The following is a 54,401-nucleotide window of genomic DNA, read 5'->3' on the forward strand; positions in this document are numbered from 1 at the left end:
CAGCTCGGACAGCTCGGACAGCTCGGACAGCTCGGACAGCTCGGACAGCTCGGACAGCTCGGACAGCTCGGACAGCTCGGACAGCTCGGACAGCTGGAACGAGTACCGGCCGTGCATGTTGATGTGGTGCCGTGCGAACGGGGAGTACTGGGCTGCCTGTTGATCCGACAGGAACTCGACCGCCAGTTCCTCCGAAGATCGACAACATCGACCCGCGAAGGCTGCGTCGTACGATCAGCCCAGGTGAAGGCGTCGAACAGGACCGCGAGGGCTTCGCGCACGATCTGACATGGATGTTTCTCAACCCCGGGTATGGCGCGAGGCCGCCGAGGCCGGACTGGGAGTGCTGTCGTCCCGGATCTGGTTCTGAGCGAACCGGTTCCGGGCGGGTCGCCGCACCACCGTCGTACGGGAACGCGAACGGACAAACGCAGTATGGCCCGGGGTCGGTACGGACCCCGGGCCATGCTGGTGTCGGCGATGCGGAATCAGGGCGGACATGGCCGCCCTGACCCGTCATCGACCGCGGCGTGTCCGCCCAGACGCTCGGCGAACGATGCTCAGGCGCCCAGCGGGTTGGGGACGAGACCCGGCAGGCCCGAGGCAAGACCCGTGAGCCCAGAGGTGTCGACGCCGCCGCCACCCTGGGTGGACAGGGCGAAGCCGGCGGGGACGAGGCCGTCCACGTCGCCCGAGATCGAACCGCCCAGGCCGCCGCCGAGGCCGCCGGACACGCTGTCGAGGTCGCTGTCGGACACTTCCTGAGTCGCAATCCAGGGAGTCGAGCTCATGATTGAAATTCCCTTCACGTGCGGTGAGAAAAGGTGCAACCGGCCCCGGCCCACTGATGAACAGGCCGGGGGGACGGGCCGGAGCCACAAGGGTGGCGCAGCACCGGAACCCCGCATCGAGGCCCCTGGCGTGACGTCCGCGCGGCGAAATCAAAGCATGTGGGAGACCGGAAAAACCAACGACTCCGGAGCCGTATGTGAACGCCGTCGCGGAGGGGGCCCATTGCGTGACCCCGCATCCATCACATGGGGGCGAATCCTTCACGCGCCGGTCGGCATACTTTTCGCGGAGCGCGGAGCGCATTCCGGCAAGCAGGACAGAACGGCGTCCCGAACGGCGCTCATCACCAGGCGGGACACGGGCGTTGGAGGCTGCGTGTCGCCTGCGTGACCGATGTGCAGATTCCCCGCGGAAGATCGGAATGCGCCAAGGCGTGCTGGAGGTATCGCCGTACAGAGCACGGTAAATGCGCGATTTCGGGAATATGAGTCCGGTGGATATCGGCCACACGACTGCGCGGGATGCCTCGAGCCGCTGCGGACCCCGCACGGTCGGCGGCGCGCCGCGGGCGGCTGCGGCCAACGTCCCGCGCACACCGGCGCCGCATCCGGCCGGCGTCAGGCCGGGCTGCGGGCTACGGCGTCAGGCCGGGCTAGGGGCCAAGGCCTGTGCCGCCGCGGCCCGGTGCAGTTCGTCCACGGTCTCCATCTGGCTCTCCGCCCGGTCCAGGAGGCGCTGGAGCTCCCGCTCGTCGACCCCCTCCAGCTCCGGGGCCGCGGCCAGCAGGGCCTGCCACAGCTCGCGTTTGCCCTGAATGCCGATCCGAAGGGTTTCCAACTCGACGAGCGTGCTCAGCCGCGAGCGGCGCAGGAGCCGGCCGTTGGGCTTCAGCCGAGCCGCCTTCTCCGCCGCCCATCCCCCGTACACCTTGTAGCGCCTGGGGCTGACATCGAGTGCAGCCATCAGATCGAGGAGGCTCTCACGGTCCTGGGCGATGGCCACCGCCAACTGCCGCAGCTCCGGGGCCCGCACGGAGGAACGGTGTTCCCGTGCAATCCGCTGCGAAAGCTCGACTCCTGACGTGGAACCGCCGAGGTGGTCGTTGAGATAGACGCTCAGAGCGTGGCGTTGCACGGGGATCTCCCTTCGGCTGCGTTCGAGGGGCGCCAGGTACGTCCGTATGCCTCACGTCGGGGCGCACCGGGACAGGGTGCGCGGGGCGCCCACCGGGGCACTTCCCGTCACTCCTCCTCTTCGTCCTCGTCCTCGTACTCCTCCTCGTCGTACTCGCCCTCTTCGCCCTCTTCGCCCTCTCCGTCCTCGCCCTCGTAACCCTCGTAGTCCTCTTCGCCGTCCCCCTCTTCCCCCTCTTCCTCGTACTCGCCCTCTGCTTCCTCCTCCTCGAGCGCCTCCTCGTGCGTCCGGACGACTTCACCGTCCCGTATCTCACCGCGCCAGCCTTCCGGCTCCTCGTCGGTGAGCGTCACGTACCGCTGGAAGTGCTTGAAGTCGAGCCGCAGACGGCGCCCCTGAGCGCGCCACAGGTTCCCGGTCTTCTCGAAGAAGCCCGAGGGGTAGTACTCGACGACGAGGACGATGCGCGTCAGCGTCGGGGTCAGTTCATGGAAGCTGACGCACCCCCGTGTGGTTCCCTTCGCACCGTCGGACGTCCACACGATGCGTTCGTCGGGCACCTGCTCCTGGATCGTGGCCTTCCAACCACGCGTCGAGGGACCGACCTTGACCTTCCAGTCGCTCGTCGTGTCGTCGTTCCTCGACGCGCTGCGCACACCCTTGGTGAAGCTGCTGAACTTCTCGTACTGGCACCAGTGGTTGTAGGCGTCCCGGATCGGTATTCCGACGTCCAGCACTTCGACGATGTTCATCACCTTGGTCGTACCGGACTTGCGGCGGCCGCCACCTCCTCCGAACGCTTCCTTCACCTTGCCCAGCACGTTGTCTTTGACGTTCTTGGCCTTCTCACCGACGATCGCCTTCAAAGGGGAGTCCCCTTTCAGGATGCGACCCCCGATCCCTGCAATCGGGCCGCCGTTCTCGGCGACGTCGAGGAGTTGGTCGGTGACGTCCCCCAGCTTGTCGCCGGCCTTGTCCACCAGGTGCTCCACCTGGGCGCCCAGAAAGTCGACGAGTTCGTCGCGCAGCAGCTCCAGGCCCGAGCCCTGCTCGCGGGTCGTGTCACGATCTTTGTTGGGCATGGCCTACCTCCGCCGCGCGGCAGTTCGCTTGGTGGCCGTCTTCTTCGCCGGCGCCTTCTTGGCCGCCGTCTTCTTCGGGGCCGTCTTCTTCGGGGCCGTCTTCTTGGCCGCCGTCTTCTTGGCCGCCGTCTTCTTCGCGGCCGTCTTCTTCGCGGGTGCCGCCCGCTTGGACGCGGTCTTGCCGGCCGGCGCCTTCTTCGCGGCAGTCCGCTTCGGGGTCGACTTCTTGGCCGGGGGCGAGGACTTCCCGGCGGCCTTCCGCGCAGGCCTCTCCCTCCCGGCCTCCGCGGCAGGTGGCCTCCTGGCCGTGGTCTTCTTCGCCGTGGTCTTCTTCGCCGTGGTCTTCTTCGCCGTGGTCTTCTTCGCCGCCGTCTTCTTCGCCGCCGTCTTCTTCGCCGTGGTCTTCCTGGCGGCACCCGGCCTCTCAGCCGCCTTCTTCTTCGCCGTGGTCTTCTTGGCGGCACCCGGCCTCTCAGCCGCCTTCTTCGCCGGGCGCGTCCCGGCCGCCGGCCTCTTCGCGGCTGCCTTCTTCGCGGCTGCCTTCTTCGCGGTCCTCTTCTCCGGAGGTGCCTTCTTGGCGGCGGCCTTCGCCGCCGAGGCCGTCCTCTCCCGAGCTTCCCTACGAGGCGGGCGTTTCGCGGGCCTCCTGCCGCCCCGTGCGCCTTCGGCCCTGCGGCGCCGCGGCCGTTCCTCTTCCTCCTCGGGCTCTTCCTCCTCGGGCTCTTCCTCCTCGGGCTCTTCCTCCTCGGGCTCTTCCTCCTCGGGCTCTTCCTCTTCTTCGCCTTCCTCTTCCCACTCCTCCTCCGGCTCTTCCTCTTCCTCTCCCTCCTCTTCGCCCTCCTCCTCTTCCTCCGGGCCTTCTTCCTCGCCCTCCTCGCCCTCCAACTCCTCCTCGGGCTCGCCCTCGCCCTCCTCCTCGCCCTTCTCCTCCTTGGGCTCACCGATGCGGAGCGTCTTCTCGTGCAGGACATCCGCGAGGTCGGCGAGCCGACGGTCGGCGGTGGCCGTGAGGGCCTGCCGCCCGGCGTCGAACAGCTCCCCCCGTATCTGGTCGTTCAGCTCGGCCACTCCCGGCACTTCGCCGACGCGACGCAGGCCCTCGGTCAGCAGTTGCTGCGGATTGAGCCCGAATCGGCGCCCGGCCAGGTAGGTCGCCACGGCGAATGCGAGACGGCCCTTCTTCGTACGTCCGAGGACGTAGCCGCCCGCAACGGCAGCGGCAAGCGCAATCTTGGTCGTGTCCTTCATGAAGCGGTTCCCTTCGGAAAGGCGGAAGGGGCCCCGGATACCGGGTCAACTTCTCCCGCTTGCACCGCGATTGAGAAATGGGGAGAGCAACGCGCAGGCGAAGACCGCGCATCCCGCTGCCGGGCGGACACGTCGCACTCGCGCGCTCCGGGGGCGGCCACAGCCATCCGGCGGCTCTCTACGAGTCCCCCCACGGAAGCGACATATACACCTATATGATGAAAGTGTATGTTCGCGCGTGGGATATGGCGTCCCCTCCGACCCCCGGAGAGACCATGGCCGCAGGAGAATCCGCCAGGCGGCGCTCCACCAGCCGTCGCAGCGACGACCGGGCAGAGCGGGACACCTCCGGCGAGCCCCGGAGTCGCACCCGACGGCACAATGCGGCGTGGGCCATGCGGTCGGCTGCCGAGCAGCTTCAGGAGCTGCTGGGACGGGCCCCCGAGTCCGTCTCGGCGCTGAAACCGACCGACGACGGTTGGGAGGCCGATGTGGAGGTACTCGAACTGGCGCGTGTTCCCGAGACCACCAGCGTGATGGCCACCTACCGAGTGACGCTCGACGAGGAGGGAGATCTCGTGGCGTACGAAAGGACGCGCCGATATACCCGTGGACAGATCGACCGGCGGTGACGACGCTTCACAGCCGGTGAAGGGAGGCACCATGACTGTGGTGCCGCAGAGCGGAGGGACCGTCGCCCGCGGCGGCGGAGGGACAGGCACGCTCTACGACGTCCTGGAACTCATCCTGGACCGCGGACTCGTGATCGACGTCTTCGTCCGCGTGTCCCTGGTCGGGATCGAAATTCTGAAGATCGACGCCCGCATCGTCGTGGCCAGCGTCGACACGTACCTGCGGTTCGCCGAGGCCTGCAACCGTCTCGATCTCGAGTCCGGGAGCAAGCAGCCGGCGCAGCTCACCGACATCGTCGGTGACACGATCGAGAGCGGAGCCCGCGGCAAGTCCAAAGGCGCCCTGAGCGGTGCGGCCGAGGCGGTCACCGAATCCCTCAAGGGCATCACCGGCCGTGACGAGGACGAGGACGACGAGGGCGAGAGCGACGAGGGCGACGAGGGCGAGGAGCGCGAAGCCGTGGCACGGCGACGCCGGCCGGCGCGACGGACACCGCGCCGCGAGAGGAGCCAGACCCGCGAGAAGGAATGAGTCATGGCCGTTTACATCTACTCCATCACCGGCAAGGATCATCCGCTCCCCCTCGATGATCTGAAGGGCGTGGGAGACCCGCCCACCGAGCTGCGGACGGTGACCGCAGGGCCGCTGTGCGCGGTGGTCAGCGACGCTCCGGAGGATCTCCGTCCCAAGCGCAGGGACGTCGGCGCGCACCAGGAGGTGCAGCAGCGTCTCATGGCCGGTGGCAGTGTGCTTCCCATGAGATTCGGCTACGTGGCCGAGGACGACGACACCATCCGGGCCATCCTGGAGGAGCGCGCCGACGACTTCCGGGCGCGGCTCGGGGCGCTGGAGGGCTGCACCGAATACCACCTGAAGGCGTCGCTGGACGAAGACGCCATGCTGCGGCAGATCCTCTCGGATTCACCCGAGGCCCGGCAGCTCAACGACGAGATCAGAAGTGGTTCCGCCAGCCCCCAGGCGAGTCTCGAACTCGGTGAGATGGTCGCCCGGGAGGTGCAGGAACGCGAGGAGGCGCTGGCCTCGCACGTACTGGAGACGCTCCGCCCGTCCGCCCGGGAGACGGACTCCTCCCCGGCGACCGGTGAGGACTTCATCAGTGTCTCGTTCCTGGTGACACGCGAGCAGGAGGAGCCCTTCCTCACGGCGGCCCTGGACGTGGCCAAGCAGCTGGGCGACGACTTCGACTTCCGGCTCAACGGCCCCCTGCCGCCGTACAGCTTCGTATGAAGGAGTCGCCATGGGTCTGTTCACACAGCTCGCCACGCTTCCGCTGGCGCCCGTACGCGGTGTCGTGTGGGTCATGGACCAGGTACTGGCGGCGGCCGAGAACGAGTACTACGACCCCGCTCCCGTGCAGCAGGAACTGGCCGAGCTCGAGAGGCGGCTCCTCGCCGGCGAGATCGACGAGGAGACGTTCGACCGGCGCGAGGACGAACTGCTCGACCGGCTCGAGGAGATCAGAGCGTTCCGGTCCGGCGGATAGCCCCTGATCTGCTGCGAGAGAACACGAGGCCACCGTGACTGAACCGCTGTCCAACAGGCTCGGCGCCTACCCGTCCAGAGCGGCACCGCCGTACGGACAGGGGTCGTCCGCCAATCTCGCGGACATCCTGGAGCGGGTACTCGACAAGGGCATCGTCATCGCGGGAGACATCCAGATCAACCTGCTCGACATCGAGCTCCTGACGATCAAACTCCGGCTCCTGGTCGCTTCCGTCGACAAGGCCAAGGAGATGGGGATCGACTGGTGGGAGCACGACCCCGCGCTGTCGTCCCGGGCACACGAACACCGGTCGCTGACCGAGGAGAACGAACGCCTGCGCGCCGAGATCGAGGCGCTCCGGCGCGGCACATCCGATCAGGAGCCGGAGGTGGAGCCCAGGCGTGCCACCAGGCGGAGGAGTGCTCGCGATGAGTGACCTCGTCACCTACGTGTACGCCGTGGCGCGCGGCGCGGAAGGCCTGGAGCAGTTCGTGGCGGCCCTCGACGGAGTGGCGGACGCCCCGGTCCACCTCGTGTCCGCCACCGGCGACGACGACGTCGTGCTCGTGGCGAGCCGGGTGCCCGCCGAGGACTTCCACGAGGAAGCCCTCAGACGGCATCTCGAGGACCTGGGGTGGCTGGAGGCCGTCGCCCGCGCCCACAACGCCGTCGTCGAAGCGGTGGCCGGGCGTACGACGGCGCTCCCGCTGCGTCTGGCCACCGTCTACCTCGACGACGCCAGGGCCCGGGACGTGCTGGACACGGGACGGGCCCGGTTCGCGGAGCATCTGGCCCGGCTGGACGATCACGTCGAATGGGGGGTCAAGATCTATGTCGAGCCGTCCACAGCGCCCGCCCCGTCCGGCGCGCCTCCCGCACCGGGTCTCTCGCCGGGGCGTGCCTATCTCCGCGGCCGCAAGCAGCAGCAGCACGCCCGTGACGCCGTGTACGGGGCGGCAGAGCAGGCCGCCGCGCGTGTCGAGGAGGCGGGGCGCAGGTACGCGGCCGACCGGGCCCGTCACCGCGTTCAGCAGGGGGTGCTCGCCGGCGGTCCTGCCGAGAACGTGGTCAATGACGCGTATCTCGTGCCCCGGGAGCGCGGCGAGGACTTCCGCGCCGCCGTGGCGAATGCGGCGGACGGGCTGGACGGGGTGCGCGTGGAGGTCACCGGCCCCTGGGCGCCGTACTCCTTCGCCGTGGCGCAGCCCGGGGCCGACGGTACGGCGGAGGGCGCGACCCCATGACCACACCGAACCACCCGGCCGCGGTCGAGCCGCTGCCCGACCGGCAGGTCGCCCTGATCGACCTGCTGGACCGCCTGCTCAGCGGCGGGGTCGTGCTCACCGGTGACGTGGTGCTGTCCATCGCCGACATCGACCTCGTACGGATCTCACTGCGTGCGCTGATCGTCTCCATCAGTGCGCAGAATCCGTCGCCGTGGCCGGCCGCGTCTCCCCTGCGAGGCGACGGTGACGGCTGACGAGGCGGACGGACGGACCCGGCGCCTCGAAGAAGTCGCGGAGGCAGCCGCGCGCGCCTTCCGACTGCTGCCCGCCGCGCCCGACGACCTTCCCGGGGCAGGAGAGCGCTCGCGCCTTCCGGCGCGCCGGATCAGCTCCGACCCCGACACGGTGGAGCGGGATCTCATCCGACTGGTGCTCACGCTCGTGGAACTGCTGCGCCAGCTCATGGAGCGGCAGGCGCTGCACCGGGTCGACCAGGGAGACCTCAGTGAGGAGCAGGAGGAACGCCTCGGCTCCACGCTCATGATCCTCCATGACCGGATGGCCGAGCTCTGCGCGCAGTACGGCCTGACCATGGACGACCTCAACCTGGACCTCGGCCCCTTGGGGACGCTGCTGCCGCCGCCCGACCGACCGGCCGACCGGACGTGACGAGGGCCCGGGCCGGTGCCTGCCGAGGCACCGGCCCGGGCCTGGCACACGAGCGCCTCGGCGGCCGATGGGCGGGCCGGGCAACCGAGTTGGACCGGCTCGACCGGCCTCATGGCCACGGCGGCCGGCACGTCACATGTTCTTGCGGGCCTTGCCCTTCACTTCCTGTGCTTTGCCCTTCACTTCCTCGGCCGTTCCGCGAACGGTCTGGCCGGTCTTGCCCGCGGCCTGCTTGGTCTTGCCCTCGATACGGTCACCGGTGCCCTTGAGGCTCAGCTCCTCGTCGCCCGTGACGCGTCCGAGCTCTTCCTTGGCCTTTCCGACCGTCTCCTGGGTCTTGCCGCGGATCTTCTTGCCCTGATCGCCCACTTGGATCAGCTCCTCGGTGGAGTCGGGCCCCCCTTCGGTCACCGACTACCGCGCCAGACACCCGCCAAACCCCCTCGACCGCGACTCTCGGACCCGCGCGCCACGTCACGTGGCGTGATCCGTCGGCCACGGGCTCCTGATTCACGCCCGGGATCCGCCGCCGGTCACCATGGCGAAGCGTCCGGGCCGGCGGATCTGACGCTGCGGCAGAAGCTCGGGTCGACAGCCGGGGCGCGCCGCCGGAGCATGGAGGGGATGGCACACCGGTTCCGATGTGCGGTGCAGGCCCTCGGCGGGCGGTGCCGCACACGCGACCGGACCGGGCGACCCGGCCGTCGGCGCGGGCTCCGCGGTTCCGCCTGCCGGTCCGGTCGTAACGTCGTGGACGAACCGGCAGTGATTCCCCGAGCCCGGAGCGTATGCGACGGTTGCCCGCCCGCGAGAAGGGCTTCGACGCCGGAGCGGCACGGGGGCCAAGACCTTCTGCTGGTAGGGCGACCCGTGTTCGCCCCCGTGCCTGTGGGAGGACGTGTCCACACGCACCCTCCCACCGGTCCGTGCCGGGGGTGGGCGTGCGAGCGGTCGTGGACACGGCGCGCACCTGCATGCCGCGCTCCGCAGGGCATGGCCGACGGAGCGCATGTCGGGGTGACCTGGCGTTTTCGGGGCAGGCGCCGGATGTGGCCACACGGATCGGCACGGAGGACGCCATGGCGCAGCCGCCCAGCGAGGAGCAGGACCCCCGCCAGGAAGCGGGCCGGCGTACCGGAGAGCGGGCGCAGGCCGTTGCGCGCGTGTTCCTGGAGAGGATCGCGACGGCCGGACCGGAGACGGATGCCGTCCTGCTCGTGGTCGAAGAGCTCGTCACCAACGCCGTACGGCACGGCGGGGGCGTCACGGGCTTCCAGCTCGAGGCGGACGCAGGGACGGTGACCGTCACGGTCGAGGACGCCGCCCCGCAGCCTCCGCTCTTCCACGACGTCGACGCGAGCGAGCCCAGCGGTTACGGCTGGCAGTTGGTGCACGAGCTGGCCATCGACGTGCGTGTCCGCCTGCGGTCCGACGGCAAGACGGTCCGCGTCACCCTGCCCCTGGGACCATGAGACCCCGAGCCCGGCCGCCCCGGTGGTCACCGGGGCGACCGGGTGGCCCGGCGACACCGCGCCCGGCCACCCGGCACGAGGTCAGCGGCCGAGCAGCGCGAAGACACCCCAGCCGAGGTACTCGCGCTCGTACCGGACGTAGCGGCCGGGATCGGTGGAGAGTTCGGCACGCAGCTCGGGGGCCAGCTCGTCGTGGGGGTTGGCGTCGAGCCAGCGACGGACGTTCAGCCACTGTGCTGCCCTGTACCGGTCCCAGCTGTCCTGGTCGGCGAGCACCATCTCCACGACGTCGTAGCCCAGGTCCCCGAACCGTTCGACGAGCCCGGGCAGCGGCAGGAAGTCGTGCTTGCGCCGGGCGTGGCAGGCCTCGACGGTCTGCTGGTCCGGCGGTTCCCGGCGCCAGTACGGTTCGCCGATCAGCATCATGCCGCCCTGCCGCAGGCTGCGCTCCAGCAGTCGTACGGTGCCGGCCAGTCCGCCACCGATCCAGGTGGCGCCGATGCAGGAGGCCAGATCCACGGGCGCGTCGGCCACATGGCCCGACGCGTCCGCGTGAACGAAGGTGACCTGGCCGGTGACACCCAGCTCGACGGCGCGGGCGCGGGCCTGCTCGGTGAACACCGTGCTGATGTCCACCCCGGTTCCGGTGATCCGGTGGTCGCGGGCCCAGGTGCACAGCATTTCGCCCGACCCGCTGGCCAGATCGAGCGCACGGGTCCCCGGCGCCAGCTGCAACGCCTGCCCCAGCGTGGCCAACTTCTCGCCGGTGAACGGGTTGTGGATGCGGTGGGTGCTTTCCTTGATGACGAAGCTACGTGGGAGGTCCACTGGTGGGGCTCCTCGGGTCGTATGAGGTCAGGACGGTTCCGGACGGCGGCCGACCGTTGTCGGCCGCGCTAACCTGAGCCCTCATCAGAAGCACCTCGTCGCACAGTTGGAGTTTCGGCGTCGGTGCACGGTAGGGCGCCGCAGACGCCCGCGTCCACGCATTTTGGTGGGCGGGCCCGGCCGCCCGAACTCACCTGTCCTCGTGGAGGGACGGGCGGGACGCCCGGCTGAGTTCGACCGCGAACTGTGCGCCGGCCAGCAGGGACAGGTGGGACAGCCACAGCCAGATGAGGAACACCACGATGCCGGCCAGCGAGCCGTAGAGCTTGCCGTAGGCCCCCACCGTGGAGGCGTACAGCGAGAAACCGGCGGAGGAGACCAGCCACAGGAGTGCGGCCGCCGCGCCTCCGGGCAGGGCGTGGCGGCGCTGCCGCGCCGCCGGCGGCCCACTGCGGAAGAGCACGAGCACCAGCAGCACCACCAGGCATCCCAGTACGGGCCAGCGCAGCAGGGACCAGGTTGCCGTGACGGTGCCGCCCACTCCGGTCCGCCTGCCCAGGGCCTCCGCGAGCGGACCGGTCATCAGCAGGACGAAGGCGCTCGCGACCAACAGGGCCAGCAGGCTCAGTGCCGTCAGTACGATGCGGTGCAGCCGGTACCACAGGGGACGCTGGTCCGGAATGCCGTGCATGGTGTGCAGGGCACGCCGGAACACCGCGAGATAGCTGGAGGCCGACCACAGCGCGGCGATGCCTCCCGCCACGGCCACGGTCAGGGCCGCGGAGCGCGCTTTGGCCATGTCCTGAAGGCCCTTGTGGAGTTCGGGTCCCGACTCTGCGGGGACCCAGGCCGTGACATGCTCGATGAGCCGGTGGGTGAGGTCCGGGCTGACCAGGCCGATGAGGGAGACGGTGACGAGGAGGGCGGGTACCAGCGCGAGGACCGCGTAGTAGGTCAGCGCGGCCGCCCAGTCCGAGACGTTGTCGTTCCACATCGACACGGGGACCCGCCGCATGGCCGTCGGCCAGACCGACCGGCCGCGAGCCAGGGCCGGCATGCGCGCCGAGATGGTGCGCAGAGTCACGAGTCCTCCGGTGGTGTGTGCGAAGTGCCAGGGCCGTGGACCCTCGTCCGGCGACAACCGTAGCGGTGCCGATGGGGGGCAAGGGCCTCGCTACCCGTGCGCCGTCGATACGAACGCAATGACGGATGGTCGTGCACGGAGCCCAAGCACGCGCCCTGTGGGTGTACCGGTGCCGGAGCACGGGGGCCGCACGACCGGTGGGCGGCGGAGGACCGCCGGGGCCGGCGCACAGCCGATGCGGTCGTGGCCGTGTTTCCTGCCCGCCGATTATTCCACCGCGGCCCCGGTGGCACGCTCCGGCGGCTCGGCCCCTCAGACCCGGCGCCAGCGCGCCACCGCGAAGGAGAACAGCCCGAACAGGGCGAGCCCGACGGCCACCGCCACGAGGAGCGACGGTCCTGCCGGTGTGTCCGCGAAGGAGCGCAGGGTGTCGTCGAACCCCTTCGCCCGGTCGGGGTCGTACGTCACCGCGGCGCGCACCGCGAAGCCTCCGGCCGCTGCGAACACCGCGCCACGCGCCACGCCCCCGGACACACCGAGCACGTCGACGATCCTCCGGGAGCGTACGGGCATCTCCCCCACCTTCAGATCCTCCCGGTACGAGCGCAGCATCGCCCGTCCCGCGATCCACAGTCCGGCGCAGACGACGCCGGCGCCGGCCGCTCCGACCAGCCACTGCCCGGCGGGCAGCGACAGCGCCGTGGCCGTGACGTCGTGGGACTGTTTGTCACTGGAGCCGCTGCCGCTTCCCCGGTCACCGGCCGCGAACAGGGTCACGGACCAGGCGACGAAGCCGTAGAACACGCATCGCGCCGCTGACAGGGCTCTCCCGGACGCCTTGTCCCCCTGCGCCCCGGTGGCTCCCAGCACCGCTTCGGACAGTCGCCACACCGCCATCCCCCACAGTCCGACGGCCAGACACCAGAGCACGACCAGGCCGAAGGGCTGCCCGGCGATCTCGGCCAGGGCTCCGCCCCGGTCGGCCTGCTTCCCGTGGCCGTCGCCCCGGGCCACCTCGACGGCGAGGATCCCGACCAGGACGTAGATCACCCCTCGGGCGGCGAAGCCCGACCTGGCCGCCCACTTGATCCACGAGCTGCGTCTCGCGCGCCACGCCTTGGACTTGAAGCCACCCGCCATCGCCTGCGCATTCATCGTTGCCTCCCCAGTCCGGATGCCCCGGCTCACCGCGGTCAATCGGGCGCCTGCGCACCCACGCGGCCCGGCCGGGCCGCGTGGGGTGGTGTGCGGGTGCGGGCCGGGTCACGGATGCCGGGTCAGTGTGATGGCGAGGAGTGCCAGGTCGTCCTTGTCCAGGTCCGCCGACCAGTCCTCCACGTCCGCCCGGAGGTAGGACACCACCGTCTCGGGCTCCGGCGGGCCGTGGCCCCCGAACCGCTCGGCGAGACGGTCCAGGAGTGGATAGAAGACGCCGTCCGCGTCACGGGCCTCGCTCAGCCCGTCGGTGTGCACGACGAGCACCTCACCGGGACGCAGACCGTGGATTGTGGGCTCGGCACCGTCCGGGGACAGCGCTCCCAGCCCCAGGGGCAGGGAGGGCGAGGTGGTCAGTTGTCTGGCTCCTTTGGGGCCGACGACGACCGGGGGCGGATGTCCGCGGTCGACGATGCGGATCTCGTCACCCGTTTCGGGGATCTCCAGCACCAGGGCGGTCACGAACAGCTCCGGGTCTCCGGCCCGGCCGGACGGACTGTTGCGGGTGATGCTCAGTTCCAGCCGCTCGGCAAGACGGCTGAGGCTCTGCCACTCGTGCGCGGACACCCGGAAACTGCCGAGCACCGCGGCCACCGTCTGCACCGCGTCCAGGCCCTTGCCCCGTACGTCGCCGACGATCACGCGTACACCGAACGGTGTCGCGGCCACGTCGTACAGATCCCCGCCTACGAGGGTTCCGCCCTCCCCTGCCGCGTAGAAACCGGCCGCCCGCACCCGTCCGAGCCGGCTCGGCACGGGTCGCAGGAGGGCCTGCTGCATGGCCTCGGCCACCGAGTGGGCCAGGATCAGATTGCGTTGCGTCCGCTCCCGCTGCCACGCCTGCACCGTGCTGGCGATACCGATGAGCAGCGTGGACACGTACAGCACGACATGGTGCTGCTCGGCGAAATGGCCGGGACGCCGGGAGGCCATCCACAGCTGCAGCCCCAGGCACAGCACCGTCCACCGCGCCGTGCTCCGGGGGCCACGTGTGGCGGCGGCCAGCGGCGGCACGGCGATCAGCAGAAAGCTCAGGGGCTCCTTGCCGTGGATGACCAGGTCCGCCACGACGTCCGCGACCACCGCCACCACCGGCAGCCACCACACCCACCCCTGGCGCAGGGCTTCGCGCCACCACGCTTCGCCCTCCTGCGGGGCCGTACGCCCCCCGGCGGGGCGAGTGCTTCTGTGAGGCATAGCCGCACCCTAAGAGCCGGGCCCACCCGGACCGGTCGCACGGCGTGCCGTGTCACTGCGCCGGAGTGCGTCCAGCGGCTCCCGTGCCGTGGCGCCGCTGCGTACGAGCGGCTGCGGCGGCTGCCGGACGCATTCGGGCTCCTCCCGGGTGCCGCCCTGCCCGGTGTCCGCCATTCGGCCCAGGCGCCCGTACGGTCGCCGGTGGTTTCGCGACAAGGTCTCCCCATAGGGAATCCGCAGCGGCGCGGCGGCCGCGGAAAGGCAGTCGCCCGTGCGCAGTGTGGGTGTCGAGGAAGAGCTCCTTCTGGTGGATACGGGGACCGGCGAGCCGCGTGCCCTGTCGGCGGCCGTGCTCGCCCTGGCCTCGCGGGAGTCCACCGGGGGCGACGACGCCTTCGAGGCGGAGCTCCAGCGCCAGCAACTGGAGTTCGCCACCCGCCCGCGGGTGGCGATGGACGAGCTCGCGGAGGAGATCGCCCGGTGCCGGGCGGAGGCCGCGCGTCTCGCCGGGGAGGTGGGTGCCTCCGCGGTGGCGCTTGCCACCTCCCCGCTCCCGGTGAGCCCTGCGGTGGGCTTCGGGAAGAGGTACCGGTGGCTGGGCGAGCACTTCGGCACCACCGTGCAGGAGGCGCTGACCGGCGGCTGCCATGTGCATGTGTCGGTGGAGTCGGCCGAGGAGGGGACAGCCGTCCTGGACCGGATCAGGATCTGGCTGCCGGTCCTGCTCGCGCTCAGCGCGAACTCCCCGTTCTGGCAGGGCCAGGACACCGACTACAGCAGCTACCGGAGTCAGGTCTGGAACCGCTGGCCGTCGGCCGGCCCGACGGAGCTCTTCGGATCCGCCGACCGGTACCGGGAACGGGTGCGCGACATGATCGGCACCGGAGTGATCCGCGACGAGGGGATGGTCTACTTCGACGCGCGCCTCTCGCACCGCTATCCGACCGTCGAGGTACGGGCTGCGGATGTGTGCCTCACCCCGTCCACGACCGTGCTGCTGGCCACCCTGGTGCGGGCGCTCGTCGGCACGGCGGCCAGGCAGTGGCAGGCCGGGCTACCGCCTCCCCCGACGAGCGTGAGCATCCTGCGGCTCGCCTCGTGGCGCGCGGGCCGGTACGGCCTGGAGGATCGTCTGGTGGACCCACGGACCATGCGCCCCGCGCCCGCGGAGGACGTGGTGCGGGCGCTCTTCGACCACGTACGGGACGCGCTGGACGACAGCGGGGACACCGGGACGGCCCGGACGGCACTGGACGCTCTGCTCAGGGAGGGCACCGGCGCGCGGGTGCAGCGGGAACTGCTGCGGAGCACGGGAAGTCTGCGGGACCTGGTGGCCGAGTGCGTGAGGCGGACGCGTGGATAGCTCCCCCTCCGGAGCGGCCGGCCACGGCCAGGGCGGCCACCCCGCAGACCTCCTGGCGCGGTCGCGGCCGGGAAGCGGCTCGGCGCGGACGACGGGTGACCTCGCCGGGGCCTCGCTCGCGTCCGGCCCGGCCGCCCCGTGGCCGGCGCGGAGTCCGACGGTGTGCGGGGGTCGGTCGGGCACGTCACGATGCGCGCGCGTGACGCCTCGCCGTCGAACGTGAGGACAGCAGACTGCGGCGCTCGCGTTCGGTCAGGCCGCCCCACACGCCGTACATCTCACGTGCCTTCAGGGCGTGTTCCAGGCACTGGACGCGCACCGGGCACCCGAGGCATATGCGTTTGGCCCGCTGTACCCGCTGGGCGTGATCCTCGCCGCGTTCGTCCGCCGGGTGGAAGAACAGGGTGCTGTCCAGGCCCCGGCAGCTGGCGTGCATCTGCCAGTTCCAGTAGTGGTCGAAGGGGCCCGGCAACCGGCTCACGTCAGCCATGAAGGCTGCTCCTCTCGTCGGTTCCGCCGGCATCGCGCGCCCGTGTGCGCGTGATCGGGGCTCGCGGTGCCGGCGTAGTTTCACTGCCTCAGGCAGAGCCGGGTACCCGGGGAGCCGCCGTCCCATGTGCACTCCGGGCCCGGAGAACGTCCGCCGGTGGCCGGGCCGGTCCTTCGAGGGCCGGACCCGACGCACCGGACACGGCCCGGGCAAGGCAACGGCCCGCCGCGGTCGGCGACGGGCCGTCACGATTCCCGAGGGTGGCCTTGTCCGACGAAGCGCCAGTGCTGCGGCGGCCGCAGGGGCGTCCTCGCTCCCCGCGCGCCGAGGGCGCGCACGGAGCGGTCCTGCGCTCCGGCGCACCGCTCGACGGGAGCGGGGAACGGTGTCAGCGGGTCACGAGGGGGGGTGGGACTCAGCCGGGCAGGATGCCGCGGGCGGTGAAGATCTTCGTCACCTTGTCGGCGGCGGACCGGCCGTAGAGGGCCCGGGCGGTGTGGACGACGTCCTGGGCGGCCTGGGTGAAGCTGGTGTCGGGCCGGTAGTAGAACTGCGACTCCAGGATGGTCCGGTCGGCCTTGGTCCGGCCCAGGGCGAGGTTGATCTGCCAGAGCGCCGCCGACCAGATCTCGCCGTCGTCGTGGACCTCTCCGGTCTTGTCGGCGACGGTCTTCTTGGTGTCCGTGCGCCGCAGGCAGTGCGGCGCGTCCGTGTAGGCAGTGGCGTCCCAGTCCATCACGCAGGCCGGGTCGTAGTGCCGGCCGGTGGGAAGCGACATGGTGACGGCGAGGTAGTCGCCGAATCCCTCACCGATGGCCCCGGCCTCCTCGGTGGCGCCGAAGCCCGGGGACTGGTCGTCCTGGACGGCGTGGCCGTACTCGTGCCACACGACCTCGAGGTCCTCGGCGTCGTCGACACCACCGGTACCGAAGGAGATCTGGTCGGTCTCGGGGTCGTAGAAGGAGTTGTCGTCGGGGATGGCGTCGGCGGCGTACTTCTGCGGCTCGGCGTTGGCGTCCTTGATCCCCAGGTCCCGGAAGTAGCGCTGGGCCTTGGTGATCGCGTAGTAGGCGGACACCTGCTCGAAGCCGGCCTTGTCACGGTGGAAGGAGAAGGTGTGCCGGCGGTTGGAGACCGGGTCGAGGCTCAGGTTGCGGGCCCACTTGCCCTCCAGGACCCCCTTCTCCGTGAAGTCGGTCAGTCGCACCTTGCGGTACGCCTTGGCGAGTGCGCGGTAGTCCTTGTCGTCCCGGTCGGCAAGGGTCTGGTCGCCGAGGGCCACGACGGGGTTGGGGTCGAAGACCAGTCCGGTCCCGCGCGAGTTCACCGCGTGCGCGTGGTCCGCGAGCTGCTTCACCGCGACGGTGCCGCCGGCGCGCGCGTCCACCAGGGTGCGGACGCTGCCCGCCGCGCCGCGGGTGACGACCTGCCACACCAGCTTCGGTGAGGCACCGCCCTGCACGGCGAGCCGGGTGCTGGTCACCGTGATGCCGCGCGTGTCCTGACCGGCCGCGCGCTTGCCGCGGCCACCGCTGTCCGGCGCGAGCCTGGCGGCGGCGCGCACGCCCTGCGAGCGGGCCTGGGCCGCGGTCACCCGCGCGGTGGTCGACAGGGTGGCGGGCACCTTCCTGCGGCCGTCGTCGACCGAGACCTTGCCGGTCGGGGAGGCGTGGCGCGCCACGTAGCCGTCCACGACGGGAAGTCCACGATAGGTCTGCTGGTACCACGTGTGCGTGCCCGTCAGGGACGTACGGACACGGACCTGCCGGAGGCCGTCGGCGCTGCTGGCCGCCGATGCCGGTGCGGATCCGGAAGCGGCCATGGCCGCTGAAGGGAGTAGAGCCGTTATCAGGGCGAGGCTGCTGACGGCGGTGGCCGTTCTGACGGTCGCGGGGATCATCGCGGGGCGTCGGTCCTTTCCGTGCCGGGGACGCCCGGGTCTGTTGGATTTCGACCCAGGACCGGACAAGGCAATCACCCTGGTCACTGACGGCTCATCATCCTCAGGAAGGAACAGGCCTACTACTTGAGGGTGAACATGACAGAACGATCAACTATCCGCCGTGAGGAGTCCGTTGACCGTTGCGCCTCGCTCCGCTTCCGGTGAGCCGCGATGATCCCGCCGAAGGCCGACCGGTCAGGCCCTCCGTTCGCCGCCGCCACGACAGGACTTCCCGCCGGGCCGGTGGGCGCGGCACAGTGCCCGCCGGGTCCACTCCGCCGGCACCACCGCGGCTGAGACCCACTCGACTCCGCGCCGGGTACGCCAGGAACGGCCGCCGGGCACAGCACTGCTGGGCACGCCCCCGGGGGACAAGGGCGTGCCCAGCGGTCCGGTGCGGCTCAGTGGCCCGAGCCGTAGTGGCCGCCCAACTGGTCGCGGTAGGCCGGGTCGCCGAGGTGTGTTTCCTTGTCGAACTCCGGAGCGGCCTTGATCTCGTCCTTCGTGCGCGCGACGAAGATCAACCGGTTTTCGTGGTCGATGCTGGTGACGGTGCCGGCCGGCAGCATCACCTCCTTGCCGAAGATCCACACACCGGTGTCGACGACGATGTACTGCGAGCCGACTTCGCTGGAGTGCTTGTCGACCTTGCCGATGTGACCGTCCGTCGCCTCGACGCCGTAACCGGTCAGATCGTCGTCCGGGGTATGGCCACTGGTCGGTATGTAGGCCCACATGTACTCGGACATCAGTCCTCCTCGAAGAAAGGGTTGTTGCGCGACGGCTTGCGCGGATGCGGGGTCATCGGTGGTGCGGCAGGAACCGGCGCAATTCCGGTACTCGGAGAAAGGCGCCGGCTCGGCAGAGCCGACTCGACAGAAGGGCAGGGCGCGTATTCCCGAATTTCCCTCGACCGCCCCGGATCACCGACGCGTGCGTGGCCGTCGTCGCCGCCACGCCGCTCGCGGCCATCGCGCCTCGTATGCCGCGCACGCACCGTGCCGCGATTCACAAGCGGCATCGTTGCGCGGGTACCCGCGCCAGCCGGCGGACGGAATGCACCTGCGCAGCCCGGGGCCGCCTGCGCGTGTGTGCGCGTTCCCGCCGTGTGGGTGAAAGCACTTCCGGGTGCGCCGGGAAGGCCCGGAAAACGGCCCCGGCCGGGGCGCCATGGGCCGTGGTCACCAGCGGTACCAGCGACCGCGGGTCCGGCCCGGACTTGCGGGGCGCACGACGAAGCCGACCAGCCACACCACCAGGACGATGGCGGCTATCCACCACAGGGCCTTGAGCGCGAAGCCGGCGCCGAAAAGGAGAAGGGCGAGGAGCAGAACGACAAGCAGGGGAACCATAGTTATCAACCTCCGATCCGCCGTGTGCCCCCGCCTTCTGCCGTCACACCTCCGATGGCGAGATCGAACCGAATGGACCCGCCCGCGCGGATCCATGTGTTTATGAGGGGGTGTTGCGGTTATCCGGGTCGGCACACCGGTTGTCGATTTCCCGGAGGCGAGCGTCATGAACAGCGAACAGAAGGCACAGGCCAAGATGGAGCAGGCCGAGGGCAAGCTCAAGGAGACCGCCGGCCGCGCCGTGGGCAACGAACGGCTGACCGCCGAGGGTCGTGCCGAACAGGCCAAGGGCGATCTGCGGCAGGCGAAGGAGAAGGCCAAGGACGCCTTTCACCGCTGAGGCCGCGGCACATCGCGCAGAAGGCCCCGTACCCCGCTGAGGGGGGTACGGGGCCTTCGTCCGCAGGTGCGCCCCATGACGGTCGCGGAGCGCCGGAAGCCGGCGGGTCCCAGCGCAGCCGCGGACTCCGATCAGCCGATGTGGCCCATGCCGCCCGGAACTCGGGCGTCCGGCGTGGCCCACTGCCGCCCGGGCCGCGGGAGCCCGTCCTGCCTGCCGGCTGCCGGGGCTCGGGCAACCCGAAGGGCCCTACCGCTGCCGGGACTCGGGCAACCGTAGAGCGCTACCGCTGCCGGGACCCGGAGGACTCGTGCGGCTCATGCCTCGCGGGGCCTTTTGACTGCGGATCGGATGTTCCAGCCGGCCACGCCGAGGCACAGCAGGCCGGTACCACCCGGCACCAGCCAGCCGCCGGCGTCGTCCTGCACGGCGGTGGTCGACGACGGTCCGTCCACCCGTACGGCGACCGGACCGGTGGGCCGCTTGTCGAACACCGTGTCCACCTCGACGCGGGCAATACGGAAGCCGTCGCCGTCGGCCCGGAAGGTGCCGCTGCACATCCAGCCGTCGTCCCCGTGCCGGGACTTCGAGACCTCGCAGTGCTCGGCGCGGAACTCGCCTGCCACGCCGGTCAGCTGGGTGTCCGCCCGCAGTGCGCTCGCACCCACGAGGAAGATCCCCCCGCCGAGCCCCAGCACCGTGGTCCACAGCCGTCTCGGCCCCATGCGCGCCATGCGCGTCCCCCGGATTCCGTTGTGTACGTCCCCGCCCGATGATCGGGCGCAGCGTATGTGATCACAGTCGGTGACGCCAAGGCCTTTATCCTGCGCGGGGGTAGGACGGTCGACGCCCCCCCCGGGGCGACGCGACGCCCACGGCTCACCCTTGTGCTGACGCGCTCACCGGGCGAGGGCGGCGCCCGCGCGGGCGTACTTCTCGTCGAGGTCACCACTCGGCGCGCCCGCGACGCCGATGCCCGCGACGGGTGCCCCCTCGGCCGTGACGGGTGTTCCGCCGGCGAGGAAGAGGGTGCCGGGGATGTCCTTCAGGTTCGGGGTCCGGGCCAGATGCACGGCCAACTCGGAGGTGGGGGCGTTCCAGGAGACCGCGGTGAACGCCTTCCTCTCTGCGGACGTGTACGACTGCGGCCCCGCGCCGTCACCGCGCAGCGTCACCACGGTGGTGCCGTCACGGTCGACCACCGCGACCGACACATGCTGGTGCTCCTTCGCCGCGGCGGCGAGCGCGGCCTGCGCGGCCCTGGTCGCGGCCGCGACGGTCAGATGCGTGGACCGGCGCAGGTCGTGGCCGCCGGCGTCCGGTGCGGCGGAACCCGCCGCGGACGTGGCGTGAGCGGCGGGCGTGACGTCGGCGCTCGCGGAGACGGCGTCGAAGGTGCCCGCGGCCACCGCGGCGAGGACGGCCCCGCCGGCCACGAGGCGGGTCCTGCGCGACAGGGACGTCGTACGGCGCGACTGGGACTTCATGATCATGGCTCCCGGGAGAGTTGTGGTGGGTCGTGACGTGGTCGTCCGACGCTTGCCTCATCGATCCTCCGGCCGGTGCCGGGTCCTCCTCGTCGCCGTACCGGCTGCGTCCGCCGCGCGGTCCGGGTGACGGCGGGGTCAACCGATCGGATGACCGCGCCCCCGCCCCACCGGGCCACAATGAAGGTGTTCTCACAGCTCACAAGCGCCCGGAAGTGGAGGTCGTCTGCCGTGACGGACGTAGCGCAGTCCGCCGGTCCGGACCCGGATCCGGACGCACGTCGGCTCGGCGCCGTCATGCATGCGGCCTTCGTCCTGCTGCTCGCCGCGTCGCTGGCGCGGTTCCTGCTGAGGCACCCCGGCGAGCCGCGCACCCCCTGGATCGTGGCCCTGTCCGTCGTGCTGGCGCTGCTGTACGCCCTCGGCACACGGCCCACCGCCCGGCGGCCGCTGTGGCTGGGGACCGTCGTGACGGTGTGGATCGTGCTCGTGGTGCTCGCGCCGAGTTTTGCGTGGTGTGCGGTACCCCTCTTCTACCGGGGGCTGCGGACGCTTCCCGAGCGGGCGGCGCTGGTGCTCGTCGCACTGCTCACCGCGTTCGTCGTCGCCGCGCAGCTGGAGCTGGCGGGACGCTTCGACCCGACGCTGCTGCTCGCGCCGCCCGCCGTGGCCGCCGTCGCGACGGCGGTCTTCCTCCATATGGAGCGACAGGCCGCCCGGCAGCGCACCCTGATCGCGGACCTGCTGCGCACCCGCCGCGAGCTCGCCGCCACGGAGCGCCGCGAGGGCACGCTGGCCGAGCGGCAGCGGCTGTCCATGGAGATCCACGACACCCTCGCCCAGGGCCTGTCGAGTCAGCAGATGCTGCTCCAGGCCGCAGAGCGGACCTGGGACACGGACCCCGGGACGGCGCGCACCCATGTGCGGACGGCGGAGGCCGTGACGGAGCGCAATCTCGCCGAGGCCCGCCGCTTCGTGCACGACCTGACGCCCGCCGATCTGGCCGACGGCGGCGGTCTTCCGGCGGCCCTGCGGGCTCTGGCCGCGCGGGAGTCCGGGCAGGACCTCACCGTGCGCTTCCATGCGGAAGGTGTCCCGATGGCGCTCCCGGGCCGGACCGAGTCCGCGCTGCTGCGGATCGCCCAGAGCGCTCTTGCCAATGTGCGCGAGCACGCCGACGCGACCACGGCCGTGCTCACGCTGACCTGCCTGGACGACCGGGTCGTGCTGGACGTCGCCGACGACGGCCGCGGCTTCCGGCCGGAGGCGCTGCCCGCACCGGAGCAGGGGCTGCGCGGCCACGGCCTGCCCGCGATCCGCGCCCGCCTCCAGGCCCTCGGCGGCACGCTGACCGTCGAGTCGGCACCGGGCGAGGGCACCGTCCTGTCGGCCGCGCTTCCCCTGGAGGACCGGTGACCGAAACGCCCGTGCGGCTCGTGCTGTGCGACGACCACGCCGTCGTACGGGCCGGACTGCGCGCCCTGCTCAGCAGTGCACCCGGCATCGAGGTCGTCGGCGAGGCCGGCAGCGGCGAGGAAGCCGTCGCGCTGGCCGCGAAGCACACACCGGATGTGGTGCTGATGGATCTGCAGCTCGGCGAGGGCATCGACGGCGTCGAGGCGACCCGGCGGATCTCCCGTTCCGGAACGGCACATGTACTCGTCCTCACCACCTATGACACCGACGCCGACATCACCCGCGCCATCGAGGCCGGCGCCACCGGATATCTGCTGAAGGCGGAGCGGCCGGAGGAGCTCTTCGCCGCGATCCGGGACGCGGCGCGCGGTCGCACGGCGCTCTCGGCTCCGGTCGCCGGACGTGTCATGGCCCGTATGCGCAGTCCTCGGCCGACGCTGACGGACCGCGAGCGCGACATCCTCGGCCAGCTCGCCCGCGGACTCGGCAACCGCGACATCGCCCGGGCCCTGTTCATCAGCGAGGCCACCGTCAAGACCCATCTCGGCCGCATCTACCCCAAGCTCGACGTCGACACACGGGCGGGCGCGGTCGCGGTGGCGAAGGAACAGCGTCTGCTCTCCTGAGCCGTCGATTCTCCTGAGCCGTCTGCTCTCTGAGCAGCCGGTCCTCCTGAGCCGTCTGCTCTCCCGACCGCCCGTACTCCTGGCCGCCTGCCTGCCTGCCCGGCGTCGGCTCTCCCGACCGCAGTCCCGCCCAGCCGCTTGCTCTCCTGACCGCAAGCTTGCCCGGCCGTCTGCCTGCCCGGCCCCCACTCCGCGGCGCGATCCTCCGTGGCGCCGCGGTACGGGGGCTCACCGAGACTGTGGCGGGCGCGCCGCTTCCTGCCGGCCGCCCGCCGCCCCGGTCCACGCTCCGCCGACACGCGGGAGCGCCACCGGCGGCCATGGGAACGATCCCCACTCCTCCATCGTCTACAGTGCTGTAGACCGTCTACACATCTGTAGTCAGCCGGGCCGCCACTGCGGCGCGACCGTGAGTTCCGACGAAAGGGGGCCGGCGGCGATGGCCGCACACTTCGTGTCGCGCACGGGATTCGCCGCCCGGGCCTGCGGCGCCGGACTCGCTGCCGCGGCGGTGTTCGGTCTGCTGGCCGTTGTGATCGCGAGCGGCGGCGGGGCCCCGGCGGGCCTGGACCAGGGCGTTCTTGCCTGGTCCGTCGGACACCGGCCGGGCGCGGCGGTGGCTCTGACACGCGCGCTCACCGCCACTGGCACCGGTGTCGTTCCGTATGCGCTGGTGGCGTCGGCCGGGATCGTCGCCGGGCGCAGCGCACGGCAGCGGCTGACCGCCGCCGTACTCGCTGTCGTCTGCCTCGCGGTGGGTCAGGCCCTCAGGCAGGGCGTGATGGAACTCGTCGCCCGGCATCGGCCTCCCCCGGCGGACTGGCAGACACATGCCTCGGGGTGGGCATTCCCCTCGGGCCACACCACCACGGCAGCCGTGACCGCCGGACTGCTGATCACCGCGATATGCCTGCGGGCCCCACGCGCAAGGGGCGTGCTCTGCGTCGCCGTCGGCTGCTGGGCCGCGGCGGTCGGACTCACCCGCGCCTACCTGGGGGTGCACTGGGCCACCGATGTCATCGGCGGCTGGCTGTTCGCCCTGGGATGGCTGGGACTGTGCCTGAGTGCCGTGTCCCGGTGGGTGCCCCACGGGTTCGGCTCGGGAACGACCCACACGGTCGGAAGGACGGGGTAGCGCCATGCACCACAAGATCCTCGTGGTCGAGGACGACCACGCCCTGCGCGACGTGCTGCTGCGCGGACTGCGGGACGAGGGCTACGACACCGTGCCGGCGCCGGACGGGGCCAGTGCCCTGCGTCTGGCCGGTGACGGCTTCTCCGCCGCCGTGCTCGACATCGGGCTGCCCGACGCGGACGGGCGTGACGTATGCCAGGCGTTCAGGGCGAACGGCTTCCTCGCTCCGGTCATCTTCCTCACCGCCCATCACCGTCTGACCGACCGGCTGTCCGGATTCTCCGCCGGAGGCGACGACTATCTGCCCAAGCCGTTCCATCTGGCCGAACTCGCCGCACGGCTGCGGGCGGCGATCAAACGCGCCGGCCCCGGCCCCGCGGTGACGGCAGGGGACCTGGCCCTCGACGCCGTGCAGCACACTGTCAGCGTCCACGGCACGCGTGTCGACCTGACCCCGACGGAGTTCCGGCTGTTGGCCGTGCTCATGTCGGCATCCGGGGAGATCGTACGGAGACGGGAACTGGTCCGGGCGGGCTGGCCCGAGGGCGCCCAGGTCAGCGACAACACCCTCGACCAGTACCTGACCAGGCTGCGCCGCAAGCTGCGCGAGGCGGGCAGCCGGCGGACGATCGGCACCGCCCGCGGAGTCGGGCACCGGCTGTCGTGAACCTCCTGCCGAGCCGGCTGGCGCCGCGCACCCTCCGTGGCCGGCTGTCCCTGGTGGCGCTGACCGCCGCGACACTGGTGGTGGTGCTGCTGACGGTGGTGTTCAACACCGTCGTCCGGCAGCACCTGGAGCGTGAGGCGGACAACGAACTGCGTTCGCGCGCGGCCGCCGTCGCCACCACCGTCGACACCAGCGGACCCCGGGTGCGCGTACTGGAGACCTCCAACGACGCACTCCTCGACGCGAACGTGTGGATCTACGCAGGGACGCGGCTGCTCGAGCATCCGTCGTCCGCCCCCGACGCGAGCCCTCTGACCCGGGCCGCCGACGCCCTCGTCGCGCGCGGCAGGCCCCACTGCACGACCGCCACGGGCCACGGCCCGGTCCGGCTGTGCGGGCGGCCGGTGCCCGACCACCGGGGCGCGGCGTTCGTGGTCACCGCGCTGGACCTCGCCCCGTACCGCAGTTCGGCCGACACACTGCTCCTGGGCTCGCTCGCCCTGGACGCCGCGATGCTCGTCTGCACCTACGTCCTGACGCGCCTCGCCGTCCGGCGTGCACTGCATCCGGTGCGCACCATGACCGACCAGGCCACCCGGTGGAGCGCCGTCGCGTCCGAGGCCCGCTTCGGACGCACCGGGCGTCCGGAGGAACTCGCGCGTCTCGGCGCGTCGTTGGACGAGCTCCTGGACCGCATACACGCCGTGCTGCGCCATGAGCAGCAGCTGACCGGGGAGTTGTCGCACGAGCTGCGCACCCCACTCAGCCGGATCATCGCCGAACTGGACTGGTGGCGGGCCCGGCCGCGCTCGGAGGCCGAGACCGTCGCCGGCCATGAGGTGATGGCCGAGGCCGCCCGGTCCATGCGCACCATCTGCGACACACTGCTGGACGACGCGCGCACCAGGACGAGCCCCGTGCCGGGCACGACCGATGTGCTGCCCACCGTGCGTGCGCTGGCCGGAAGGCTGACCGTCCCACCCCATGTGACGGTCCGGATCGGCGCGGGCGACCGCGACGAGCACCTCGAAGCCGGTGTCACACCCGCCCTCCTCGAACGCATCGTCAGCCCGCTTCTCACCAACGCCCTGCGCTACGCCCACGCGGGCGTGACCGTTCGTGCGCACCGCGCACCCGGTGGGGTGACGGTCGGCATCACCGACGACGGCCCGGGTGTACCGGCGGAGTTCGTCGAGCAGCTCTTCCAGCCGGGCCGGCGCGCCGATCCGGACGACGGGCACGAAGGAGCGGGCCTCGGACTGCCGCTGGCGCGACGCCTGGCCCGCTCCGCCGGGGGTGAGGTGTCCTACGACCGCGGGCACGGGCCCGGGGCGAGGTTCGTGGTCACACTGCCTGCCGGCTGACCCGCTCCGGCTCGGTGACGTCCTTGCGGGTCACCGACAGGTACACGACGAGGCCGAGGATGACCGCGAGGAACAGCACGCTGGTCACCACGGTGCCGAGCCCCAGACCGCCGTCACCGGTCGGCTGGGACAGGTAGTCACCCACCGAGGCACCGAGCGGGCGGGTGAGGATGTACGCGATCCAGAAGCTCCACACCGCGTCCAGACCGAGCGCGAAGCGCGCCACCGCGATCGCCGCGATCGCCAGGGCGAACAGGACCGCGGAGACCCAGTACCCCAGGTTCATGCGCTCGGCGACCAGGTCGCCGGCCGCCGTGCCGAGGGCGAAGGTGAACAGGACCGCGAGCCAGTAGAAGGTCTCCCGGCTCGTGGTGTCGATGCTGTGGATGGAGAGGGTCCGCTCCTTGCGGTACCAGACGACGAACACGACCGCGAGGACGATCGCGAACACCGTGGTGCTCGTCTCCAGCGGCACACCCATGTTGTCGGTGAGGTTGTCGCTGATCAGGGTGCCGACGACGCTGATCAGGGCCACCGCGAGCCAGTACACGCCCGGCCGGTAGGCGTCGGTGCGGAACTGGACGACGAGCACCACGGCCAGCAGCACGCTCATCAGGAGCGACACTCCGGTCAGGCCGAGCCCCAGATTCTCGTTGAGCATGTCGGCGGCGGTCTCGCCCACCGTCGTGCACAGCACCTTGATCACCCAGAAGTACACGGTGACTTCGGGCACCTTGTTCCAGCGCAGAGGGTGGCGGCGCGGGGCCTCCGGGGATGTCTGGGCCGGGTGCGTGCGACCCGGCGCGGTCTGAGGGGTCTCGTATGTCATGGGCCCGACGCTGCCATCGGAAGTCTGAACGCATCCTGACCGTCTCGCCCGGCACACCCGCACCGGTCGTCCCGCACGAGCGCCGTGTTTCGCGGGCCCCGCACCGGCGCGGGGCCCGCGAACGCGGGGATCAGGAGCCGGTCAGGAGCTCGGGCACTCCTTCCAGGCCAGGTGGTAGACGGTGCTGATGTCGCCGTCCGTGGAGTCCATGGTCATGAAGCTGGTGCTGCCGGGGGCGGACCTGCCGGCGTTGACGCGGAGCTCGGTGTTGATGTTGAAGTTCCGCTCGACACCGCAGGGCGCCCAGACCAGCTGGGCCCAGTCCGTGTTGTCCGTGGCCTGCCAGTTGTCGTTGTACGGGCCGTTGAAGTTGTGCGAGATCGCGGCCGTGCTGGGCGAGCCCTGGAAGTAGTACGAGGCCTTCTCGGTGCTGCCGGCGCCGGGCTGGAGGGAGGCGAAGCCGCGGTAGTCCGCGCTGGCGATGGCGTAGGTGAAGCCCTGCGGCACGTGCACGATCAGGTTGAGCTGGCAGTTCTTGCGGAACGCGGTGGGGTCGGCGTTGCCGCCCACCTGGGCGAGGTAGTCGCTGTAGGTCACGGTGAACGCGGTGTTGTCCGGGGAGACCGCGACAGCGGTGCTGCCCTGCGGACAACCGGAGCCGTTGACCGTGGCGACCTTGATGACGATCTTGTCCGGCGGCGGGTCGTCGAAACCGGAGGACGGGTCGTGCGCGGGAAGTGCGGTGGCGAACAGTGCGGCGAGCACACCGCCGTACAACAGCCCACCTGCCATGGTTCTCCCATCCGTTGCGTCGGTCTTCCGGCGGCGTGCACAGATGTGTGTGCCGCCGTGAAGTGGGGGGTGCGGCTTCCGCTCGACACGGAGAGCCGTCGCGTACCAGGTGCGTTGGATCGGGTGCAGACATGCGCATGCCAAACCAACCGGCACACCTCTCCATGACTGTGAAGGAGTGGTGAAGGCCGGGTGGCATGACGCATCGTAGGGATCCGGACCGAGGGTGGACAGAGCCAACTCCAGCCATTCGCCACCCACCCGTCTCCGCCACTGCGGGCGCGGGCGGGAGCCGCCGCACCCCCATGGATCACGGCGCACCGGAACGCGGCACGGGCGGGCGCGACAGGACCGGAGATCCGTCCGGAGGGGATCCCTGCGGGTGAGCGGGGGCAGCCCCGCCCCGAAGGGGGGATGTGGGGCGAGGCTGCGGCGCGCCACGTAAGGCCGGTCCACACCTCGGGGGAATGGGTGCGTGACCAGGGCCATGGGTCACGACGGCGGGCCACGCAGGACATTACCGAAGGTAAGTTTACTCTTCAACTCTCACCGTTTCCGGCGTCCCCACCGCGGTGCGCGGCCGGGGGCCGGGGGCCGCACCTCGGCCCGTCATACAGATGGGCCCGGCCGGTGGCCGGGCCCATCTGTCGTCCGAGGTTCACCTCCCCGCGAGCGTCGTCAGCAACGACGGCTCGCATCTGGAGGGCTGCTCACGGCCGAGGTCATCGCGTCCTGACCGGCAGGATGCGGTGGTTTCTCAGTGACCGCCCTCGTCCACGACCGTCACTTCCTCGATGTTCTGGTTGATCGCGGCGGCCGGAAGGGCGCTGGAACGTGCCCAGAAGTAGATGCCCAGGGCGAACGCGCTGACCAGGGCCATGTCGATCCAGAGGGGAATGTGGCCCTGTCCGCCGAAGCCGCCCTGCCAGGCGATGATGCCCATGCCGATCAGGTACACGGGAAGCCACTGGGCGGCCTTCCAGTCCAGTCGCGGCGCGTTGGGCAGCTGCTTCTTCGTCGCGTACCAGGCGTAGCTGCCGAGCAGGACGTACCCGATCACGATCGCCCAGCCGAGCCGCTGGAGGGTGGTCCAGCCGGACCAGTAGATGATCAGGCTCGCCACCACGAAGGAGAGCGGCGAGAGCACGCCGGCGGCGGGCAGACGGTACGGCCGCTCGTGCTCGGGCAGGCGGTTGCGGAACACCCCGAACGCCAGCGGCGCACCGGCGTACATCAGCACGCTCGCCGAGGTGATGAACGAGACCAGCTCCTGCCAGCTCGGGAAGGGCAGGAAGCAGACCACGCCGGTCACGAACGAGATGATCAGGCCGAACCACGGCACGCCGCGGGCGTCGGTCTTCTCGAACAGCCTCGGGGCGTAGCCGTTCTTGCTCAGCCCGTAGGAGATGCGCGAGGTGGAGGTGGTGTAGATCAGGCCGGTGCCACCCGGGGACACGATCGCGTCCGCGTACAGGACCCAGCCCAGCCAGCCCAGACCGATCACGGTGGCGAGGCCGGCCCAGGGGCCGCTGATGCCCGCGTAGTCCAGCTTGGCCCACCCGTGGGCGAAGGACGCCAGCGGAAGCGCACCGATGTAGACGACCTGGAGCAGGGTGTAGATGATCGCACCGATCAGGACCGACCCGATCGTCGCGCGCGGCAGGTCACGCTTGGGGTTGCGGCTCTCGCCCGCGAGCTGGATCGCCTGCTCGAAGCCGAGCAGCGCGAAGATGATGCCGCTGGTGCTGATGGCGCTGAGCACGCCCTTGGCGCCGAAGGGCGCGAAACCCTGGGCCGTGAAGTTGTGCGGGTGGAAGTTGGTCGCCGCGATGACGAAGATCGCCCCGAGGGGTACGGCGATCTTCCACCAGGTGGCGGCGCTGTTGGTGTGCGCCAGCACCTTCACTCCGAGGAAGTTCACCGCGACGAACACCGCCATGAGGAACACGGCGACGATGAAGCCGGACGTCGTGAGGGTGCCGTTCGCGTGGAGGAACCCCTGGGCCCACTTCCAGTGACCGGCGTATCCGATCATGGCTTCGACCTCGATGGGGGCCACGGTCGCCGCCTGCAGCCAGGAGAACCAGCCGAAGGACATGCCCGCGAGGCCGCCGAAGGCGTAGTGCGGGTAGCGCGCCGTGCCGCCGGACACCGGGAAGAGGCCACCCAGCTCGGCGTGTACCAGTGCGAGGAGGACGATGGCGACCGCGCCGATGATCCAGGAGATCATTGCGGCCGGGCCTGCCACCACGACGGCCTTCTGGGCTCCGTACAGCCATCCGGATCCGATGATGGAACCGACGGAGGCCCACATCAGGCCTATCAGCCCCACGTCCCTGCGGAGGGATCCGGATCCGGATGCCTTCGGGGGTGCGAGCTCGTCAACGCTTACCATAGGGGGCCTTTCAAGGCGCGGCTTGCTGAAAAGTCGCATCAGGCTAAGGAGAATGGGGAGTTACAACAAAGGTTCGTGACTGAATAGTTGCATTCCTTTAGACTTTCATTGCCAAATCTGCGGCCTGCGGACCAAAATGTCGACCGGCCGTTCCAGTCCGGTGACCCAATGTCACGATCCAGCGGCCCGTCGATCCCGTGCGGCCTCATCGATCCCCCGGTGTGAGGCACGGCCGGATCCCCTCGTCGCCCGGGGCCGCCACGGCAGGGCCGCCCGACGAGCACGTTTCCCCCTACACCTATGTGGCGCGCGCCTGCGGAGGCGCCGGAGGGGGCGTCGGCCAGGGGTCCGGCGCGGCACCGATTCCGACTACGGAGAGTTGCGGTTACCGGACGGTTCGCGGGGTGCCCGGACCTTGATCCCGTGTCATCCGACCTTCCGAATTCCTTTACCTTCCCGTTCTTCACTGAAGGGCGCATAGGACGCATGCTGGACCACCGCCATCGCACAGGAACGCCGGTGGCAGGCACCATTCCGCTGTTCGAAGGACCGAAGGCCCTGTGCCCGCACCCCTCGTTCTCACCGGCCGCACCGCGCGGCTGGAGCCGCTCACCACGCACCATGCCGAGGCCCTGGCCGAGGCCGGCGCCGAGGACCGTACGACCTACGCTTTCACCCCCGTCCCCCACGGGCTGGAGGCGGCCCACAGCTATATCGACCATGCCCTCGCCGAACAGGCGGCGGGCCGGATCCTGCCCTTCGCGGTGATCAACGCCGCGGACGGGCGGGTGGTGGGCTCCACCCGCTTCCTGGAACTCGACTACTGGCAGGGCCCGATGGTCTGGCCCTCCGTACCGGGTGTCCCGTACGGCGATCCGGTCACCGCGGTGCCCGATGCCGCCGAGATCGGCAACACCTGGCTCGCCCCCCGCGCCCAGGGCACCGGCATCAACACCGAGGCGAAGCTGCTGATGCTGCGTCATGCCTTCGAGGCCTGGGGCGTCCGCAGAATCTCGTTCCGCGCGGACGCCCGCAATCTGCGGTCACGCGCGGCCATCGAGCGGCTCGGCGCCACCTGCGAGGGCATCCGCCGGGCCCACTCGCGCGGTCTCGACGGCGCCGTCCGCAGCACCGCGTTCTACTCGATCCTGGACGAGGAGTGGCCCGCCGTCCGCGACATCATCGAGTTGCGCATCGCCGCCACCGTGTCGCCCGCCGTGCTGGACCCGGCTCGGGGCAACCCCTGTCCCGCGCAGGCCGACGTGCGTACGGGGCACGCCGCGGTAGGCGGTCGGCTCATCCGGGCGTAGCCGGCCCGGTGCTCCCCGTCGGCCGAGGGCTTGCCCGACACCACTGCGCGGGGAGGGAGCCCGCCCCGAGCCCGCTCGGGCGAGCCGGCGGGCGCCCCGCCCGACGATCCGGACGCCGCGCGGAGCCGAGGGAGCCGGGGCTCTGCCGGGTTCACGCACCGGTCTCCTGGACGACGGGTGTGCGGGCGCGGAGCACGAACGGCCGGGAGACGACGGTGAGCGTCACCGACACGGCGGCGACGAGGGCGATCGCGCTGCCCGGGTCGAGCTGCTGGGCGAGACCGCCGGCGATGGCGGCGCCGATGCCCTGCCAGGTCATCCGTCCCGCGGACTCCACGCCTTGGACCTGTCCGCGTGCCGAGTCGGGTGTCAGCTCCAGGAGCTGCTCCTGCAGGGGCAGGGTGGCGGCGAATCCTGCACTGGCGGCGGACACCGCGACCGCTCCTGCCCACAGGGGCGGGTGGAACGCGAACAGCAGGTAGGGAGCGGCGAGCAGCAGTCGCAGGCCGAACGCGCAGCGACGGCGTCGGGCGGCGGTGAGGAGCCGGCCGACGGTAAGGTCCCCGAGCAGCATGCCCGCCGATCCCGCGGCCAGGAAGGTTCCGGCCTGCTCGGGGTCGTAGGAGATGAACAGGGCCTCGCAGCCGACCACCAGACCGTTCGGGACCCACAGGTTCAGCAGCAGGGCACGCCGGCCGGCGTGCGAGAAGAGCTCGGTGTTCGTGGCCCAGGTCCGGCGCAGTCCCGGGCGGCGGGTGAGCCGGATCGAGTGTTCCCGGACGGTGGTCGCCACCACGGCCGAACCCAGGCCGGTCAGGGCTGCCGCGACGAGGAAGATCCCGTGCGGGTCGAGGTGGCGTTGCAGCACTGCGCCGACGGCGTAGCCGAGGATCGCCGTGCCGCCGGAGGTGATGTTCATCAGTGAGCGTGCCGACGCGTACGCGGAGGCGGGGACCACCTCGGTGAGCAGCCCCATCCGGGTGCCCGTCCCGAGGGACTGGAAGAAGCCCAGGCCCAGCAGCAGCCCGAACCGGGCGACGAGGGGCAGGCCCGGGACGGCCTGGGCGGCCGTGCCGAGCAGGGAGGCGAACTGGAGCACGACGAGGGTACGGCGAGGTCGGCGTCCGTCGGCGACCGACATCAGCGTCAACGCGCCGAGCACCGTCGCGAAGGTGGCGCCGTACATGCTCACCGCGGTAAGGAACGGCGAGTGGGTCCGGTGGTCGACAAGGGTTCCGAGGGCGAACCCCGACAGGGTGTTCGCGGCGACGGTCAGGGTGAAGCCGGCGTACAGTCCGGCGAATTCGCGGATGCTGAGGAGGGTGCTGTAGCCGGTGTTGGTGGCAGCGGGCTCGGTGGTGTCATGGCTGTCGGAAGGCATGAAAAAAGCCTCCGGGCGCATGAGATGAGTGCGCACGAAGGCCGACGAGCCCCATTTTAGCAGCCGTTGGGGGCCGCTCGCCGCAGGACGGTGATCTCCACCCTCTGCGCGGCGAGCGGCCCCTTCCCGGTTTCCCCGTCGTGCCGGCCGGGACCGCGTCACCGGCCGTCGGCACGGAACCGCTCAGTAGGCGCCGTTGACGTTGTCGATCGAGCCGTAGCGGGCGGCGGCGTAGTTGCACGCGGCCGTGATGTTGGCGACCGGGTCGAAGGGGTCCATCGACGTCCCCGGGACGTGGTAGGCCGTGAAGGTCGAGTCGATGACCTGGAGGAGGCCCTTCGAGGGGTGGCCGGCCGCCGCGTTGGAGTCCCAGTTGTTGATGGCGCGCGGGTTGCCGGAGGACTCACGCATGATGTTGCGGTGGATACCGTCGTACGACCCGGGGATGCCGTGCTTCGCCATGATGTCGAGCGACTCGCGGATCCATCCGTCCAGGTTGTTCGCGTACGTCTTCGCCGCCGCAGGAGACGCCTTGGGGGTCACCTTGGGGGTCACCTTGGGAGCCGCCTTGGGGGCGGTCCTGGGGGTCACCTTGGGAGCAGCCTTGGGTGCCGTCCTGGGGGCGGCGGCCTTGGGGAGCACCGTGCTGCGCCGGGAGCGGTCGGCGCGCAGGTCCGAAGCCGCCGCCCGGACCTGGCGGTTGACGGTGAGCTTGAGACCGGGGTGGATGAGTGACGGGTTGTCACCGACCGCGCTCCGGTTGTCGCGGTAGAGCCGCGGCCAGCCGCCCTTCAGCGCATACTTGCCGGCGATCTTGGAAAGGGAGTCGCCGGTGACCACGGAGTACCGCATGGGCACCATCTGGACGGCCCGCGGGAGTGCGGGTCTCTCGACCTTGACCGAAGGCGCGACGGCGGGTGCCGCCTTCGGCACCGCACTCGCGGTGGTCGCGGCGATCACGGGCAGGGCAACTGCCGCCCCGCCGGCGCCGACGGCCATGAATCCACGGCTCATTCGGGAGTTCTTCGGGCGGCGGTGTTTGCCTTTTCCGGCCATGGCACAGTCCTCTCCTATGCCTGCGAGGTCAGCTGTCGGATTCGGGCTGGAGTCGCCCGGCCGTGCCGGTGGGCACGGCTTCACCCCGAGCCGGCCCGTGGATCCGGGTCGGCGGCAAACCGTGGGTTCCCCGCTCCTGCCGTACGCGAATGGTGCTGGTTCGGAATTTCCGGGAAGCGGCAGGATTCGGCGTTCCACCCGGAATGAGCGAACCGTAAGCGACACCCTTCGAACGGAACAAGGCCCGAATTCACACGAGAAAAGGGACAGGCTCGTACATGCCGGTGAAAGGCATGAGATCAACGACTGCTCCGCCCCCAACTCGCCCGCCACGGAGCGGAACTGGCGGCGGACATGTCGACCACCCGGACATGCACACGTGACGCATGTCACCGCATTTCCGGGCAACCGATGCAGCAAAAACCCGTCTCAGCTCCGGACAAATACCGGAGACAAGTACCGGAAGTTTCATAAATCCTGAAATGCAAATAAACAATGACAAGCAATGTTATATCCGTTTTGCCCACTTCTGGCGGCGGAGGTTCGACGTCGTGGTGCGTGTGTCCGCTGTCCGTCTCCGCGGGTCCCGGCGCCCGGGGACGCGCGCTTCGGCTCCGGGCGCGTCGGCTGCCCGGCGCCTCGCGCGGCGCCACCGGGCCGCGTCCCTGACGGTTTTGGCCGGTGTGGCCACGGCCGCACTCGCCGGCTGCACCCATCCCGTCGAGGGCACCCGGGCGGTGCGCCTGCCCCCGGTCCACAGGGACTTCGACTACCAGATCGGCGGTGCCTACCCCCCGTCGCCGGGCGTCGCGATCGTCGGTCGCGACCACACGGACTCACCGGCGCGCGGGCGGTACAACATCTGCTACGTGAATGCCTTCCAGGCGCAGCCGGACGCACAGGACCGGTGGCCGGCCGAGCTACTGCTGCGCGACACCGAGGGCCGGCCGGTCATCGACCGGGACTGGAACGAGGCCCTGCTGGACATCGGGACGGCTGCCAAGCGCGAGCGCATCGCCGCCCGGGTCGACCGCTGGATCGACAGCTGTGCGGACAAGGGGTTCGACGCGGTCGAACCCGACAACTACGACAGCTACAGCCGTTCCCACGGTCTGCTGACCGCGAACGACGCAAAGGCGTTCATCACGCGGATCGCCGCCCACGCGCATACGCGGGGCCTGGCCGTGGCCCAGAAGAACACCGCGGAACTCGCGGCCGCCAGGTCAAGGACACACGTCGACTTCGCCGTGGTCGAAGAATGCGCCGAATACGGCGAATGCGCCACCTACGCATCCGCATTCGACGACCACGTCCTCGTCGTCGAGTACACCGACGGCGGTCTGCGCAAGGCGTGTTCCGCTTTCGGAAAGCGGTTGAGCATCGTGCGCAGGGACAGGGATGTGACCACTCCGAAGAGCAGTCACCATGTCCGCAGGACGTGTTGAGCGGTTCTCTCCGGCACGGTGCCCCGCATGCGCCATGACTTGCCTCGTTCCGCCGGGCGTTGGCGTGCTCCTCGGAGAGCCGTGCTAGTCGGAGAGCAGGGCGTCGACGAGCCGGCCGAACACCAACCGGGCTACCCGGGCCGTCGGTACGTCGAACGCCCGGGACAGCTTCCACACCCGCACCTGCTCCCGCCACACCACCCGGGACCGGTCCCCGCCGTCGAGCGGGGACACCTCGATCTCGGCCCAGCCGGTGACGACGGAGCCGCGCTTCTCCAGACGGCAGAATCCGGGGCGAGCGCCGGTCGGCGGCTCCCAGCGCACGACCTCCATGGGGTCGTCGAACCCGGCACGTCCGACGCCGGTCCGCACCACGACCACCGTGCCCGCCCGCGTCGGCCCTGCCGGTACGACGGTGACCGAGCTCAGGGGTACGTGGGCGCCGTGGCGCCTCCAGTCCGTCAGCCGTCGCCATGCCTCGTCGACGGGAAGCGCAGGCCTGCGCTCGACTCGGATGACAGCCACAACGGCATCGTAGGCGGCGGGCGCCGGGCGCTCCCCTCGACGCGGCTGTGCGCGTGCAGGACGCCGGCACCGCCGATGCCTTGTCGTCACTGGTCGGGGCCGCGCCAGATGTTCTCGAAGGCCGCGTCCTCGATGGCTTTCCGCTGGCGCACGGAGTCCAGTTCGACCACTGCCTCATCGACGGCGGCCAGCACCGTCGCCACCGCGTCATCGGCGACCTCCGGTGCGTCCGGGGTGCGGTTGCCGCGGACCCCCACGGCCTCCGCAAGGAGGCCGAGGACGGGCTCGCCCGCAGTCCAGCGCTCCGCCGCCTCGCGGCGGGCCGGCGAATCGACGAGCACCGCCTGGCCGGCCCCGGAGAGAAACCCGTGCCGGCGTTCCCGGGCGAGCTGCCCCTCTGCCTCGAGGGCGGCCGCGTAGGTGGCGGTCAGATCGCGGCCGCGGCGCCACAACCAGTCGCCCACCGTCTCGTACGGGGGTTCCCGCAACAGGGCGTCGGCCGCCTCGTCCAGCACGCGATCGGCCAGGGTCGGCCGGTAACCGGGCACGATCCGGTCGCCGTCCAGCGTGACGGCCCGGGCCTCCAGGAGATCGGCCATCTCGGCTCCCGCCAGCGCGAGCGCGAGGTTGCCCCGCTCCACGGGGCGACTGGACTCCATGTCCAGGGCGACGATGAACAGGTCCCGCGCTGTGGTCATGAAGGGCTCCACGTCCGATGCACCCGCAGCGAGGGGTCGCTGCGCCGGTCCGGCGGTCGGTGACGCCGGGAGGCGAGGCCGCCCGCCACGACCGGCGGCCGGCACGATTCCCGGACGGATGTCACCGACCCGTACGAGCTTACGGAGCGAAGGCTTCGGCTGCATCCGGTGACGGTGGGGCGGTGGGACCGTGCCCGCCGACCGTACGAGAGCCGGCCGCTTCGCCGTGCACCGGCGCCTCCGGGCGGCTGCGCCCAGCGCGCGGACACGCACGTCCGTCCCCGGACGCTCCGCCGCACCGCCGCACCGCCGCACCGCCGCACCGCCGCACCGCCGCACCGCCGCACCGCCGCACCGGAGCGTTGGGTCAGCCGGTGGTGAGCACCATCCGGAAGCGTGCGGCACCCTCCATCATCTTCCGGTACGCCGCGTCGGCCTGGTCCAGCGGCACGACCTCGATCATCGGGCGGATCCCGTGGAGGGCACTGAACGCCATGGTGTCCTGGATGTCCTGCGCGGTACCGGACGGGTGGCCGCGGATGACGGTGCCGCCCATGAGGAGCTGGGTCGGGCTGATCCCCAGGGGTTCGGCGGCCGCGCCGATGACCACCAGCTCGCCCCGGTGGGAGAGCCCGTCCACGGTCGCCGCGATCGCAGCCGAGTTGGACGCCGTGGCCAGGACGGCGTTCGCCCCGCCGAGGGACTGCAGCGCCTCCGCGACCGGAGTGTCCGCCGTGCTGTCGACGTAGTGGTGCGCGCCCAGTTGCTTGGCGAAGTCGGCCTTGGCCGCACCGCGGGCGATGGCCACGGTCTCGAAGCCCATGGCGACGGCGTACTGCACTCCCAGGTGACCGAGGCCACCGATGCCCAGCACGGCGACCAGGTCGCCCGGACGGGCGGAGCTGCTGCGCAGCCCGTTGAACGTGGTCACACCGGCGCAGGCCAGGGGAGCCGCATCATTCGCCGCCAGCGCTTCGGGAATCCGTGCCAGGGCCTGGGCCGGCGCGATCACCGATTGCGCGTATCCGCCGTCGTAGGCCCAGCCCGGGACCTTCAGGTTCGGGCAGACGACGAAGTCTCCCTGCCTGCAGGCCTTGCAGTAGCCGCAGCTGCCGCCGAACCAGCCCACGGCGACCCGGTCGCCGACCCGCCAGTCGCCCCGGACGCCGTCGCCGAGCTCCTCGATACGCCCGGCGATCTCGTGCCCCGGTACCAGCGGAAAGCCGACCCCGGGCAACAGCGCGTCGACGAAGAGGGAGTCGCTGTGGCAGATCCCGCACGCCTCCACGGCGATCCGCACCTCAGCGGTTCCCGGTCGCGCCACCTCACGTTCGACGACCTCGAAGGAGCCGCCCGCACCGGCGACCTGCGCGGCCCGATAGACGCTCATCAGCTCTCTCCCGTCATCGACCCGAAGAATCTCCCCCTCACCCAGCAGACCAGCTCGGGCACGATCACGCGCGCCGGACGCCCTCGTCGCGGTCGCTCGGCACGGCGTCCCCTGCCGCACCGGCCCGGCTCACCTGCCGCCGCCTCCGTCGGCCCGGCCCCAGCCGGGAGCGGGCGGCAGCGGCCACGCCGGCGGGACCGGCAGCGCCCCGGGGTGTCCCCCGACCGTGAGCCCGTCGATGGAGAGCCGGCCGCTCAACCAGCCGAGCAGGAGGTGTCCCGGGGCGGCGAGGGCGGGGCCGGCCGGCGAGACCTCCCATCGCCGGCCGAGATCGGTCGCCTTCACCACGCCGACCGGGAACCCCTCAGCCTTCAGCGCTGCCAGTGTCGTGTCGAGCCCCCAGACGACGTAGGGGGCCGGCCACCGATCGGTGCCGTATCCGATGCGCAAGTCGACGTGGTGGGTCTCCAGTTCGCGCAGACAGCGCCGGAGGGTGAACCAGGCAGGGTGGCGCCAGCCGGGCAGAGCCGTGACCAGGCGGCCCCAGGCCTCGGCGGGCATCGCCCCTGCCTCCGCGGCGAACCTCGCCAGGCGGCGGCGCACTTCGGAGACGAGCTCGGCTGCGGGGAGCGCGGCCATGGGGTCGACGGCCCCGGTCGGCGGTGCGGTGTCCGTCCTCGGACCGGGTTCGGCGCCCTCGCGCGCCAGGCGCAGCAGCCGCACATAGGCGTCGGCGCTCCGCGCGAGGTGTGCGAGCACCTGACCGCGCGTCCAGCGTGCGAGTCCCGACGGCGCCCGTACGTCGATGTCGCTCAACTCGGCTGCGGCTCGGGTGAGCCGGGCACTCGACCCGACCACATCCTCGATCAGGCCGCTGACGCCGCCCGTGTGGTCGACGGTGCCGCCCTCGTCCGCCATGACCTCGGCCATGTGCCCCTCCCCGTATCGACATGTCTTCCCCGGGTGGAGCGGCATCGGCCGTACGGTCCCGCCATCGCCCGGTGGCCCGTTGCCGCACCCGTCGGGTGCGCGCCACGAAACCCTATGCGGAGACCGGCGGCACGGGCCCGGCCGGGCGTGCGGAGCACGGTCACCGCAGGTACCGGGTGGCCGTCGCGTCCGGACGGGCCAGTCCCGGTCGCCCCGCCGCCCGCGCCGCCGTGAGGATCACTCCGACGGCATGCCGCGCACGCGACGTGCGTCGGCGCGTACGGGAGCGAGGCGATGGACGGCGACAGGGAGTGCGGCGCGGACCCGCGCGACGACGCCCCGGAAGGCGTGGAAGGTCGCGCCGTGCAGGGCGTCATGCACCGCAGGGCCTTCCTCCGCGCGGCAGGAGCCGCGAGCGTCGGCGTGGCGGCGGGCTGCGGCTTCCCGCCGCTCGACCGGAGGGCCCGGCCCACTCCGTCGAGCGCCGACCCGGAACGCGACCGGCCGGGCAACGCCGGCTGGCGGCTGGCCTCGAAGGGCCCGCCCGATGCGATCCAGGGCTACTGCGACGCGGTCAGCGTGCTGCCCGGGGAGGGGTTCGGGCTGTACGTCTCCACCACGTCCCCCGGCTTCCGCGTCTCGGCCTATCGGATCGGCTGGTACGGCGGCACGCAGGCCCGTCTGGTCTGGCACTCGGACCGGCTCGCCGGTCACGTGCAGAAGCCCCCTGCCTTCCTCGCCGCCACCCGTACGGTACGGGCGGACTGGGAGCGCAGCGTCGCCGTGCGCACCGACGGCTGGCCCGAAGGCGGCTACCTGCTGCGGCTCGACGCGGAGAACGGCCCGCAGCGCTATGTGCCGCTGGTCGTCCGCTCGGCGGACGTGAAGGGCCGGACGGTCCTGATGCACGCGCCGGCGACCTGGCAGGCGTACAACCGGTGGGGCGGATACAGCCTTTACGAAGGAAAGGACGGCGCGTACGCGTCGCGGTCGCTCGCCGTGAGCTTCGACCGTCCGTACGAGGGCGACGGCGCGGAGAAGTTCCTGGTGTACGAGCGTGCGCTGGTGGTCCTGGCGGAGCGGCTGGGCATTCCGCTGGCGTACACGACCGGGCTGGACGTGCACGGTGACCCGGCCGCGCTGCTCGGCGCCACCGCCCTGGTGTCGCTGGGCCACGACGAGTACTGGACCCAGGAGCAGCGCGAGCATGTCACGCGGGCGCGTGACGCCGGAACCAATCTGGCCTTCCTCGGCGCCAACACGTGTTTCCGCCGGGTCCGGATCCAGCAGCCGCCCGCGGACACCGGCCGTGCGGTGGTCTGTTACAAGACCGACTACCGCGACGACCCGTGCTACCCCGGCCGGCCCGCCCTCGTGACCACCGACTTCAGGCGGGGGCCGGCGCCGGAAGCGGAGTCCTCTCTGACGGGGGTGCTGTACGAGGGCTATCCCACCGACGCGCCGTACGTCGTCACCCGGCCCGGGCACTGGCTGTTCGCCGGCACGGGGGTACGGGAGGGCGACGGCTTCGCCCATCTGGTCGGTGTCGAGTACGACCGGGTCACGCCCGGTGACCCCACTCCGGCGCCCCTCGAGATCGTCGCCCACTCACCGCTGGTGTGCGGCGGCCGGCCCAGCCACTCCGACTCCGCCTACTACACGGCGCCCGGCGGTGCGGGTGTCTTCGCCTCCGGCACCATGCGCTGGGTCGAGGCACTCATGGCCGGCACCGCCGACAACGGCCGCGACCACGGTATGGACGCCCGCACGGCGGCCTTCGTCACGCGCACCACGGAGAACCTCCTCCGCGCCTTCGCCGCGGGACCCGCCGCGCACCATCTGCCGCCCCCGCAGGACAACGTCCGCACGGTGTACGCCGGGGCGGCCACGGGCTAGAGGTCCTGGACGACTGCGCGACGGGTGACCGGGTGGGTGACCAGTCGGGTGACCGGGTCCTCTGCCCGGGTCGGGTCCCCCTCGACGTCCTCCGGGCGGACCGCCGGAGGAGGTCCGTCAGGAGGCGCCGTGCTGGTTCACGTCCCGGTTGACGGCGCGGGCAGCGCGTTCGATGGTCGTGACGCCTTCGTCCATCGTGCGGTTGCCGTGGGAGAGCACGACCAGCCCGTAGTCGCGTCCTGCGCCGGTGAAGGCGCCGACGCTGTGCACGCGCCAGCCGTTGTCCTCCAGGGGCAGCCAGCCGTTCTTGACGTGCACGGTGACCTCGGCCGGTGCCCCGGCGGGTGCGCCCCAGCGCTGTTCGGGGACGACCCGGTTCATCAGGCGGAGCGCGTAGGCACGGGCTCGCGGTGTGAGGACGGAGTTGTCCGATGTGAGCAGTCGGATCAGCTTCAGCTGGTCGGCGGCGGTGATCCGGGTGCGCCCCCAGTGGCCCGACGGGCCCGGGACGGTGTCCCGCATGCCCGCCAGGGTCAGGAAGTGACGGATGCCGCCTTCTCCGACCTGGTGCCACAGGGCGTTGGTCGCGGCGTTGTCCGACTTGGTGATCATGTCGGTGGCCTGCTGCGCCTCGCGCGAGGTCAGGTGACGGTGCTCCTCGGCGACCTTGCGCAGCAACGCGCCCAGGACGGTGACCTTGACCACGCTCGCCGAGTCGAAGGCGGCGCCCGCGCGGAAGGTGCACGAGGTCGCCGTGGGCCGGTCGTACAGGGCGAGCGCGACGGCGCCGTGGCGGCCGTGGAGGGCGTCGGCGATGTCCTTGGACAGCCGGTCCGCCATCCCGGGGCGCTTCGAGGTGCAGGTCACCGGGGAGCCCCCGACGGTCGCTGTGCCCGTGGTCGCCCGGGCCGGGGCGGCCGTCGCGAGCGCCGCGAGCGCCGTCCCGGCGGCCAGGACCGTGGCCAGTCCGCGCCGCGTGCGGCGGGATATGTGTGTTGCCAGCATGAAGGTCTTCGTCCTGCTCTGTGTCGGCGGTCACATGGGCAGCCCGCGCGCGACCGGTGCGGCATCCGTGCGATGCCGGGGCCGGCGGGGTCCGGCCGTCGAATCGCGGCCGGAGCGGGCGCGAGTCCGAGGGCCGGTGAGTCACAACGACGGGCAGGGGTGCGGAACGAGCCGTCGCCGTGCGCATCGGCGCAACGGCTCGGGGCACTCCAGCCCGAATGCCGGCGACCATACCGGGAATCGAACGAGAGAAGGGCGAAGAAAATATGCGTATGTCCGAAATGGGGCTTCTTTGGGTGTGTGACATTCATCGACCCACTCGTCACCCCGGTCCATACCTCGGGGCGCCGCCCCTCACCACGTTCGTGACGACCACGCCGCGGGCAGCCTCACTGCGGATGACACCCCGTCCGGTCGCCGGACCCCTTTGACCGTCGGCTCCGGTATCGACCAGGGCCGCGGGTGGCCGCGGAACGGCTCGGATGCTCCGGCGGGCCGGCGCGGATGCAGCCTCACTCCCCCCTCGCGCCGGCGGGGGCCCGCATCAGACGGGGCACCACACGGACGTATACGACCATGCCGAGGATCTCGACGAGGGTCTGGGCGACCACGACGACCGCCGCTACGGCCAGGGCGTCCGGCAGGGCCAGGGCGAGGGGCAGGACGACGAGGGAGTTACGGGTCGCGCCGGTGAAGACGATCGCCCGCCCGGCTCCGGTGTCCAGGCGGAACAGACGGGCCACGGCCTTCCCGGCGAACGCCATCAGCAGCAGGAACAGGACGTAGAAGGGGATGACGGCGACGACGTCGGTGAGGCCGTCGCCGAGCCCGGGGATCTGGGAGGCGACCACGATCAGCAGGGTGGCGGCCATCAGCGGCACCATCATGCCGCTTGCCGCATCGGAGACCTTCCGCCCCGCCGGGCGGCGCGCGGCCCATGCCTGCAGGGCCCAGGCGAGCACGAGCGGAATGACGACCAGGAAGACGAACGCCTCGAGGAACGGGGCGACCTCGACGACGCCGGTCAGGTCGGAGCCCATGAACAGGTACAGGAACAGCGGCAGCAGCATCATCTGCGCGACCAGGAGGAGCGGGGTGGCGGCCAGCAGGCGGTGGCTGGAGCCGCCGGCCAGGCCGGTGAAGACGATCACGTAGTCCACGCACGGGCAGAGCAGCACCAGCAGCACCCCGACCCGCACGGCCCGGTCGGCGGGCAGGAAGGTGAACATCGCCGCGACGACCAGCGGCACCACCACGAAGTTCACCGTCAAGGCCGCGGAGAGGAACCGGCCGTCGCGCAGCGAGCGGACCAGTTCGGCGGCCGGCACCTGGAGGAAGGTGACGAACAGCAGGGCGCCGAGAACGGGGTTGATGGCGTCCTCCAGGACGGGGCCGGCGGCCGGTGCGAACCCGCCGAGCAGACCGCCCGCGGCCATCGCCGCCAGGTAGATCGCGACCTGGTGATCCTCCATGCGCTCGACCAGGACCTGTGATCCCCGCTGCGACACGCTGACCGCTCCCTCGTTCCCGTACCTGCTGCCCCGCGGCAGCCGCTCGCCCACGTTCGCAGGTCACGCCGGCGAACGGGAACACCGGCAGCGCCCTGCCTGGGTACGGCGGCGCACTGTCCTTCGGCGCGGGTCCGAGGGTTGGGCAGGTGGAGGAGGCCGTGCGGGTGCTTCGAACGGCTCGGCCGGCATCCCGGCGGCGCTTCGGCAGGCACACGCTCAGCAGTTGGGGGTCGGGGGGCAGGGCCGGGCATCGGGATGACGTCGCAGAACGGGCGGCATCCCGGCCTGCCACGCGTGGGCGGCGCCCCCTGGACCGGACCCCCCGCGGTGAGCGGGGCCGGTCGGTCGGCGCGGCATGACGACGCCCGGGTCCGTTCGCCGGGCCCGGGCGCCGGGTCGATCGTCGTCATGCGCCGCCGGGCGCGGTCTGCCCTCGGGTGAAGCGGTGCCACCAGTGCCGGCGCCGCGGGTGCACGGCACGGCCGAGCCGCCGTCCGAGCAGCAGGTAGGCAAGCAGTGCGCCCGTGCTGTTGAGGATGACGTCGTCGATGTCGAAGGCCCGTCCGGTGATCAGGGCGCCCTGGACCAGTTCGACCAGCAGCATCACCAGCGCCGTGGTCAGGACGACCCGCAGGGTCCCACGGGCACGGGGGGCCAGTACCGGCAGAACCAGGCCGAACGGCATGCCCAGCAGGATGTTCCCCCCGACCTGTTCGACGGCGACCCGGAAGGCCGGCTGGTCGAGGTACCCGCGAATGGAGTCGCCGGGCCGCAGGTTCGAGTGCGTCAACGGCGCCGAGGCAGCCGAGGGCTCCAGCGTCAACCGGGCCAGTACCACGCCGAACAGGACCATGCCCACGAAGGCCACCGCCGTGATCACGACCCTGGCCCACGGCGACACCCGTGACGCGCTCGCGCCCGGCCGGTCACGGGAGTTCCGTCGAGCCTTGTCCCTCAGAACCGTCCAGGCCATCGCACGCCTCCAGGTCGCATTTTGTGTGTTGTCGGCGCCGTCGCCGGGCCGCGTCGCGGCTCACCGGCGCGCTCCGCGTCAGGAAACCGCGTACGGCACCACGGCATGCACCGTCTTCCCGGTCGCCCGGGTCGACACCTTCACGAACGACGCCAGCCGGCACACCAGCGGCCAGCCGAAGCCGCCACCGCCGGAGTAGTCGGGCTCACGTGCCCGGGGTGGGGACGGATCGCCGTCGGAGACGGCGATCTCGACGCCGTCCCCCAGGTCCGCCAGTTCCATCAGGCAGTGACGGCTCATGGCGTGCCGCACCACGTTCGTCACCAGCTCCGCAACGACGAGCTCCACCACGTCCGCCGCCTCGGCCGGCGCCTGCGGTGCGTTGTGGTCCAGAAATCCCCTCGCCATGCGCCGCGCATGTGCGGCGGCGTCGGGACGGGTTCCGAACTCACCGCTGGCGACGGCGGCGGTCGTGTCACGCCTCTCTGCAGTCGTCATCGCGACTCGCCTCCCTCCGCGCCTCGTGTTCTGCCGGATTCGGTTCGCCCGGTGAGGTGGAAAGTGAAGTACCGGGCGGCTTTCGCTCCTTGTGCCCTGACCCCCGCCGCGGTATGTATCCCGCCTCGCTTCCGCCGGCCGGGGGGCTCCGTCCGGCGCGTCACGACGGTCCGCCAGTCGGGCAATGAGTTTCCATCCGACAATTGACGCTGAGGTTCTGTGCATGACCGTGTGTAAGGGGGGTACGCGCACGGCAGCCGCAAGCCGCGGTGCGTATGTCCGTGACCGGACCGAGAAGGGGAGAGTGGCATGTCGACTGTGACGGCGGCGAAGGTGGCAGTCCGAGTTCGGAGGAGCGAGGCGCAAACGGTGGGCCACGTCAACGACCGCCCGGAGCACCGGACGGACGAACTGCCCCTGGTCGAAGACCCGCGTTCGGTCGAGCCCAAGGACGCCCGGGTGCTGTCCCGCCAGTTCTTCGTCCGTCTGGCGGAGCTCGAGGAGGGCACCCACGCGTACCAGTACGCGCGCAACACCCTCATCGAGATGAACCTCTCCCTGGTGCGCTACGCGGCCTCCCGTTTCCGCGGCCGCGGCAGCGAGATGGAGGACATCATCCAGGTCGGCACGATCGGCCTGATCAAGGCGATCGACCGGTTCGAGCTGTCCCGCGAGGTCGAGTTCACCTCCTTCGCGGTCCCGTACATCGTCGGTGAGATCAAGCGCTTCTTCCGGGACACCTGCTGGGCCGTCCACGTGCCCCGGCGCCTCCAGGAGGCGCGTGTCGAACTCGCCAAGGCCACCGAGGAGTTGAGCACGCGCCTGGGGCGGCTGCCCACCGTCGCGGAGCTGTCCGCGCTGATGAGCCTGTCCGAGGAGGAAGTGATCGAGGCCCGCAAGGCGGCCAACGGCTACAACTCGTCCTCGCTCGACGCCACTCTCACCGGTGAGGCCGGCCACGAGGCGGAGGCCGTCCTGGCGGACTTCGTCGGGCAGGAGGAACCCCGCCTGGAACTCGTGGAGAACCTGCACTCCCTCGCCCCGCTGATCGAGCAGCTCGACGAGCGCGACCGCACGCTGCTGCACCTGCGCTTCGTCGAAGAGGCGACCCAGGCGCAGATCGGCGAGCAGCTGGGCATTTCGCAGATGCACGTGTCGCGACTGCTCAAGCGCCTCATCGACCGGCTGCGGGCGGGGCTGCTGACCAACGCCTGAAGCCGGCCGGCCCGGACCGCCGCCCGCCGACAAGGTGCCCGACTCACCGGATTCCCGGCCCGCGCGCCGGGAATCCGGCCGAGTGGGTGGGTGACGAGTGTCGATCCGCCGGGGCCGCCGCGGGGGCGTGGGACGCTCGCTGCACGCCTGCCGTGTGCGCGCGTGTCCCGTCCAGGAGGCCCGATGGATGTCAGCACGTTCTACGCCCTCTTCTCGGCCACCTGCTTCACTCTGGTCGGCCTCTGGTGGAACGTGGTACAGGGTCACACCGACTGGCTGAGCGAACCGCGTCTGCGACGGACCGTCGGCGGTATCTATCTCTCCTTTCTGCTTCCCGCGGTGATGGGGTTGTTCGCACAGGTCGGCGGTGTCGGAACCACCGGGGTGTGGCGCGCCAGCTTCATCGTGATCGCCGTGATCGGATGCGCGTCGACCCTCCGCCTGCTCAGCCGCGGCCGCCGCGACGACACCTCGCCGGCCCTGATGCGGCCCCGCCTGCTGGCCGCCGTGCTGTACGCCCTCATCGCGGTCATGGGGGCGGTGCCCGAGCTGGCCGAGGTCACCGGCCTCCGGGCGATCCAGGTCGAGGCGATCCTGCTGATTCTGCTGGTCGTCGTGGGGCACGGCCTCGTCTGGCGGTTCATGGCGGGCGAAGGCCGGCCCGCCGACGCCGATTGAGCGCGGGCGCAGACCTCGGAACGGCCGCGACCCCTACGGATGTCGGATTTGTGCTGTTTCAACCTCCAAGCGCTGGGAACCCGCCGGGCACAGCAGTCATGTGAGGAGATCGGCTCATGTCAACAGGGACAATTCTGGCCATTGTGATAGCCGTGGTGGTGGTCCTGGCCGCCATTGCCGTGGTGACGGCCCTGGTCGTACGCCGCAGGCGGCTGCGTGAGCGCTTCGGTCCGGAGTACGAGCACGCGGTGGAGAACGCCGACAGCCGTAGCGCAGGCGAGCGCGAGCTCAAGGCTCGGGAGAAGCGGCATGAATCGCTCGACATCAAGCCGCTGGACACCGGTGTCCGGGACCGCTATTCGAGGGACTGGAGCAGCGTGCAGTCGGAGTTCGTGGACCATCCGGAGGACGCCGTTCATGACGCGGACCGCCTGGTGACCTCCCTGATGCAGGAGCGCGGCTATCCCACCGAGAACTTCGAGCAGCGGCTCAAGGATCTGTCCGTGGAACACGGCCGGACGCTCGAGCACTACCGCGATGCCCACGAGGTGGAGGCGCTGAGTACCCGTCACCAGGCCTCGACCGAGGACCTGCGGGGTGCCATGGTCCATTACCGGGCCCTGTTCGACGAGCTGCTCTCCGACGGCGGCCGTCCTCATCACGCCCCGGCCTGACCGGCTCACGGAGCACGCCCCGGCCGGACCGGTTCGCCATGCACGTCACGGCCGGGAGCGGTTCACGATGCACGACGCGGGCCCGCGGATCGCCTGTACGCATCCCTTCACCATCCGGGCCCGCGAGAGGCAGGGGGGATGGAGGAGACGACATGGAACGCGACAACCCGACGCACCGCGCTCGCCTTTCCACCGACGAGTTCGCCCGCACCCCCGAGGAACGCAAGGGCGAGGCTTCGGACGGGAACGGCTCAGCTCCCACCCCTCCCGGTGCACCCGCCCCAGCGGCCGGCGAACCCACGCGCTCCGGCGCTCGGGGTACTGCCGCCCGGCGTACGGAGGAACCTCCCGGCGATCCCGCTCCGCACACGTCACCGCATGCGGACGCGGAGGACGAGGAGAGCCAACGGCTCCTCACGCCGGACGACGAGGACGGGTTCCGTGCACGCTGGCGGGAGATCCAGAACCGGTTCGTGGACGATCCGCCCCAGGCAGTGGATGCCGCGGACGGGCTGGTCGCCGATGTCATGCAACGGCTGGCGGAGACGTTCGCCGACCACAAGCACGGACTGGAAGAACAGTGGAAGCGCGGCGAGCAGGCGGACACGGAGGAGCTGCGTCTCGCACTGCGCCACTACCGGTCCTTCTTCAACCGATTGCTCGTCACCTGACGGTCGGCCGCATCCATGCAGGGCCATCCGGCCGACACGCATCAATCCGATGCACAAGCGACGCAAGTGGCGTCGCACGATCTCCCGGACCAGTCTGGAGGAACGGTGTCGTGCAGCGCCATTGAGCACGGGCTCCGGCACGACATCCGCCACGACCGGGTCCCGCGGACCGGCGCCCGGGCGGGTGCACGCATTCCCGGCGCGAGGAGCTGGATCGGATCATGGTGTGTGTCGGTTCACGGCCGTCCGGGCCATCGAACGCGGCTGCCGGGCGGTTCCCCTCCGCGCCGGCCGCTCCGGCGGCCGGCGCGGAGGAATCGGGGCGGGTCGCTCCCGATGACGGTTCCGAGGAACGACTCGCAGCCGGCTTCGTCGCGGGTGACGAGAGCTGCCTGGAAGCGGTTCACCACCGCTGTGCCTCCCTCGTCCACGCCCTGGCAAGGAGGGCTCTGGGCGACGGCTGGGAGGCCGAGGACGTGACCCAGCAGGTCTTCATCGCCGCGTGGCGGGGCCGGCACGGGTACCGGCCCGGCCGCGGCGGGCTCACCGGCTGGCTCGTCGGCATCACCCGCCACAAGATCGCCGACGCCCTCGCGGCACGCACCCGCCGGTCCGAACTGTTCGCCGCGGCGTGCGCGGAGTACACGGCGTCGCTCACCGCACGGTCCCCCGACGGGCCCGAGGACGCGCTGGACCGGCTGCTGCTCCAGGGCGAGCTCGCGAGGCTGCCCGCCGCGCAGCAACGCGTGCTGCGGCTCGCGTTCTACGGTGCCCTCACCCAGACCCAGATCGCCGAGCGCACGGGGCTGCCTCTGGGCACCGTCAAGAGTCACACGCGTCGCGGCCTGTGCTCGCTTCGCCGCTCCGTTCCGGTCGAGCTCGCCCCTTCGTGACCCGGGGCGGGGACGACCAGCGCGGCGACCGTGTCCAGCGCGGAGCGCAGATCGTGCGGGCGTGCCGTCCCGGGGATGTGGGGCGTTCCGGCCCACCCCGGGCCCGCGAGCAGGAGTGCCGGACGGATCCTGGCACCCCGCGGTCCCCAGGCGATTCCCGCGATGAACGGGATCAGGGCGCGATCCGCGGTCGACCTCGACTGGGCCCACAGCACGACGGCCGAAGGGCCGACCCTGCGCACCGCCTCGTACAGGGCCTCGGCGGGCAGTGCGGGGCCGAACATCCGGACGGGGACGCCGTGTTCCCCCAGGGCGGCTGTCAGCGCCTCGACGGGGAGGCTGTGCTGTTCGCCGGGGACGCAGGCGAGCAGTGCGGGCGGGGTGTCCCCCGAGGGGCCGACGGGGCGTACACGGCGCAGCGCCGAGGAGACATGCCAGGAGAGCAGGTGTTCGACCTCGACGTAGCGCTCGCCCGATGTCGCCCACTTGCGTCCGACGGCATGCAGGACGGGTGCGACGACCTCCTGCCACGCGGTGACGAGCCCGTGTGCGTCCAGCGTCTCGTCGAGCAGGGCTTCGACGGCCGGTGCGTCGAGGCGCTCCGCCGCGCGGGCCAGGCCGCGGCGCGCGTCCCCGAGCGGCAGCGTCGTGCGGTGGCCGGGTGACGGGGGGCCGTCGGGTCCGGGAGCCGGGGGTGGGCCCCCCGGCCGGGGCTCCTGCTCGTGCAGGACTGCGCGGGCGGCCTCCCCAGGTGGCACGCCCCGCGCGGTGAGCCGGCACATCCGCTCCAGCCGGGCGATGTCCTCGGCCGTCCAGCGACGGTGTCTGCCGTCCTCGCGGCTCGCGGGGCCGATCGCATAGCGGCGTTCCCATGAGCGGAGGGTGGTGGGCGCGACCCCGAGTCTGCGGGCGACGACGCCCGTGCTGACGGGAGCCGTCCCCGAGGCCTCCGCCGGCGCCTCGACGGGCCTGTCCGGCTTCACGTGCGCCATGGTACGACGCGAAATCGATGCGGCATGCACAAAAACCCGTGGGCCCGGGCTCCGGAATGGACGCGGGTGGCGCCACCCCGGAGTGGTGAGCGCCCGCGATTCCGGGGCGCTCCCGGGGCCCGTGCGGCACCCCCGGTCCTACGACGGTCAGTCGATGCCGCGGCCATGCCTGAACCGTGCGAGCCCGTCGGCGAGAGCGACGACCGGGTCGGGATAGTCGTAGCGGGCCCGCTCGACCGCGGGAAGCCTCCACGGCTCGTGGACCGCTGCGCCGTCGATCCCTTCGAGCTCGGGCACCCAACGCCGCACGTACGCACCGTCGGGGTCGTACCTGTGGGCCTGCCGGACGGGGTTGAGGACGCGGTTGGGCCGGGTGTCCGTGCCGGTTCCGGCCACCCACTGCCAGTTCAGCTGGTTGTTGGCCAGGTCGCCGTCGACCAGCAGGTGCAGGAAGTGACGTGCGCCGACCCGCCAGTCCACGTAGAGCGTCTTCGTCAGGAAACTCGCGGCCACGAGCCTGCCCCGGTTGTGCATCCAGCCCTCGTGCCGCAACTGCCGCATCGCCGCGTCGACCAGCGGGTATCCGGTGCGCCCGTCCCGCCATGCCTGGATCTCCTCCTCGGCTTCCCGTTCCGAACGCCATCTGTCGTCCCTGGTGCGGTAGTCCGCCGTGGCCGCCCCGGGCCGCGCGGCGAGCACCTGGTGGTGGAAGTCCCGCCAGCACACCTGCCGGACGAACGCCTCGGCGCCCGGGCCGTCCACGGAGCGTGCGCGGTGGACGAGTTCGGCCGGGGACAGCGTGCCGAAGTGCAGGTGCGGCGAGAGCTTCGACGTGGCGTCGCCCGCGAGATCGTCGTGCGTGTCCTGGTACGTCCGGATCCCGCCGTGCAGCCACGCACTCAGCAGTCCGCGGGCTTCGCTCTCCCCTCCCCGGGCCAGCCCGCGGGACGCCCCGCCGACGTCCTTGCGGGACGGGACCTCCTCGGAGCGCAGCCCCATGGGGACCCGTACCGTGCGGGGCGGGCCGAGCGCGCCCCGGACGTCCTGCTGCGACCAGCGGCGGTGGTACGCCGTGAACACCGCGTAGTGGTCCGAGCCGGCCGGGGCGAGGGCACCGGGGGCGGCCACCGTGACGACGCCGTCGTGGACGTGCAGCTTGCGGCCGTCCTGCTCCAGAGCGGTGCGCAGGCGCTCCTCCCGGGTGCGGGCGTACGCGCTGACTCCCGCCGCCATGTGGACCTCGTCGGCGTCCGCCTCGTGCGCGAGCGCACGGGCCTCGTCCACGACATCGCCCGATCTGACGACGAGGCGGCCGCCGCGCTTCCGCAGCCGCTCGTCCAGGTCCCCCAGGCAGTCGGCGAGGAACGCCTGCCGGTTGGGGGCGGGGAATCCCGCGGCGGCGATGCCGTCGTCCAGCACGAAGAGCGGCACGACATGCTCGGCGCGGGCCAGAGCGGCACGCAGCGGCGGGTGGTCGTGCAGGCGCAGGTCGGAGGTGAACAGGACGACCGCGGCGTGCATGGCATCACTCCAGTGGGGTCGGACGAGGACTGTCGGCGACGGAGGATTCGCGAGATGTACCGGCCGCGGATGCAGCTTCGGCGGCCCGGGAACGGGCGTGCTCCGGGGCCTCCCCGTCGCCCGGGACCCGGGAGCGGGCGTGCGCGGCGTCGGCGCGCAGGGCCGCCTGGGTGATGTTGCGCGCCATGCCGCCGAAGACGATGGCGTGGAAGGGCGAGACGCTCCACCAGTAGAGGTGCCCGAGCAGGCCGTGCGGATGGAACAGTGCCCGCTGCCGGAACCGGGTGCGGCCGTGCTCGTCCTCGTCCGCCCGCATTTCCAGCCAGGCGAGTCCCGGAAGGCGCATTTCGGCACGCAGCCTCAGCAGCCGCCCCGGTTGGACCTCCTCCACTCGCCAGAAGTCGAGCGAGTCGCCCACCCGCAGCCGTGCCGCGTCCCGGCGGCCGCGGCGCAGCCCCACACCGCCGACCAGCCGGTCGAACCAGCCGCGTACCGCCCAGGCGAGGGGGAAGGAGTACCAGCCGTTGTCCCCGCCGATTCCCTCGATGACCTCCCACAGGGCCTGCTTCGAGGCGTCGACCACGCGGCTGCGCCGGTCCGTGTAGAGGCTGCCGCCCGCCCAGTCCGGGTCGGTGGGCAGCGGGTCGCTGGGGGCGCCCGGCGGGGAGGCGGAGGACCAGCGGGTCGTGACCTGGGCGTCGCGTACGCGCTGGAGCGCCAGGGTCAGGGCCCGGTCGAGGCCGATGGGCGTGTCCGGAGGGTCGGGAACGTACCGGGCGATGTCGTGCTCCCGGCAGACGACCTCGTGGCGCAGCGACTCGGCGAGGGGCCGGGCGATGGACCGGGGCACGGGGGTGACGAGGCCGACCCAGTGGCTGGAGAGGCGGGGGGTGAGCACCGGGACGCGGAGGATCAGGCGCCGGGGCAGTCCGGCGACCGCCGCGTACCGGTGCATCATCTCCTCGTACGTGACGATGTCGGGCCCGCCGATGTCGAAGGCGCGGCTCACGTCGTCGGGCATACGGGCGCTGCCCACCAGATAGCGGAGGACGTCCCGCACTGCGACCGGCTGGATGCGGGTGCCGACCCAGCTGGGGGTGACCATGACCGGCAGGCGTTCGGTGAGGTAGCGCAGCATCTCGAACGACGCGGAGCCCGATCCGATGATGACGGCGGCGCGCAGCACGGTCACGGGGATCCCCGACCGCAGGAAGATGTCCGCCACCTCGGCGCGCGAGCGCAGATGCGGTGAGAGCCGGTCCTCCGGGACGTCGGCCGGTGTCAGGCCGCCCAGGTAGACGATGCGGCGCACGCCGGCGGCGCGGGCCCGGTCCGCGAAGGTACGGGCGGACCGGCGGTCGGTGTCCTCGAAGCCGCGCCCCGTGTCCAGGGCGTGCACGAGGTAGTACGCGACGTCGATGCCGTGCAGGGCCTTGCCGACCGACCCCGGATCGGTCATGTCGCCGCGCATCACCTCGACGCGCCCCGCCCACGGATGGCCGCGGAGCTTGTCCGGCGAGCGTGCGAGGCACCGGACGCGGTGGCCCGCGTCGAGCAGCTCGGGCACGAGGCGGCCGCCGATGTACCCGGTGGCGCCCGTCACCAGGCACCTGGTCTGCCGTACGTCCGCCGCGTCTTCTCTGTCCATGGGTGCCTCGGTCCGACGTGGGTGGCCTCTTGTCATCTGCCTCTGCACAGTGATTCCTCGTGGCGGGCCGGTTCGGATGCATGCATGCGCCGTACGGGTGCGGTGGCGTGGTCCGGGAGGCGCACGGACACGCCACCGGTCCGGTGAATGCGGCGGGATTCCGTGCTCGGAGGAGTGTGATCGTGGCCTGACATCCCGCTGTATCCCGGAGGAAAACATGCGCATGCGAATTGCTTCTGCCGTGGCCGCTCTGGCCGTGACCGGCGTTCTCGCCGGTGCCGGTGCCGCTGCCGCTGACACGGGTGCCGAGGGGACGGCCACGGGCAGCCCCGGCGTCCTCTCCGGGAACGTCATCCAGATCCCGCTGGACCTGGGCCTCAACCTCTGCGGCAACTCGATCGGCGTCGCCTCCCTGCTGAACCCGGCCTCCGGCAACAGCTGCGTCAACGGCTGAGCCGAGCGCACGACCGCCCGCCGCCACCCTGCCGACCGCGGGGTGGCGGCGGTGCGTTCACCCGTCGCATCCACCGCCCGGAGCAAGCCGGTTCCTCCACCCGGTCGTCCGATCGACGGATCCTGCCGCGGCGGACCCGGTGGGAGTCTGGAGATCCAATACGGCGATTCGAGGAATCACCTTCCAGGGAGTTCCTCTCGGCCACCGGCCGTACGTCCACGGAGGGCGGAGATTCCATATGTATGCGATGAGCGGGAGAACCGTCGTCACCGTGGGTCCCACACTCAGCCGTGGGGAAGTGCTTGCACACCTGCCGCACGCAGAGGTGCGCCCGCCCGTGGCCGCCGGCGAAGTACTGGGCTGGGGTCTGGGCCCGGGAGACGAACTCCTCGTCATCGACGGGGTGTTCCCGCACACCCGCTCCGTGCGGTTCGAGGAGCTGCTGGCCCTGCTCGACCGCGGGGTGCGGGTCCTCGGAGCGGCCGCGCTGGGTGCCCTGCGGGCCGCCGAGCTGGAGCCCTTCGGCATGCGGGGCGTGGGCCGGGTGTTCGCCGACTACCGTGACGGCGTGCTCGTCGGCGACGACGAGGTGGCCCTGGCCCACGCGGATGCCGACCTCGGCCACAGGCCTCTGACCTGGGCTCTGGTCGACCTGCGGCACTCCGTGCGGGTCGCCGTCGAGCGTGGCGTCCTCGACCGGCACACGGCGACGGCCGTCGTGCGGGCCGCGAAGGGGATGCCCTTCGCCGCGCGGC

At 71.4% G+C, this 54,401-nt stretch carries 57 protein-coding genes and 1 riboswitch (1 of these 58 running past the window's edge); of the genes, 26 read left to right on the top strand and 31 right to left on the bottom strand.

Annotated features, from left to right (window positions below):
- Positions 1-560: 560 nt before the first annotated feature.
- The 4 genes from ACWCP6_RS24635 to ACWCP6_RS24650 all read right to left on the bottom strand — a co-directional run bounded on the left by ACWCP6_RS24635 (position 561) and on the right by ACWCP6_RS24650 (position 4,256).
- Positions 561-791 (bottom strand): type A2 lantipeptide, encoded by a 231-nt coding sequence (locus ACWCP6_RS24635; RefSeq protein WP_450934698.1) that lies wholly within the window; start codon positions 789-791, stop codon positions 561-563.
- A gap of 643 nt (positions 792-1,434) precedes the next feature.
- Positions 1,435-1,926, bottom strand: coding sequence for a hypothetical protein (locus ACWCP6_RS24640; RefSeq protein WP_450934699.1), 492 nt, complete (start codon positions 1,924-1,926; stop codon positions 1,435-1,437).
- Between the two features lie 107 nt (positions 1,927-2,033).
- Positions 2,034-3,008, bottom strand: coding sequence for an SRPBCC family protein (locus tag ACWCP6_RS24645; RefSeq protein WP_450934700.1), 975 nt, complete (start codon positions 3,006-3,008; stop codon positions 2,034-2,036).
- Positions 3,009-3,011: 3 nt separating this feature from the next.
- The gene (locus ACWCP6_RS24650) at positions 3,012-4,256 is read right to left on the bottom strand and encodes a histone H1-like repetitive region-containing protein (protein WP_450934701.1); all 1,245 of its coding nucleotides are present in this window, start codon (positions 4,254-4,256) and stop codon (positions 3,012-3,014) included.
- 275 nt (positions 4,257-4,531) lie between these two features.
- Here ACWCP6_RS24650 and ACWCP6_RS24655 point away from each other — a divergent pair, with 275 nt between their 5' ends.
- The 8 genes from ACWCP6_RS24655 to ACWCP6_RS24690 are packed head-to-tail and all read left to right on the top strand — an operon-like array spanning position 4,532 to position 8,288.
- A complete protein-coding gene (locus ACWCP6_RS24655; protein ID WP_450934702.1) occupies positions 4,532-4,888 on the top strand; it encodes a gas vesicle protein GvpO in 357 nt (118 codons plus the stop codon).
- A gap of 31 nt (positions 4,889-4,919) precedes the next feature.
- Entirely contained in the window at positions 4,920-5,420 is a 501-nt protein-coding gene (locus ACWCP6_RS24660; RefSeq protein WP_450934703.1) for a gas vesicle structural protein GvpA, read from the top strand.
- Between the two features lie 3 nt (positions 5,421-5,423).
- Positions 5,424-6,137, top strand: coding sequence for a GvpL/GvpF family gas vesicle protein (locus tag ACWCP6_RS24665; protein WP_450934704.1), 714 nt, complete (start codon positions 5,424-5,426; stop codon positions 6,135-6,137).
- Positions 6,138-6,147: 10 nt separating this feature from the next.
- On the top strand, positions 6,148-6,393 hold the full coding sequence (locus tag ACWCP6_RS24670; protein WP_450934705.1) for a gas vesicle protein GvpG: 246 nt from the start codon (positions 6,148-6,150) through the stop codon (positions 6,391-6,393).
- 34 nt (positions 6,394-6,427) lie between these two features.
- Positions 6,428-6,829, top strand: a complete 402-nt coding sequence (locus ACWCP6_RS24675; protein WP_450934706.1) for a gas vesicle protein — start codon at positions 6,428-6,430, stop codon at positions 6,827-6,829.
- A complete protein-coding gene (locus ACWCP6_RS24680) occupies positions 6,822-7,637 on the top strand; it encodes a GvpL/GvpF family gas vesicle protein (protein ID WP_450934707.1) in 816 nt (271 codons plus the stop codon). Before ACWCP6_RS24675 ends, ACWCP6_RS24680 begins: the two co-directional genes overlap by 8 nt.
- Positions 7,634-7,873, top strand: a complete 240-nt coding sequence (locus tag ACWCP6_RS24685; RefSeq protein ID WP_450934708.1) for a gas vesicle protein — start codon at positions 7,634-7,636, stop codon at positions 7,871-7,873. Before ACWCP6_RS24680 ends, ACWCP6_RS24685 begins: the two co-directional genes overlap by 4 nt.
- A complete protein-coding gene (locus ACWCP6_RS24690) occupies positions 7,863-8,288 on the top strand; it encodes a gas vesicle protein K (RefSeq protein WP_450934709.1) in 426 nt (141 codons plus the stop codon). The genes ACWCP6_RS24685 and ACWCP6_RS24690 overlap by 11 nt, the downstream gene beginning before the upstream one ends.
- Before the next feature lie 132 nt (positions 8,289-8,420).
- On the opposite strand, the gene ACWCP6_RS24695 is transcribed toward ACWCP6_RS24690, so the two are convergent.
- Positions 8,421-8,699, bottom strand: a complete 279-nt coding sequence (locus ACWCP6_RS24695) for a CsbD family protein (RefSeq protein ID WP_450934710.1) — start codon at positions 8,697-8,699, stop codon at positions 8,421-8,423.
- Between the two features lie 668 nt (positions 8,700-9,367).
- Here ACWCP6_RS24695 and ACWCP6_RS24700 point away from each other — a divergent pair.
- Entirely contained in the window at positions 9,368-9,760 is a 393-nt protein-coding gene (locus ACWCP6_RS24700) for an ATP-binding protein (protein ID WP_450934711.1), read from the top strand.
- An 81-nt stretch (positions 9,761-9,841) separates the two neighbouring features.
- Here ACWCP6_RS24700 and ACWCP6_RS24705 read toward each other — a convergent pair whose 3' ends face one another.
- The 4 genes from ACWCP6_RS24705 to ACWCP6_RS24720 form a co-directional block, all read right to left on the bottom strand.
- Positions 9,842-10,588 carry an SAM-dependent methyltransferase gene (locus ACWCP6_RS24705; protein ID WP_450934712.1) on the bottom strand — a complete coding sequence of 249 codons (747 nt, stop codon included), beginning with the start codon at positions 10,586-10,588 and terminating at the stop codon, positions 9,842-9,844.
- A 190-nt stretch (positions 10,589-10,778) separates the two neighbouring features.
- Positions 10,779-11,672 carry a YihY/virulence factor BrkB family protein gene (locus ACWCP6_RS24710; protein WP_450934713.1) on the bottom strand — a complete coding sequence of 298 codons (894 nt, stop codon included), beginning with the start codon at positions 11,670-11,672 and terminating at the stop codon, positions 10,779-10,781.
- Between the two features lie 312 nt (positions 11,673-11,984).
- Complete coding sequence (locus tag ACWCP6_RS24715; protein WP_450934714.1) at positions 11,985-12,827, bottom strand: DUF1206 domain-containing protein; 843 nt, start codon at positions 12,825-12,827, stop codon at positions 11,985-11,987.
- A gap of 108 nt (positions 12,828-12,935) precedes the next feature.
- The gene (locus ACWCP6_RS24720; RefSeq protein ID WP_450934715.1) at positions 12,936-14,084 is read right to left on the bottom strand and encodes a PP2C family protein-serine/threonine phosphatase; all 1,149 of its coding nucleotides are present in this window, start codon (positions 14,082-14,084) and stop codon (positions 12,936-12,938) included.
- Positions 14,085-14,355: 271 nt separating this feature from the next.
- On the opposite strand from ACWCP6_RS24720, the gene ACWCP6_RS24725 reads away from it, so the two are divergent.
- On the top strand, positions 14,356-15,447 hold the full coding sequence (locus ACWCP6_RS24725) for a glutamate--cysteine ligase 2 (protein ID WP_450934716.1): 1,092 nt from the start codon (positions 14,356-14,358) through the stop codon (positions 15,445-15,447).
- 184 nt (positions 15,448-15,631) lie between these two features.
- Here the strand turns inward: ACWCP6_RS24725 and ACWCP6_RS24730 are convergent, their stop codons facing one another.
- The 4 genes from ACWCP6_RS24730 to ACWCP6_RS24745 all read right to left on the bottom strand — a co-directional run bounded on the left by ACWCP6_RS24730 (position 15,632) and on the right by ACWCP6_RS24745 (position 19,231).
- A complete protein-coding gene (locus tag ACWCP6_RS24730) occupies positions 15,632-15,937 on the bottom strand; it encodes a WhiB family transcriptional regulator (RefSeq protein ID WP_450934717.1) in 306 nt (101 codons plus the stop codon).
- A gap of 415 nt (positions 15,938-16,352) precedes the next feature.
- Entirely contained in the window at positions 16,353-17,759 is a 1,407-nt protein-coding gene (locus ACWCP6_RS24735) for a M36 family metallopeptidase (protein WP_450934718.1), read from the bottom strand.
- Positions 17,760-18,280: 521 nt separating this feature from the next.
- Positions 18,281-18,628 carry a PRC-barrel domain containing protein gene (locus ACWCP6_RS24740; RefSeq protein ID WP_450934719.1) on the bottom strand — a complete coding sequence of 116 codons (348 nt, stop codon included), beginning with the start codon at positions 18,626-18,628 and terminating at the stop codon, positions 18,281-18,283.
- Between the two features lie 432 nt (positions 18,629-19,060).
- Positions 19,061-19,231 carry a hydrophobic protein gene (locus tag ACWCP6_RS24745; protein WP_450934720.1) on the bottom strand — a complete coding sequence of 57 codons (171 nt, stop codon included), beginning with the start codon at positions 19,229-19,231 and terminating at the stop codon, positions 19,061-19,063.
- A gap of 166 nt (positions 19,232-19,397) precedes the next feature.
- Between ACWCP6_RS24745 and ACWCP6_RS24750 the strand changes: the two genes are divergently transcribed.
- Complete coding sequence (locus ACWCP6_RS24750) at positions 19,398-19,571, top strand: CsbD family protein (protein WP_450934721.1); 174 nt, start codon at positions 19,398-19,400, stop codon at positions 19,569-19,571.
- A 317-nt stretch (positions 19,572-19,888) separates the two neighbouring features.
- Here the strand turns inward: ACWCP6_RS24750 and ACWCP6_RS24755 are convergent, their stop codons facing one another.
- Together ACWCP6_RS24755 and ACWCP6_RS24760 are read right to left on the bottom strand one after the other, a co-directional pair.
- A complete protein-coding gene (locus ACWCP6_RS24755; RefSeq protein WP_450934722.1) occupies positions 19,889-20,305 on the bottom strand; it encodes a hypothetical protein in 417 nt (138 codons plus the stop codon).
- 165 nt (positions 20,306-20,470) lie between these two features.
- On the bottom strand, positions 20,471-21,058 hold the full coding sequence (locus ACWCP6_RS24760) for a GlcG/HbpS family heme-binding protein (protein WP_450934723.1): 588 nt from the start codon (positions 21,056-21,058) through the stop codon (positions 20,471-20,473).
- A 297-nt stretch (positions 21,059-21,355) separates the two neighbouring features.
- Here ACWCP6_RS24760 and ACWCP6_RS24765 point away from each other — a divergent pair, with 297 nt between their 5' ends.
- From ACWCP6_RS24765 to ACWCP6_RS24785, 5 genes are all read left to right on the top strand, one after another.
- On the top strand, positions 21,356-22,474 hold the full coding sequence (locus ACWCP6_RS24765) for a sensor histidine kinase (RefSeq protein ID WP_450934782.1): 1,119 nt from the start codon (positions 21,356-21,358) through the stop codon (positions 22,472-22,474).
- Positions 22,471-23,100 (top strand): response regulator, encoded by a 630-nt coding sequence (locus tag ACWCP6_RS24770; protein ID WP_450934724.1) that lies wholly within the window; start codon positions 22,471-22,473, stop codon positions 23,098-23,100. Before ACWCP6_RS24765 ends, ACWCP6_RS24770 begins: the two co-directional genes overlap by 4 nt.
- A gap of 454 nt (positions 23,101-23,554) precedes the next feature.
- A complete protein-coding gene (locus tag ACWCP6_RS24775; RefSeq protein WP_450934783.1) occupies positions 23,555-24,235 on the top strand; it encodes a phosphatase PAP2 family protein in 681 nt (226 codons plus the stop codon).
- A gap of 4 nt (positions 24,236-24,239) precedes the next feature.
- Positions 24,240-24,902 (top strand): response regulator transcription factor, encoded by a 663-nt coding sequence (locus ACWCP6_RS24780; protein WP_450934725.1) that lies wholly within the window; start codon positions 24,240-24,242, stop codon positions 24,900-24,902.
- On the top strand, positions 24,899-26,266 hold the full coding sequence (locus tag ACWCP6_RS24785; RefSeq protein WP_450934726.1) for a sensor histidine kinase: 1,368 nt from the start codon (positions 24,899-24,901) through the stop codon (positions 26,264-26,266). The genes ACWCP6_RS24780 and ACWCP6_RS24785 overlap by 4 nt, the downstream gene beginning before the upstream one ends.
- On the opposite strand, the gene ACWCP6_RS24790 is transcribed toward ACWCP6_RS24785, so the two are convergent.
- The 3 genes from ACWCP6_RS24790 to ACWCP6_RS24800 all read right to left on the bottom strand — a co-directional run bounded on the left by ACWCP6_RS24790 (position 26,247) and on the right by ACWCP6_RS24800 (position 30,282).
- The gene (locus ACWCP6_RS24790) at positions 26,247-27,095 is read right to left on the bottom strand and encodes a COG4705 family protein (protein WP_450934727.1); all 849 of its coding nucleotides are present in this window, start codon (positions 27,093-27,095) and stop codon (positions 26,247-26,249) included. The genes ACWCP6_RS24785 and ACWCP6_RS24790 overlap by 20 nt on opposite strands.
- A gap of 141 nt (positions 27,096-27,236) precedes the next feature.
- Positions 27,237-27,887, bottom strand: coding sequence for a DUF4360 domain-containing protein (locus tag ACWCP6_RS24795; protein WP_450934728.1), 651 nt, complete (start codon positions 27,885-27,887; stop codon positions 27,237-27,239).
- Positions 27,888-28,644: 757 nt separating this feature from the next.
- Positions 28,645-30,282, bottom strand: coding sequence for an APC family permease (locus ACWCP6_RS24800; protein WP_450934729.1), 1,638 nt, complete (start codon positions 30,280-30,282; stop codon positions 28,645-28,647).
- Between the two features lie 560 nt (positions 30,283-30,842).
- Here ACWCP6_RS24800 and ACWCP6_RS24805 point away from each other — a divergent pair.
- Positions 30,843-31,592, top strand: coding sequence for a GNAT family N-acetyltransferase (locus ACWCP6_RS24805; RefSeq protein WP_450934730.1), 750 nt, complete (start codon positions 30,843-30,845; stop codon positions 31,590-31,592).
- A 151-nt stretch (positions 31,593-31,743) separates the two neighbouring features.
- Here ACWCP6_RS24805 and ACWCP6_RS24810 read toward each other — a convergent pair whose 3' ends face one another.
- Both ACWCP6_RS24810 and ACWCP6_RS24815 read right to left on the bottom strand, forming a co-directional pair.
- Complete coding sequence (locus ACWCP6_RS24810; protein WP_450934731.1) at positions 31,744-32,973, bottom strand: MFS transporter; 1,230 nt, start codon at positions 32,971-32,973, stop codon at positions 31,744-31,746.
- A gap of 183 nt (positions 32,974-33,156) precedes the next feature.
- Positions 33,157-34,029: a LysM peptidoglycan-binding domain-containing protein gene (locus ACWCP6_RS24815; protein ID WP_450934732.1), complete on the bottom strand. Its 873-nt coding sequence runs from the start codon at positions 34,027-34,029 to the stop codon at positions 33,157-33,159.
- Positions 34,030-34,031: 2 nt separating this feature from the next.
- Positions 34,032-34,196: riboswitch (cyclic di-AMP (ydaO/yuaA leader) on the bottom strand.
- A 516-nt stretch (positions 34,197-34,712) separates the two neighbouring features.
- Here ACWCP6_RS24815 and ACWCP6_RS24820 point away from each other — a divergent pair.
- Complete coding sequence (locus ACWCP6_RS24820; protein WP_450934733.1) at positions 34,713-35,474, top strand: endo alpha-1,4 polygalactosaminidase; 762 nt, start codon at positions 34,713-34,715, stop codon at positions 35,472-35,474.
- An 84-nt stretch (positions 35,475-35,558) separates the two neighbouring features.
- Here ACWCP6_RS24820 and ACWCP6_RS24825 read toward each other — a convergent pair whose 3' ends face one another.
- From ACWCP6_RS24825 to ACWCP6_RS24840, 4 genes are all read right to left on the bottom strand, one after another.
- Entirely contained in the window at positions 35,559-35,999 is a 441-nt protein-coding gene (locus ACWCP6_RS24825) for an SRPBCC family protein (protein WP_450934734.1), read from the bottom strand.
- Between the two features lie 86 nt (positions 36,000-36,085).
- Positions 36,086-36,697: a GOLPH3/VPS74 family protein gene (locus ACWCP6_RS24830; protein WP_450934735.1), complete on the bottom strand. Its 612-nt coding sequence runs from the start codon at positions 36,695-36,697 to the stop codon at positions 36,086-36,088.
- Between the two features lie 367 nt (positions 36,698-37,064).
- Positions 37,065-38,087, bottom strand: coding sequence for an alcohol dehydrogenase (locus ACWCP6_RS24835; protein ID WP_450934736.1), 1,023 nt, complete (start codon positions 38,085-38,087; stop codon positions 37,065-37,067).
- 129 nt (positions 38,088-38,216) lie between these two features.
- Positions 38,217-39,017, bottom strand: a complete 801-nt coding sequence (locus tag ACWCP6_RS24840; RefSeq protein ID WP_450934737.1) for a maleylpyruvate isomerase family mycothiol-dependent enzyme — start codon at positions 39,015-39,017, stop codon at positions 38,217-38,219.
- Between the two features lie 294 nt (positions 39,018-39,311).
- Here ACWCP6_RS24840 and ACWCP6_RS24845 point away from each other — a divergent pair, with 294 nt between their 5' ends.
- Positions 39,312-40,913 (top strand): N,N-dimethylformamidase beta subunit family domain-containing protein, encoded by a 1,602-nt coding sequence (locus ACWCP6_RS24845; RefSeq protein ID WP_450934738.1) that lies wholly within the window; start codon positions 39,312-39,314, stop codon positions 40,911-40,913.
- Positions 40,914-41,030: 117 nt separating this feature from the next.
- Here the strand turns inward: ACWCP6_RS24845 and ACWCP6_RS24850 are convergent, their stop codons facing one another.
- The 4 genes from ACWCP6_RS24850 to ACWCP6_RS24865 form a co-directional block, all read right to left on the bottom strand.
- On the bottom strand, positions 41,031-41,918 hold the full coding sequence (locus ACWCP6_RS24850) for a serine hydrolase (RefSeq protein ID WP_450934739.1): 888 nt from the start codon (positions 41,916-41,918) through the stop codon (positions 41,031-41,033).
- Positions 41,919-42,430: 512 nt separating this feature from the next.
- Positions 42,431-43,390, bottom strand: coding sequence for an arsenic resistance protein (locus tag ACWCP6_RS24855; protein WP_450934784.1), 960 nt, complete (start codon positions 43,388-43,390; stop codon positions 42,431-42,433).
- A 445-nt stretch (positions 43,391-43,835) separates the two neighbouring features.
- Positions 43,836-44,402, bottom strand: coding sequence for a VanZ family protein (locus tag ACWCP6_RS24860; protein ID WP_450934740.1), 567 nt, complete (start codon positions 44,400-44,402; stop codon positions 43,836-43,838).
- Positions 44,403-44,480: 78 nt separating this feature from the next.
- Positions 44,481-44,900: an ATP-binding protein gene (locus tag ACWCP6_RS24865; RefSeq protein WP_450934741.1), complete on the bottom strand. Its 420-nt coding sequence runs from the start codon at positions 44,898-44,900 to the stop codon at positions 44,481-44,483.
- Between the two features lie 309 nt (positions 44,901-45,209).
- On the opposite strand from ACWCP6_RS24865, the gene ACWCP6_RS24870 reads away from it, so the two are divergent.
- From ACWCP6_RS24870 to ACWCP6_RS24890, 5 genes are all read left to right on the top strand, one after another.
- Positions 45,210-46,115 (top strand): RNA polymerase sigma factor SigF, encoded by a 906-nt coding sequence (locus ACWCP6_RS24870; protein ID WP_450934742.1) that lies wholly within the window; start codon positions 45,210-45,212, stop codon positions 46,113-46,115.
- A 183-nt stretch (positions 46,116-46,298) separates the two neighbouring features.
- Positions 46,299-46,793, top strand: coding sequence for a hypothetical protein (locus tag ACWCP6_RS24875; RefSeq protein ID WP_450934743.1), 495 nt, complete (start codon positions 46,299-46,301; stop codon positions 46,791-46,793).
- A 116-nt stretch (positions 46,794-46,909) separates the two neighbouring features.
- Positions 46,910-47,467: a hypothetical protein gene (locus ACWCP6_RS24880; protein WP_450934744.1), complete on the top strand. Its 558-nt coding sequence runs from the start codon at positions 46,910-46,912 to the stop codon at positions 47,465-47,467.
- 152 nt (positions 47,468-47,619) lie between these two features.
- Positions 47,620-48,138: a hypothetical protein gene (locus tag ACWCP6_RS24885; RefSeq protein ID WP_450934745.1), complete on the top strand. Its 519-nt coding sequence runs from the start codon at positions 47,620-47,622 to the stop codon at positions 48,136-48,138.
- Positions 48,139-48,359: 221 nt separating this feature from the next.
- Complete coding sequence (locus ACWCP6_RS24890) at positions 48,360-49,031, top strand: sigma-70 family RNA polymerase sigma factor (protein WP_450934746.1); 672 nt, start codon at positions 48,360-48,362, stop codon at positions 49,029-49,031.
- On the opposite strand, the gene ACWCP6_RS24895 is transcribed toward ACWCP6_RS24890, so the two are convergent.
- The 3 genes from ACWCP6_RS24895 to ACWCP6_RS24905 all read right to left on the bottom strand — a co-directional run bounded on the left by ACWCP6_RS24895 (position 48,968) and on the right by ACWCP6_RS24905 (position 53,192).
- Positions 48,968-50,023, bottom strand: coding sequence for a MerR family transcriptional regulator (locus ACWCP6_RS24895; protein ID WP_450934747.1), 1,056 nt, complete (start codon positions 50,021-50,023; stop codon positions 48,968-48,970). The two genes, ACWCP6_RS24890 and ACWCP6_RS24895, sit on opposite strands and share 64 nt — an antisense overlap.
- A 147-nt stretch (positions 50,024-50,170) precedes the next feature.
- Positions 50,171-51,544 (bottom strand): cryptochrome/photolyase family protein, encoded by a 1,374-nt coding sequence (locus tag ACWCP6_RS24900; protein ID WP_450934748.1) that lies wholly within the window; start codon positions 51,542-51,544, stop codon positions 50,171-50,173.
- 4 nt (positions 51,545-51,548) lie between these two features.
- Positions 51,549-53,192, bottom strand: coding sequence for an SDR family oxidoreductase (locus ACWCP6_RS24905; RefSeq protein ID WP_450934749.1), 1,644 nt, complete (start codon positions 53,190-53,192; stop codon positions 51,549-51,551).
- A gap of 217 nt (positions 53,193-53,409) precedes the next feature.
- Between ACWCP6_RS24905 and ACWCP6_RS24910 the strand changes: the two genes are divergently transcribed.
- Entirely contained in the window at positions 53,410-53,646 is a 237-nt protein-coding gene (locus tag ACWCP6_RS24910) for a chaplin (protein WP_450934750.1), read from the top strand.
- A gap of 337 nt (positions 53,647-53,983) precedes the next feature.
- Positions 53,984-54,401: the 5' portion of a TfuA-like protein gene (locus tag ACWCP6_RS24915; RefSeq protein WP_450934751.1), read on the top strand. Its footprint extends 215 nt past the window's final position; 418 of the gene's 633 nt are visible here — the first part of the coding sequence; its start codon is at positions 53,984-53,986; the stop codon falls past the right edge of the window.

The organism is Streptomyces sp. NPDC002004 (assembly GCF_053593975.1).

Excerpts from the sequence above, each read along its gene's own strand:
- ACWCP6_RS24635 (WP_450934698.1), bottom strand. The coding sequence starts at position 791 with ATGAGCTCGACTCCCTGGATTGCGACTCAGGAAGTGTCCGACAGCGAC.
- ACWCP6_RS24645 (WP_450934700.1), bottom strand. The coding sequence starts at position 3,008 with ATGCCCAACAAAGATCGTGACACGACCCGCGAGCAGGGCTCGGGCCTG.
- ACWCP6_RS24650 (WP_450934701.1), bottom strand. The coding sequence starts at position 4,256 with ATGAAGGACACGACCAAGATTGCGCTTGCCGCTGCCGTTGCGGGCGGC.
- ACWCP6_RS24655 (WP_450934702.1), top strand. The coding sequence starts at position 4,532 with ATGGCCGCAGGAGAATCCGCCAGGCGGCGCTCCACCAGCCGTCGCAGC.
- ACWCP6_RS24660 (WP_450934703.1), top strand. The coding sequence starts at position 4,920 with ATGACTGTGGTGCCGCAGAGCGGAGGGACCGTCGCCCGCGGCGGCGGA.
- ACWCP6_RS24665 (WP_450934704.1), top strand. The coding sequence starts at position 5,424 with ATGGCCGTTTACATCTACTCCATCACCGGCAAGGATCATCCGCTCCCC.
- ACWCP6_RS24670 (WP_450934705.1), top strand. The coding sequence starts at position 6,148 with ATGGGTCTGTTCACACAGCTCGCCACGCTTCCGCTGGCGCCCGTACGC.
- ACWCP6_RS24680 (WP_450934707.1), top strand. The coding sequence starts at position 6,822 with ATGAGTGACCTCGTCACCTACGTGTACGCCGTGGCGCGCGGCGCGGAA.
- ACWCP6_RS24685 (WP_450934708.1), top strand. The coding sequence starts at position 7,634 with ATGACCACACCGAACCACCCGGCCGCGGTCGAGCCGCTGCCCGACCGG.
- ACWCP6_RS24700 (WP_450934711.1), top strand. The coding sequence starts at position 9,368 with ATGGCGCAGCCGCCCAGCGAGGAGCAGGACCCCCGCCAGGAAGCGGGC.
- ACWCP6_RS24715 (WP_450934714.1), bottom strand. The coding sequence starts at position 12,827 with ATGAATGCGCAGGCGATGGCGGGTGGCTTCAAGTCCAAGGCGTGGCGC.
- ACWCP6_RS24720 (WP_450934715.1), bottom strand. The coding sequence starts at position 14,084 with ATGCCTCACAGAAGCACTCGCCCCGCCGGGGGGCGTACGGCCCCGCAG.
- ACWCP6_RS24730 (WP_450934717.1), bottom strand. The coding sequence starts at position 15,937 with ATGGCTGACGTGAGCCGGTTGCCGGGCCCCTTCGACCACTACTGGAAC.
- ACWCP6_RS24735 (WP_450934718.1), bottom strand. The coding sequence starts at position 17,759 with ATGGCCGCTTCCGGATCCGCACCGGCATCGGCGGCCAGCAGCGCCGAC.
- ACWCP6_RS24740 (WP_450934719.1), bottom strand. The coding sequence starts at position 18,628 with ATGTCCGAGTACATGTGGGCCTACATACCGACCAGTGGCCATACCCCG.
- ACWCP6_RS24745 (WP_450934720.1), bottom strand. The coding sequence starts at position 19,231 with ATGGTTCCCCTGCTTGTCGTTCTGCTCCTCGCCCTTCTCCTTTTCGGC.
- ACWCP6_RS24750 (WP_450934721.1), top strand. The coding sequence starts at position 19,398 with ATGAACAGCGAACAGAAGGCACAGGCCAAGATGGAGCAGGCCGAGGGC.
- ACWCP6_RS24755 (WP_450934722.1), bottom strand. The coding sequence starts at position 20,305 with ATGGCGCGCATGGGGCCGAGACGGCTGTGGACCACGGTGCTGGGGCTC.
- ACWCP6_RS24760 (WP_450934723.1), bottom strand. The coding sequence starts at position 21,058 with ATGAAGTCCCAGTCGCGCCGTACGACGTCCCTGTCGCGCAGGACCCGC.
- ACWCP6_RS24765 (WP_450934782.1), top strand. The coding sequence starts at position 21,356 with ATGCATGCGGCCTTCGTCCTGCTGCTCGCCGCGTCGCTGGCGCGGTTC.
- ACWCP6_RS24780 (WP_450934725.1), top strand. The coding sequence starts at position 24,240 with ATGCACCACAAGATCCTCGTGGTCGAGGACGACCACGCCCTGCGCGAC.
- ACWCP6_RS24790 (WP_450934727.1), bottom strand. The coding sequence starts at position 27,095 with ATGACATACGAGACCCCTCAGACCGCGCCGGGTCGCACGCACCCGGCC.
- ACWCP6_RS24795 (WP_450934728.1), bottom strand. The coding sequence starts at position 27,887 with ATGGCAGGTGGGCTGTTGTACGGCGGTGTGCTCGCCGCACTGTTCGCC.
- ACWCP6_RS24800 (WP_450934729.1), bottom strand. The coding sequence starts at position 30,282 with ATGGTAAGCGTTGACGAGCTCGCACCCCCGAAGGCATCCGGATCCGGA.
- ACWCP6_RS24810 (WP_450934731.1), bottom strand. The coding sequence starts at position 32,973 with ATGCCTTCCGACAGCCATGACACCACCGAGCCCGCTGCCACCAACACC.
- ACWCP6_RS24815 (WP_450934732.1), bottom strand. The coding sequence starts at position 34,029 with ATGGCCGGAAAAGGCAAACACCGCCGCCCGAAGAACTCCCGAATGAGC.
- ACWCP6_RS24830 (WP_450934735.1), bottom strand. The coding sequence starts at position 36,697 with ATGACCACAGCGCGGGACCTGTTCATCGTCGCCCTGGACATGGAGTCC.
- ACWCP6_RS24835 (WP_450934736.1), bottom strand. The coding sequence starts at position 38,087 with ATGAGCGTCTATCGGGCCGCGCAGGTCGCCGGTGCGGGCGGCTCCTTC.
- ACWCP6_RS24840 (WP_450934737.1), bottom strand. The coding sequence starts at position 39,017 with ATGGCCGAGGTCATGGCGGACGAGGGCGGCACCGTCGACCACACGGGC.
- ACWCP6_RS24845 (WP_450934738.1), top strand. The coding sequence starts at position 39,312 with ATGGACGGCGACAGGGAGTGCGGCGCGGACCCGCGCGACGACGCCCCG.
- ACWCP6_RS24850 (WP_450934739.1), bottom strand. The coding sequence starts at position 41,918 with ATGCTGGCAACACACATATCCCGCCGCACGCGGCGCGGACTGGCCACG.
- ACWCP6_RS24855 (WP_450934784.1), bottom strand. The coding sequence starts at position 43,390 with ATGGAGGATCACCAGGTCGCGATCTACCTGGCGGCGATGGCCGCGGGC.
- ACWCP6_RS24860 (WP_450934740.1), bottom strand. The coding sequence starts at position 44,402 with ATGGCCTGGACGGTTCTGAGGGACAAGGCTCGACGGAACTCCCGTGAC.
- ACWCP6_RS24865 (WP_450934741.1), bottom strand. The coding sequence starts at position 44,900 with ATGACGACTGCAGAGAGGCGTGACACGACCGCCGCCGTCGCCAGCGGT.
- ACWCP6_RS24870 (WP_450934742.1), top strand. The coding sequence starts at position 45,210 with ATGTCGACTGTGACGGCGGCGAAGGTGGCAGTCCGAGTTCGGAGGAGC.
- ACWCP6_RS24875 (WP_450934743.1), top strand. The coding sequence starts at position 46,299 with ATGGATGTCAGCACGTTCTACGCCCTCTTCTCGGCCACCTGCTTCACT.
- ACWCP6_RS24880 (WP_450934744.1), top strand. The coding sequence starts at position 46,910 with ATGTCAACAGGGACAATTCTGGCCATTGTGATAGCCGTGGTGGTGGTC.
- ACWCP6_RS24885 (WP_450934745.1), top strand. The coding sequence starts at position 47,620 with ATGGAACGCGACAACCCGACGCACCGCGCTCGCCTTTCCACCGACGAG.
- ACWCP6_RS24890 (WP_450934746.1), top strand. The coding sequence starts at position 48,360 with ATGGTGTGTGTCGGTTCACGGCCGTCCGGGCCATCGAACGCGGCTGCC.
- ACWCP6_RS24895 (WP_450934747.1), bottom strand. The coding sequence starts at position 50,023 with ATGGCGCACGTGAAGCCGGACAGGCCCGTCGAGGCGCCGGCGGAGGCC.
- ACWCP6_RS24900 (WP_450934748.1), bottom strand. The coding sequence starts at position 51,544 with ATGCACGCCGCGGTCGTCCTGTTCACCTCCGACCTGCGCCTGCACGAC.
- ACWCP6_RS24905 (WP_450934749.1), bottom strand. The coding sequence starts at position 53,192 with ATGGACAGAGAAGACGCGGCGGACGTACGGCAGACCAGGTGCCTGGTG.
- ACWCP6_RS24910 (WP_450934750.1), top strand. The coding sequence starts at position 53,410 with ATGCGCATGCGAATTGCTTCTGCCGTGGCCGCTCTGGCCGTGACCGGC.